Source organism: Pseudomonas sp. LAMO17WK12:I1 (genome assembly GCF_900177315.1).
Classification (GTDB): domain Bacteria; phylum Pseudomonadota; class Gammaproteobacteria; order Pseudomonadales; family Pseudomonadaceae; genus Aquipseudomonas; species Aquipseudomonas marginalis.
In genome coordinates, this window is the sequence record NZ_FWZV01000008.1 from 57,672 (window position 1) to 115,342 (window position 57,671).

At 55.9% G+C, this 57,671-nt stretch carries 45 protein-coding genes, 1 other RNA gene and 2 pseudogenes (2 of these 48 cut by a window edge); 23 read left to right on the plus strand and 25 right to left on the minus strand.

Translation table 11 applies throughout. From position 1 onward, the window contains the following. The 6 genes from carB to grpE all read right to left on the minus strand — a co-directional run. A protein-coding gene (carB, locus tag B9N88_RS16545; RefSeq protein WP_027605362.1) for a carbamoyl-phosphate synthase large subunit crosses the window boundary here: on the minus strand, positions 1-967 show its start. It extends 2,255 nt beyond the left edge of the window; only the first 967 of its 3,222 coding nucleotides appear in the window; its start codon is at positions 965-967; the stop codon falls past the left edge of the window. 104 nt (positions 968-1,071) lie between these two features. Next, the gene (carA, locus tag B9N88_RS16550; RefSeq protein ID WP_027605361.1) at positions 1,072-2,208 is read right to left on the minus strand and encodes a glutamine-hydrolyzing carbamoyl-phosphate synthase small subunit; all 1,137 of its coding nucleotides are present in this window, start codon (positions 2,206-2,208) and stop codon (positions 1,072-1,074) included. 259 nt (positions 2,209-2,467) lie between these two features. Continuing rightward, positions 2,468-3,274 (minus strand): 4-hydroxy-tetrahydrodipicolinate reductase, encoded by an 807-nt coding sequence (gene dapB, locus B9N88_RS16555; RefSeq protein WP_027605360.1) that lies wholly within the window; start codon positions 3,272-3,274, stop codon positions 2,468-2,470. Between the two features lie 10 nt (positions 3,275-3,284). Next, complete coding sequence (gene dnaJ, locus B9N88_RS16560; RefSeq protein ID WP_027605359.1) at positions 3,285-4,406, minus strand: molecular chaperone DnaJ; 1,122 nt, start codon at positions 4,404-4,406, stop codon at positions 3,285-3,287. Positions 4,407-4,724: 318 nt separating this feature from the next. Beyond that, complete coding sequence (gene dnaK / locus B9N88_RS16565) at positions 4,725-6,638, minus strand: molecular chaperone DnaK (RefSeq protein ID WP_027605358.1); 1,914 nt, start codon at positions 6,636-6,638, stop codon at positions 4,725-4,727. Between the two features lie 102 nt (positions 6,639-6,740). Next, positions 6,741-7,301 (minus strand): nucleotide exchange factor GrpE, encoded by a 561-nt coding sequence (gene grpE, locus B9N88_RS16570; RefSeq protein WP_027605357.1) that lies wholly within the window; start codon positions 7,299-7,301, stop codon positions 6,741-6,743. 254 nt (positions 7,302-7,555) lie between these two features. On the opposite strand from grpE, the gene recN reads away from it, so the two are divergent. Then, positions 7,556-9,229, plus strand: a complete 1,674-nt coding sequence (gene recN, locus B9N88_RS16575; protein WP_027605356.1) for a DNA repair protein RecN — start codon at positions 7,556-7,558, stop codon at positions 9,227-9,229. An 85-nt stretch (positions 9,230-9,314) separates the two neighbouring features. Here the strand turns inward: recN and fur are convergent, their stop codons facing one another. Next, a complete protein-coding gene (gene fur / locus B9N88_RS16580; RefSeq protein ID WP_010562662.1) occupies positions 9,315-9,719 on the minus strand; it encodes a ferric iron uptake transcriptional regulator in 405 nt (134 codons plus the stop codon). A 98-nt stretch (positions 9,720-9,817) separates the two neighbouring features. Here fur and B9N88_RS16585 point away from each other — a divergent pair, with 98 nt between their 5' ends. Next, entirely contained in the window at positions 9,818-10,345 is a 528-nt protein-coding gene (locus B9N88_RS16585; RefSeq protein ID WP_027605355.1) for an outer membrane protein assembly factor BamE, read from the plus strand. A gap of 62 nt (positions 10,346-10,407) precedes the next feature. Here the strand turns inward: B9N88_RS16585 and B9N88_RS16590 are convergent, their stop codons facing one another. Together B9N88_RS16590 and B9N88_RS16595 are read right to left on the minus strand one after the other, a co-directional pair. Continuing rightward, positions 10,408-10,710, minus strand: coding sequence for an RnfH family protein (locus B9N88_RS16590; RefSeq protein ID WP_027605354.1), 303 nt, complete (start codon positions 10,708-10,710; stop codon positions 10,408-10,410). After that, complete coding sequence (locus tag B9N88_RS16595; RefSeq protein WP_027605353.1) at positions 10,703-11,137, minus strand: type II toxin-antitoxin system RatA family toxin; 435 nt, start codon at positions 11,135-11,137, stop codon at positions 10,703-10,705. The genes B9N88_RS16590 and B9N88_RS16595 overlap by 8 nt, the downstream gene beginning before the upstream one ends. Before the next feature lie 168 nt (positions 11,138-11,305). Between B9N88_RS16595 and smpB the strand changes: the two genes are divergently transcribed. Continuing rightward, entirely contained in the window at positions 11,306-11,788 is a 483-nt protein-coding gene (gene smpB / locus B9N88_RS16600; RefSeq protein ID WP_014719962.1) for an SsrA-binding protein SmpB, read from the plus strand. A 35-nt stretch (positions 11,789-11,823) separates the two neighbouring features. Here smpB and B9N88_RS16605 read toward each other — a convergent pair whose 3' ends face one another. Next, a complete protein-coding gene (locus tag B9N88_RS16605) occupies positions 11,824-12,591 on the minus strand; it encodes an FCD domain-containing protein (RefSeq protein ID WP_027605352.1) in 768 nt (255 codons plus the stop codon). A gap of 261 nt (positions 12,592-12,852) precedes the next feature. Here B9N88_RS16605 and B9N88_RS16610 point away from each other — a divergent pair, with 261 nt between their 5' ends. From B9N88_RS16610 to B9N88_RS16630, 5 genes are all read left to right on the plus strand, one after another. Beyond that, the gene (locus B9N88_RS16610) at positions 12,853-14,547 is read left to right on the plus strand and encodes a lactate permease LctP family transporter (RefSeq protein WP_027605351.1); all 1,695 of its coding nucleotides are present in this window, start codon (positions 12,853-12,855) and stop codon (positions 14,545-14,547) included. A 105-nt stretch (positions 14,548-14,652) separates the two neighbouring features. Beyond that, entirely contained in the window at positions 14,653-17,463 is a 2,811-nt protein-coding gene (locus B9N88_RS16615; RefSeq protein ID WP_027605350.1) for an FAD-binding and (Fe-S)-binding domain-containing protein, read from the plus strand. A gap of 138 nt (positions 17,464-17,601) precedes the next feature. Next, positions 17,602-17,880: a hypothetical protein gene (locus B9N88_RS16620; protein WP_027605349.1), complete on the plus strand. Its 279-nt coding sequence runs from the start codon at positions 17,602-17,604 to the stop codon at positions 17,878-17,880. Positions 17,881-17,974: 94 nt separating this feature from the next. Beyond that, positions 17,975-18,371: a transfer-messenger RNA gene (ssrA, locus tag B9N88_RS16625) on the plus strand. Between the two features lie 187 nt (positions 18,372-18,558). Next, positions 18,559-19,815 (plus strand): integrase domain-containing protein, encoded by a 1,257-nt coding sequence (locus B9N88_RS16630; protein ID WP_027605348.1) that lies wholly within the window; start codon positions 18,559-18,561, stop codon positions 19,813-19,815. A gap of 122 nt (positions 19,816-19,937) precedes the next feature. On the opposite strand, the gene B9N88_RS32925 is transcribed toward B9N88_RS16630, so the two are convergent. The 5 genes from B9N88_RS32925 to B9N88_RS16655 all read right to left on the minus strand — a co-directional run bounded on the left by B9N88_RS32925 (position 19,938) and on the right by B9N88_RS16655 (position 24,521). After that, a complete protein-coding gene (locus B9N88_RS32925; protein WP_027605347.1) occupies positions 19,938-20,207 on the minus strand; it encodes a hypothetical protein in 270 nt (89 codons plus the stop codon). Then, positions 20,204-21,184: an integrase domain-containing protein gene (locus tag B9N88_RS16640; protein WP_027605346.1), complete on the minus strand. Its 981-nt coding sequence runs from the start codon at positions 21,182-21,184 to the stop codon at positions 20,204-20,206. Before B9N88_RS16640 ends, B9N88_RS32925 begins: the two co-directional genes overlap by 4 nt. After that, entirely contained in the window at positions 21,168-21,524 is a 357-nt protein-coding gene (locus B9N88_RS16645; protein ID WP_027605345.1) for a hypothetical protein, read from the minus strand. The genes B9N88_RS16640 and B9N88_RS16645 overlap by 17 nt, the downstream gene beginning before the upstream one ends. Continuing rightward, the gene (locus B9N88_RS16650) at positions 21,511-22,917 is read right to left on the minus strand and encodes a YfjI family protein (protein WP_027605344.1); all 1,407 of its coding nucleotides are present in this window, start codon (positions 22,915-22,917) and stop codon (positions 21,511-21,513) included. The genes B9N88_RS16645 and B9N88_RS16650 overlap by 14 nt, the downstream gene beginning before the upstream one ends. A gap of 1,067 nt (positions 22,918-23,984) precedes the next feature. Then, positions 23,985-24,521: a LasR-specific antiactivator QslA gene (locus B9N88_RS16655; RefSeq protein WP_027605343.1), complete on the minus strand. Its 537-nt coding sequence runs from the start codon at positions 24,519-24,521 to the stop codon at positions 23,985-23,987. 529 nt (positions 24,522-25,050) lie between these two features. Here B9N88_RS16655 and B9N88_RS16660 point away from each other — a divergent pair. Both B9N88_RS16660 and B9N88_RS16665 read left to right on the plus strand, forming a co-directional pair. Next, positions 25,051-25,383 carry a hypothetical protein gene (locus B9N88_RS16660; protein ID WP_027605342.1) on the plus strand — a complete coding sequence of 111 codons (333 nt, stop codon included), beginning with the start codon at positions 25,051-25,053 and terminating at the stop codon, positions 25,381-25,383. Between the two features lie 549 nt (positions 25,384-25,932). Then, on the plus strand, positions 25,933-26,919 hold the full coding sequence (locus B9N88_RS16665; protein ID WP_027605341.1) for a PDDEXK family nuclease: 987 nt from the start codon (positions 25,933-25,935) through the stop codon (positions 26,917-26,919). Between the two features lie 122 nt (positions 26,920-27,041). Here B9N88_RS16665 and B9N88_RS16670 read toward each other — a convergent pair whose 3' ends face one another. The 6 genes and pseudogenes from B9N88_RS16670 to B9N88_RS16705 all read right to left on the minus strand — a co-directional run bounded on the left by B9N88_RS16670 (position 27,042) and on the right by B9N88_RS16705 (position 36,760). Beyond that, complete coding sequence (locus B9N88_RS16670; RefSeq protein ID WP_051429341.1) at positions 27,042-27,857, minus strand: hypothetical protein; 816 nt, start codon at positions 27,855-27,857, stop codon at positions 27,042-27,044. A gap of 328 nt (positions 27,858-28,185) precedes the next feature. Then, on the minus strand, positions 28,186-31,071 hold the full coding sequence (locus B9N88_RS16675) for an RNA 2'-phosphotransferase (RefSeq protein ID WP_081744422.1): 2,886 nt from the start codon (positions 31,069-31,071) through the stop codon (positions 28,186-28,188). A gap of 653 nt (positions 31,072-31,724) precedes the next feature. Further along, positions 31,725-31,836: pseudogene (locus B9N88_RS16685) on the minus strand (transposase); the annotation flags it as partial. 100 nt (positions 31,837-31,936) lie between these two features. Further along, positions 31,937-33,463: a GapS1 family protein gene (locus tag B9N88_RS16690; protein WP_027605339.1), complete on the minus strand. Its 1,527-nt coding sequence runs from the start codon at positions 33,461-33,463 to the stop codon at positions 31,937-31,939. A gap of 1,023 nt (positions 33,464-34,486) precedes the next feature. Beyond that, positions 34,487-35,854 carry an HNH endonuclease gene (locus tag B9N88_RS16700; protein WP_027605338.1) on the minus strand — a complete coding sequence of 456 codons (1,368 nt, stop codon included), beginning with the start codon at positions 35,852-35,854 and terminating at the stop codon, positions 34,487-34,489. Next, complete coding sequence (locus B9N88_RS16705) at positions 35,855-36,760, minus strand: DNA adenine methylase (RefSeq protein WP_027605337.1); 906 nt, start codon at positions 36,758-36,760, stop codon at positions 35,855-35,857. It abuts the gene before it with no gap. Positions 36,761-36,864: 104 nt separating this feature from the next. Between B9N88_RS16705 and B9N88_RS16710 the strand changes: the two genes are divergently transcribed. Beyond that, the gene (locus tag B9N88_RS16710; protein ID WP_027605336.1) at positions 36,865-38,181 is read left to right on the plus strand and encodes a site-specific DNA-methyltransferase; all 1,317 of its coding nucleotides are present in this window, start codon (positions 36,865-36,867) and stop codon (positions 38,179-38,181) included. A 682-nt stretch (positions 38,182-38,863) separates the two neighbouring features. On the opposite strand, the gene B9N88_RS16715 is transcribed toward B9N88_RS16710, so the two are convergent. Next, positions 38,864-40,033, minus strand: a complete 1,170-nt coding sequence (locus B9N88_RS16715) for an MFS transporter (protein WP_027605335.1) — start codon at positions 40,031-40,033, stop codon at positions 38,864-38,866. Positions 40,034-40,243: 210 nt separating this feature from the next. On the opposite strand from B9N88_RS16715, the pseudogene B9N88_RS33300 reads away from it, so the two are divergent. The 5 genes and pseudogenes from B9N88_RS33300 to B9N88_RS16740 all read left to right on the plus strand — a co-directional run. Then, positions 40,244-40,369: pseudogene (locus B9N88_RS33300) on the plus strand (DUF6124 family protein); the annotation flags it as partial. Between the two features lie 352 nt (positions 40,370-40,721). After that, positions 40,722-41,654 (plus strand): chemotaxis protein CheV, encoded by a 933-nt coding sequence (locus B9N88_RS16725; protein WP_027605334.1) that lies wholly within the window; start codon positions 40,722-40,724, stop codon positions 41,652-41,654. Positions 41,655-41,729: 75 nt separating this feature from the next. Beyond that, complete coding sequence (locus tag B9N88_RS16730) at positions 41,730-42,845, plus strand: HD-GYP domain-containing protein (RefSeq protein WP_081744421.1); 1,116 nt, start codon at positions 41,730-41,732, stop codon at positions 42,843-42,845. Between the two features lie 132 nt (positions 42,846-42,977). Then, positions 42,978-45,140, plus strand: a complete 2,163-nt coding sequence (locus tag B9N88_RS16735; protein ID WP_027605332.1) for a methyl-accepting chemotaxis protein — start codon at positions 42,978-42,980, stop codon at positions 45,138-45,140. Between the two features lie 150 nt (positions 45,141-45,290). Beyond that, on the plus strand, positions 45,291-46,730 hold the full coding sequence (locus B9N88_RS16740; protein ID WP_027605331.1) for an ArnT family glycosyltransferase: 1,440 nt from the start codon (positions 45,291-45,293) through the stop codon (positions 46,728-46,730). Positions 46,731-46,745: 15 nt separating this feature from the next. Here the strand turns inward: B9N88_RS16740 and B9N88_RS16745 are convergent, their stop codons facing one another. Further along, the gene (locus B9N88_RS16745; protein WP_017253710.1) at positions 46,746-47,234 is read right to left on the minus strand and encodes a TIGR00645 family protein; all 489 of its coding nucleotides are present in this window, start codon (positions 47,232-47,234) and stop codon (positions 46,746-46,748) included. Positions 47,235-47,398: 164 nt separating this feature from the next. Between B9N88_RS16745 and B9N88_RS16750 the strand changes: the two genes are divergently transcribed. Further along, positions 47,399-49,222, plus strand: coding sequence for a hypothetical protein (locus tag B9N88_RS16750; protein ID WP_081744420.1), 1,824 nt, complete (start codon positions 47,399-47,401; stop codon positions 49,220-49,222). Positions 49,223-49,228: 6 nt separating this feature from the next. Here B9N88_RS16750 and B9N88_RS16755 read toward each other — a convergent pair whose 3' ends face one another. Beyond that, positions 49,229-49,546: a PA4575 family protein gene (locus tag B9N88_RS16755; protein WP_027605329.1), complete on the minus strand. Its 318-nt coding sequence runs from the start codon at positions 49,544-49,546 to the stop codon at positions 49,229-49,231. A gap of 299 nt (positions 49,547-49,845) precedes the next feature. Continuing rightward, complete coding sequence (locus B9N88_RS16760; RefSeq protein ID WP_027605328.1) at positions 49,846-52,284, minus strand: Lon protease family protein; 2,439 nt, start codon at positions 52,282-52,284, stop codon at positions 49,846-49,848. 268 nt (positions 52,285-52,552) lie between these two features. On the opposite strand from B9N88_RS16760, the gene B9N88_RS16765 reads away from it, so the two are divergent. The 6 genes from B9N88_RS16765 to B9N88_RS16790 all read left to right on the plus strand — a co-directional run. Further along, positions 52,553-53,041, plus strand: coding sequence for a DUF3015 domain-containing protein (locus B9N88_RS16765; RefSeq protein WP_027605327.1), 489 nt, complete (start codon positions 52,553-52,555; stop codon positions 53,039-53,041). A gap of 91 nt (positions 53,042-53,132) precedes the next feature. Continuing rightward, positions 53,133-54,986, plus strand: a complete 1,854-nt coding sequence (locus tag B9N88_RS16770) for an Lnb N-terminal periplasmic domain-containing protein (RefSeq protein WP_027605326.1) — start codon at positions 53,133-53,135, stop codon at positions 54,984-54,986. 48 nt (positions 54,987-55,034) lie between these two features. Continuing rightward, positions 55,035-55,346, plus strand: a complete 312-nt coding sequence (locus B9N88_RS16775; RefSeq protein ID WP_027605325.1) for a chorismate mutase — start codon at positions 55,035-55,037, stop codon at positions 55,344-55,346. 236 nt (positions 55,347-55,582) lie between these two features. Further along, on the plus strand, positions 55,583-56,668 hold the full coding sequence (locus B9N88_RS16780; protein ID WP_027605324.1) for a type I restriction endonuclease: 1,086 nt from the start codon (positions 55,583-55,585) through the stop codon (positions 56,666-56,668). Between the two features lie 521 nt (positions 56,669-57,189). After that, positions 57,190-57,546 carry a hypothetical protein gene (locus B9N88_RS16785; protein WP_027605323.1) on the plus strand — a complete coding sequence of 119 codons (357 nt, stop codon included), beginning with the start codon at positions 57,190-57,192 and terminating at the stop codon, positions 57,544-57,546. A 70-nt stretch (positions 57,547-57,616) separates the two neighbouring features. Further along, positions 57,617-57,671 carry the beginning of a GreA/GreB family elongation factor gene (locus B9N88_RS16790; RefSeq protein WP_027605322.1) on the plus strand. 443 nt of this gene lie beyond the right edge of the window, so only the first 55 of its 498 coding nucleotides appear in the window; the start codon lies at positions 57,617-57,619; its stop codon lies off the right edge, out of view.

The window sequence follows — 57,671 nt, forward strand, 5'->3', positions numbered from 1 at the left end:
CGATACGCGCAATCGGGAAGCCGGTCGCTTTCGATGCCAGCGCCGAAGAACGCGATACACGCGGGTTCATCTCGATCACGACCATGCGGCCGGTGTCCGGGCAGATACCGAACTGAACGTTGGAGCCACCGGTTTCAACGCCGATCTCACGCAATACCGCCAACGAGGCGTTACGCATGATCTGGTATTCCTTGTCCGTCAGGGTCTGCGCCGGAGCAACGGTGATCGAGTCACCGGTGTGCACACCCATCGGGTCGAAGTTTTCGATGGAGCAGACGATGATGCAATTGTCCTTTTTGTCACGGACAACCTCCATCTCATACTCTTTCCAGCCAATCAGGGATTCGTCGATCAGCAGCTCTTTGGTCGGAGACAGGTCCAGGCCACGGGCGCAGATTTCTTCGAACTCTTCACGGTTGTAGGCAATGCCACCACCGGTGCCGCCCATGGTGAAGGACGGACGGATAATGCACGGGAAGCCCAGCTTTTCGAGAACTGCGTTGGCCTCCTCCATGCTGTGGGCGATACCGGAGCGCGGGCAGTCAAGGCCGATGGACTTCATGGCCTTGTCGAAGCGCGAACGGTCTTCAGCCTTGTCGATGGTGTCGGCATTGGCGCCGATCATCTCTACGCCGAATTTTTCCAGGACGCCTTCGCGCTCCAGATCCAGGGCGCAGTTCAATGCAGTCTGGCCGCCCATGGTCGGCAGCAGTGCGTCCGGACGCTCTTTCTCGATGATCTTGGCAACCGTCTGCCACTTGATCGGCTCGATGTAGGTAGCGTCGGCCATGTCCGGATCGGTCATGATGGTGGCCGGGTTGGAGTTCACCAGGATGACGCGGTAACCCTCTTCGCGCAGGGCTTTGCAGGCCTGGGCGCCGGAGTAGTCGAATTCGCAGGCCTGGCCGATAACGATCGGGCCAGCGCCGAGAATCAGGATGCTTTTTATGTCTGTACGTTTTGGCATGGGTTTGTCACTCAAATCCGCAGGTCAGTCGGCAAGCCGTCTTGAACAATCTTCGAAGAGCCTGCAGGGGCCGCCAAGGTAGGGGCCGCCCGCAGGCCGCTCAGTCAGCGTCGCTTGGCCATCTCATTGATGAAACGGTCGAACAGCGGTGCTACGTCGTTCGGGCCCGGGCTTGCTTCAGGGTGGCCCTGGAAGCTGAACGCGCTCTTGTCAGTACGCTCGATACCCTGCAGGGAACCGTCGAACAACGACTTGTGAATCGCGCGGACATTGCTCGGCAAGGTCGCTTCATCCACCGCAAAACCGTGGTTCTGGCTGGTGATCATCACAACGCCGGTGTCCAGGTCCTGCACAGGGTGGTTGGCGCCGTGATGGCCATGACCCATTTTCAGGGTCTTGGCGCCGGAGGCCAGCGCCAGCAGTTGGTGACCGAGGCAGATACCAAATACCGGAATCTCGGTTTCCAGCACTTCCTTGATGGCCTGGATGGCGTAGTCACAAGGCTCAGGATCACCCGGGCCGTTGGACAGGAACACGCCGTCAGGTTGCAGGGCCAGCACGTCGCTGGCAGGCGTTTGCGCCGGCACCACGGTCACGCGGCACCCACGCTCGACCAGCATACGCAGGATGTTGTACTTGACGCCGTAGTCGTATGCGACCACGTGATACGGCAGGTCAGCCGCTTCGATAGTCTCGTGGCTGTCGGTCTTCAAGTCCCAGACAGTGGAGCGCCACTCGTACTGCTCCTTGGTGCTGACGACTTTCGCCAGGTCCATGCCTTTCAGGCCTGGGAAGCCTTGCGCTGCAGCAATCGCCGCTGCTTCGGAAATATTGTCACCGACCATGATGCAGCCATTCTGCGAGCCCTTTTCACGCAGGATGCGCGTCAGGCGGCGCGTATCGATACCGGCGATCGCCACAACGTTGTTGGCTTTCAGGTAATCGGACAGCGACATCGTGTTACGCCAGTTGCTCGCAACCAGTGGCAGATCACGAATGACCAGACCTGCCGACCAGACACGATCAGACTCAACGTCTTCCGGCGTAGTACCGGTGTTGCCGATGTGCGGATAGGTCAGGGTAACGATCTGTTGGGCGTAGGAAGGATCGGTAAGGATTTCCTGATAGCCGGTCATGGCGGTGTTAAACACCACCTCTCCAACGGTTTGACCGTCGGCTCCAATGGCTTCGCCGCGAAAAATGCTGCCATCAGCAAGGGCGAGTATGGCTGGCTTAGTCAAGAAGACCTCCCGTAAATAAAGCCTGAAAGGGCGATCGCAGGTTGTAAAAAAGCGGAGTGACGTATGGACACGTCACCCCGCTTCTTCACTGAATTATTCTGCGCGCTTTTAGTGGACACACTAAAGCTGTAGCTTACAGAAAAAGGCTTTTTTGGTCCACCGCTAATGAGCCTTAAAGGCAGGAGAATGCGACAGGACGTCGCTTAGCGGGTAAAAACGGGGCCTTAGGATAATCCCGAGGCCCGGTTTTAGCTACTGCTTAGTGCAGATCCAACACATCGCGCATGTCGTACAGACCAGCCTCGCGACCTTCCAACCAGAGCGCGGCACGCACCGCGCCCTTGGCGAATGTCATGCGGCTCGAAGCCTTGTGGGTAATTTCCAGGCGCTCACCCTCGGTAGCAAACAAGACCGTGTGGTCGCCTACGACATCACCGCCACGGACGGTCGCAAAACCAATGGTGTCACGCGCACGCGCACCGGTATGCCCTTCGCGACCGTAAACCGCCACTTTGGACAGGTCACGCCCCAGCGCGTCGGCAATAGCCTCACCCATGCGCAGTGCGGTACCCGACGGCGCATCGATCTTGTGGCGGTGATGCGTCTCGATAATCTCGATATCCGCCTCATCCCCCAGCACCCGCGCCGCCATATCCAGCAACTTGAGCGACAGATTCACGCCGACACTGAAGTTGGCTGCGAAGACGACGGGAATATCCTTACCCGCCTCCTCCAACAACTGCTTCTGCTGCGCAGTCAAACCCGTGGTACCAATCACCATCGCCTTGCCCGCCTTGCGGCAGAACGCGAGGTTTTTCAGCATCACTTCCGGCAGGGTGAAGTCGATCAGCACATCGAATTCGTCAGCCACCTGCTCCAGGCTGCCTGACAATGAGACACCGATACGCCCCAGCGAAGCCAACTCACCCGCATCCGCACCGATCAACGTGCTACCGGGACGAACAATCGCCGCGGTCAGCCCAGAGGCCGGGGAGCGCTGCTGCACCGCCTCGACCAGCGTCTTGCCCATGCGCCCGGCAGCGCCCATTACGGCTATACGTCGCATACTCACTTCCTTACAGGTCGCCGAAGAAGCGCTTCACGCCTTCGAAAAAGCCAGTGGTTTTCGGCGAATGCGTGTCATCGCCCTCCAGCGAACTGCGGAATTCCTCAAGCAATTCACGCTGACGGCGCCCCAGATTGACCGGAGTCTCCACGGCCACACGACACATCAAGTCGCCAGCACCGCCACCGCGCACCGGCGCTACGCCCTTGCCACGAATACGGAACTGCTTGCCGGTCTGCGTACCTTCAGGGATCTTGAGCTTGACCCGACCGTCCAGGGTCGGGATCTCCAATTCGCCACCCAGGGCTGCATCGACAAAGCTGATCGGCACTTCACAGAACAAGTGCTTGCCGTCGCGCTGGAAGATCGAGTGCTCGCGCACATTGATCACCACGTACAGGTCGCCCGTAGGACCGCCCTGGGTACCGGCCTCACCCTCACCCGACAGACGAATACGGTCTCCGGTATCGACTCCCGCCGGCACTTTCACCGCCAGGGTCTTGTACTCTTCGACGCGGCCTTCGCCGTGGCAGGAATCGCACGGATCGGAAATGATCTTGCCCTGCCCATGGCAACGCGGACAGGTCTGCTGCACCGAGAAGAAACCCTGCTGCATACGCACCTGGCCGATACCGCCGCATGTCGGGCAAGTAATCGGCGCGGAACCTTTCTTGGCACCCGAACCATCACACGGCTTGCAGTTAACCAGCGTCGGTACGCGAATATTGACGCTGGTGCCGCGTACAGCTTCTTCCAGGTTCAGCTCCAGGGTGTAACGCAAGTCGCTGCCACGCTGGGCACCGCCACGCTGACCACCCCGGCCACCACCAAAGAAGTCACTGAATACATCACCGAAAATATCGGAGAAGTTCTGACCGCCAAAACCGGCACCGCCGCCCATGCTCGGGTCGACACCGGCATGTCCATACTGGTCGTAGGCCGCACGCTTGTTGGGATCAGACAAACATTCGTAAGCCTCGTTGGCCTCTTTGAACATGTCTTCGGATTCTTTGCTATCCGGATTACGGTCCGGGTGGTGCTTCATTGCCAGGCGACGGTAAGCCTTTTTCAGGTCCGCCTCGCTGGAGCCGCGCTCCACACCCAACACTTCGTAATAGTCACGCTTTGCCATAAGTCTTTGCACTCTTAAGGACGTCCAGCCAGACCCTCCTGAGCCTGGCTAAACTCGTTGAGCCCCAATACAGGCCCGGACCCAACTCACGTCAATTCAACGATCCTGGTCGTTACTACTTTTTAGCCAGGGACCCGGCCAAAAACGCGGTATTCATTGCTCGGAAAGCAGGAGCATCCCCGATCACACCGCCAACATCCGAACACAGTCGCATGCTGTAAAAATTCGCATACCCCAGACACGCCAACGCGGGAGCAAGCTCCCGCGCGGCGACATCCTACCAGTCACCGCTTGATAGCGGTCAACCGGACGACCAACTTACTTCTTGTCGGTAACTTCTTCGAACTCGGCATCGACAACATCGTCTTTAGCTTCTGGCTCTGCCTGTTGAGCAGCACCGTCAGCCGGCTGAGCCTGTTCGGCGTACATTTTCTGAGCCACTGGCGCGGAAACTTTCGACAACTCTTCAACCTTGGCTTCAATGGCAGCCTTGTCGTCGCCTTTGACAGCGGCTTCCAGGGCAACTACAGCAGCTTCGATCGCGGCCTTCTCTTCAGCGGTCACTTTCTCGCCAGCATCAGCGATCATTTTGCGTGTCGAGTGAACCAGTGCGTCGCCCTGGTTACGGGCACCTGCCAACTCTTCGAACTTCTTGTCAGCTTCAGCATTGGTTTCAGCATCACGGATCATCTGTTGAATTTCTTCATCAGAAAGACCGGAGTTGGCCTTGATGGTGATCTTCTGCTCTTTGCCGGTAGCCTTGTCTTTCGCACCTACGTGCAGAATGCCGTTGGCGTCGATGTCGAAGGTCACTTCGATCTGTGGCACGCCACGTGGTGCTGGTGGAATCTCAGCCAGGTCGAACTTGCCCAGGGACTTGTTCTGAGCAGCCTGCTTACGCTCACCTTGCAGCACGTGAATGGTCACAGCACCCTGGTTGTCATCAGCCGTCGAGAACACCTGGGATTTCTTGGTAGGAATCGTGGTGTTTTTCTCGATCAGCGCAGTCATCACGCCACCCATGGTTTCGATACCCAGGGTCAGCGGGCTTACGTCCAGCAGCAACACGTCTTTCACGTCACCGGCCAATACCGCGCCCTGGATGGCAGCACCCATGGCAACCGCTTCGTCCGGGTTCACATCTTTACGTGCTTCTTTGCCGAAGAACTCGGTAACCAACTTCTGAACCAGTGGCATACGGGTCTGACCGCCTACCAGGATCACGTCGTTGATCGCACCAACATCAATACCGGAGTCTTTCAGCGCAATGCGGCATGGCTCGATAGTGCGTTGAACCAGGTCTTCGACCAGCGCTTCCAACTTGGCGCGAGAAATCTTCACGTTCAAGTGCTTAGGACCGGTGGCGTCTGCGGTGATGTACGGCAGGTTAACGTCGGTCGACTGAGCAGAAGACAGCTCGATCTTGGCTTTTTCAGCAGCCTCTTTCAGGCGCTGCATCGCCAGCGGGTCACCCTTGAGGTTCATGCCGCTTTCTTTCTTGAATTCGTCAACGAGGTAGTCGATCAGACGAATGTCAAAGTCCTCACCACCCAGGAAGGTGTCGCCGTTGGTGGCCAACACTTCGAACTGGTGCTCGCCGTCTACTTCAGCGATCTCGATCACGGAAACGTCGAACGTACCGCCACCCAGGTCATAAACGATCACGGTGTGATCGCCCTTGGCCTTGTCCATACCGTAAGCCAGAGCAGCTGCGGTCGGTTCGTTGATGATACGTTTTACATCCAGGCCCGCGATGCGGCCGGCGTCTTTGGTCGCCTGGCGCTGGCTGTCGTTGAAATAGGCTGGAACGGTGATCACCGCCTCAGTCACTGTCTCACCCAGGTAATCTTCGGCAGTCTTCTTCATCTTCTTCAAGATTTCAGCCGAGATTTGCGGTGGCGACATTTTCTGGCCATTTACTTCAACCCAGGCGTCACCGTTGTCAGCCTTGGCGATCTTGTAAGGGACCATTTTGATGTCTTTTTGTACGACTTCTTCGTCGAACTTACGACCGATCAGGCGCTTCACCGCGTACAGGGTGTTATGCGGGTTGGTCACAGCCTGGCGCTTGGCCGACTGGCCAACGAGGATTTCACCATCGTTGGCGTAAGCGATGATCGACGGCGTGGTACGCGCGCCTTCGGCGTTTTCGATTACTTTTGCAACGCCGTTTTCCAACACGGAGACGCAGGAGTTGGTGGTCCCCAGGTCAATACCGATAATTTTGCCCATGATTTACTCTCCCGAAACTTGAATTTGGTTGCCGCAGCAGTGGTGGCTAACTGCGGTAGCACTTAAACGCTTGACTTATAAATGGGGGCCTTGCGGCGGATTTCAAGCCTGCTCATCAATAGAAGGTGCAACGGGTGCAGGAGCCTTGCTCACCACCACCATTGCAGGGCGCAACAGGCGACCGTTGAGCTGATAGCCCTTCTGGAACACTTTCAACACACTATTGGGCTCGAGGTCGTGGCTTTCTTGCATGGCCATGGCCTGGTGAAGCTCAGCGCTGAACGGTTCGCCGCCTTGCGGATCAATGGCTTCCAGCTGATAACGCTTCAGGGTGTCCTGAAACATTTTCAGGGTCAGTTCGATCCCTTCGCGCATCGGGCGGATGTTTTCGTCATCCGGGTTGGACAACTCGAGGCCACGCTCCAGACTGTCAATAATTGGCAGCAAGTCGCCCGCGAACTTCTCCAGCCCGAACTTGTGAGCTTTTTCTACGTCCTGCTCGGCACGGCGGCGGACGTTCTGCAGATCGGCGGCAACACGCAAAGACTGATCCTGCGCAGCGGCCAACTGCTCTTCGAGCACTTGCACACGAGTTGCCAGTTCATCACCGACAGCCGAATTGGCGTCCGGAGTTTGCGTATCCTGCGTCTGTTCGTCAGCCATAGATTTCTCCTTTCAAAATCATGCGCGAACTCAACTCGCGCTTCTGTTCCGGTATATGGGGCCACAATTTCCAGGTTCAAGGGTGCAGGCTCTACCAAAAGTCTTTCGCCTGCCCCAGATCAACTTCGGCCCGATCATTCTCCTTTGCACTAAAAAAGCTGAACGACCGAGCAAATTGAGCTAAGCATCAGGATTGTCAGCCCAGAACAAAACACTGTATAAATAACCAGACCTAAAGCCTGGGAGCGGCCGTCATGCTCGTGCACCTGTCTGTACACAACTACGCCATCGTTGAACATCTGGATCTCGAACTGGATCGCGGGATGAGCGTAATCACAGGCGAAACCGGCGCCGGCAAGTCGATCATGCTCGACGCCCTGGGCCTGACCCTGGGCGACCGCGCCGACAGTGGCGTGGTGCGCCCGGGCGCGGACAAGGCCGACATTCTGGCCACCTTCGACCTCGCGGACATCCCCGAAGCCGAAGCCTGGCTGGTCGAGCGCGACCTTAATAACGACGGCCCGTGCATCCTGCGCCGAGTCATCACCGCCGAGGGGCGCTCGCGCGGCTACATCAATGGAACCCCCTGCCCCCTTGGCGACCTGAAGGCCCTGGGTGAACTGCTGATTGACATCCATAGCCAGCATGAACACCAATCCCTGCTCAAAACCGACACCCATCGCCGCCTGCTTGACGAGTACGCTGGCGCCACCGACCTTGCCCGGCAGGTACAACTGGCTGCCCAGCGCTGGCGCCAGACCCGACAGGAGCTGGAGCGACTGTCCAATTCCGGTGACGAGCAACGCGCTCGCCATCAATTGCTCAGCTATCAGCTTGAAGAGCTGGAAAGCCTGGGTCTGGGCGAAACCGAGCTGGAACAACTGGAACAGGAACACAAGAACCTCACCAACGCCGAAACCCTGCTGTCTATCTGCCGCCAGGTGGTGGAGCAATGCAGCGAGAGCGATTCCGGCAATGTGCTCAACGCACTCACCGCCAGCCTCAACCGACTGTCCAGCGTTAACAGCGCTTCGGGCTCACTGAGTGAAGCCACCACCCTGCTGACCAGTGCGCAAATCCAGGTAGAAGAAGCCGTCGGCGAACTCAATCGCTTTCTCGATCATTTCGACGCCGACCCGGCGCGACTGCAGGAAATAGAAGAGCGCCTGGACACCATCTATACGCTGGCGCGCAAACATCGAATCCAGCCCACCGAAGTGGCAACCATGCAGCAGAAACTGCTGGATGAAATCGAGACCCTGAACGCGAATGACGAATCCATTGAGCGACTGGGCGAAGAGCTCGGCTCTTTTGCCCGCCACTATCAGGAGAAAGCCCGCGAACTGAGCGATCTGCGCAAACAGGCTGCGACCAGCCTCGCTGGCGCCGTCGAGCAGGAAATTCAGCGCCTGGGCATGCCGGGCGGGCGCTTTACCATCGAGTTGCGCACCAACGCCAGCAATGAGCTGCAGCCCTACGGCCTGGAGCAGGTAGAACTACTGGTCAGCGCCAACCCGGGGCAACCGCTCAAGGCACTGGCAAAAGTGGCGTCTGGTGGCGAGCTCTCGCGAATCAGCCTGGCGATCCAAGTGATTACCGCGCAAACCTCACGGGTACCGACACTGGTGTTCGATGAAGTAGACGTAGGTATCGGTGGCCCCACGGCGGAAATTGTGGGTCAGTTACTGCGCCGCCTGGGGGATCGCGGCCAGGTGCTGACCGTCACTCACTTGCCGCAAGTCGCGGCCCAAGGGCATCAACACTTGTTTGTGCACAAGGTCAGAGGCAGCGAAGCGACACACACGGCAGTATCCAAACTGAACAAGTCGGAGCGCGTGGAAGAAGTGGCACGGATGCTCGGCGGGATCGACCTGACCAAAGAGTCTTTGGCACACGCGAAGAAAATGGTCGTAGCCACCAAGGCCTGAGCCGAGCTTTTCCTTATTATAGAAAGCACGAAGGCGACCCTAGGGTCGCCTTCGATCGTTTCGCAGAGCAATTCTGCGTCGCTTTTTACTTTTTCTTACGGATGTACAACACAAGATTGTGGTCGACCAAATCGAAACCATGCTCCTCAGCAATTTCGTGCTGGAGCTTTTCGATTGCCGGGCTGGTGAACTCGATAACCTCATTGGTATCCAGGTCAACCATGTGGTCGTGATGACCACCGTCAGCCAATTCGAACACAGCATGACCGCCGTCGAAATTATGACGAACCACCAGCCCTGCGGCTTCAAACTGGGTCAGTACACGGTAAACCGTGGCCAGGCCGACGTCCTCGTTAGACTCCATCAGCGCCTTGTAAACATCCTCGGCACTCATGTGGCGCTGCTCAGCAGAATCGAGCATTTGTAGAATCTTGACTCGTGGCAGAGTCACTTTAAGACCGGCTTTGCGTAGTTCGCTATTTTCAACCATGGTTAGCTTTCTCGCGGATGCTGCTTCGCAGCTTCTCTTAATACGGGTATGATCGGCGTTTACGTTGTCCCAGCCAAGATAGTGGAAGTCGCCCACCGATGCAAAACACCAAGCTCTTGCTAACCAGTTTCACCTTTGTGGGACTGCTCGCACTCGCCGGTTGTTCATTCCCCGGGGTTTACAAAATCGACATCCAGCAGGGCAATGTCGTCACGCAGGACATGATAGACCAGTTACGCCCGGGAATGACCCGACGGCAAGTACGGTTTATCATGGGCAACCCCCTGCTGACCGACACTTTCCACGCCGATCGCTGGGATTATCTCTACAGCCTGCAGCCTGGTGGCGGTGAACGCCAACAGGAGCGTGTCAGCGTCATTTTCAATGGCAATGACCAGCTTGTCAGCCTGTCGGGTGACTTCATGCCAGGCGTAAGCCGTGATCAAGCGCTGCTCGGCAACGATAACGGCACAAACGTGACTGCACCTGTGCAGGAAAGCGAGAAGCCGAAGTCCGAAGTACCGGCCAAGCCAGGCTCCTTGCTCGACAAGATCCAGAAAGACGTCGACGGGGTCGAAACGGTCCCGGTCCCGACGCCTCAGCCTCTGGACACCAGCCCGCAGTAACATTGCGGCGCATATAAAAAGCCCGGCATGCCGGGCTTTTTGCTGCCTGTCATTCAGCCAGCCTATGGATGCTGCCGCTTCGCCAACGCCGCCTTGGCAGCACGCAGCCTGCGCACTTCTTTAGGGTCCACAAGCAAGGGCCGATAGATTTCAATGCGATCGCCCGATTGTGCGGGGCGCACCTCCGCATCCGTGACGACCTTACCGAATACCCCCAAGGGGCAAGCAGCCAGATCCAGCTCAGGAAACTGCATAGCCATCCCTGACAATTGCACGGCTGCACGCAGACTGGTTCCCGAAGCCACCGTCAGCGCCAGCAGAACCTGGCGATCCTCGGCGGCATAAACCACCTCGACCTCAACCATGCAATTGCTTGGCTCGCTGACAGAATGCATCCACCAGGGTATTGGCCGCCTGATTGAACAACGGCCCCAATGTGGCCCGCACAATCGGCCCAGCGTAATCAAACGACAAATCCAGGCTGATCTTGCAGGCCTTGTCGGTAAGCGCCTTGAAAACCCATACACCATGCAGCTGGGTAAACGGCCCTTCCTGCAAATTCATTTCAATGGACTTGCCCGGCACCAGCGCATTCCGCGTAACAAAGTGCTGACTGAGCCCGCCTTTCGCCACCCCAACACTGGCAACCATATGTTCATCACTGCTTTCCAGCACCTCGGCAGTTGAGCACCAAGGCAGGAATTCCGGGTAACGCGCCACGTCGTTGACCAGGTCATAGAGCGCCTGCGCCGGATAGGGCAACAGGGCCGAACGTTGAATATGCGTCGTCATGTGTGCGTGATTTCCACAGCTGAGCGGCAAACATCGCGAAACAACAGTCCGATCCGCGAAAGAAAAAAACCAAAGAACTGCCGGTATTGTCCGGGATTCGACCAACACGCTCAAGCACGCAGGTTGACCGTAGCCGACACGCTCGCAACTCCCTATAATGCCGCCCCTATGGCTAAACAAAAGAAACACCCCACAGGGACCATCGCGCAAAATAAAAAAGCGCGACACGATTACTTCATCGAACATCGGTTCGAGGCTGGTCTGGTCCTGGCCGGCTGGGAAGTAAAGAGTCTGCGTGCCAGCAAGTTGCAACTGGTCGACAGCTACGTATTGCTCAAGGATGGCGAGGCATGGCTGCTTGGCAGTCATATCACCCCGCTGACAACCGCGAGCACCCACGTGATTGCCGACCCGGTGCGCACGCGCAAACTATTGCTCAATGCCCGCGAACTGGAAAAGCTCGCCGCAGCCGTACAGCAGAAAGGCTATGCCTGTGTCTGCCTGTCCTGGTATTGGAGCAAGCACCTGGTCAAGTGCGAGATCGCACTGGGCAAGGGCAAGAAGGAATACGATAAGCGTGATACTGAGCGCGAACGCGATTCCAACCGCGAACTGCATCGCGCGGTGCGCAACAAAGGCAAGGAAGAATAATCCTTGTAACGATGTAGCCTCGGGACTTCCCCCGGCTACATCCCCTTGCGCCGCTCCGCCCGCGCCACGCGCTGAACCTCCTGACGTACTTCCTCCAACACTTCCTGCACGTACTCCAGGTGACGTGTCGAGACTTCTCGCGCGTGTTCTGCCCGGCCCTCGATAATCGCCATGTACAGCTCTCGGTGCTGACTGATCAGCATGTCGCGCGTCTCCGTACGTTGCTGATACATGCCGCCAATATTGGTCACCACGTTACGCTTGAGCAGGTCGAACAAGCCGCGAATGGTGTGCAGCAACACCGCGTTATGGCTGGCCTCCGCAATGGCCAGGTGAAACTGTGCATCCGCAGCCCCCTCCTCGACCCGGCTCACGTCATCAACGCGGGCATAGCAATCCTGCAACGTCTCGAATGCAGCGGTCAGCCGCTCACGGTCGACCTCAGTCGCTCGCAATGCTGCGTAATAAGCACAGGACGCTTCAAGGGTCTGGCGAAACTCCAGCAGGTCACGCTGGGCCTCAGGATTGTTTTCCAGCAGATGCAGCAGCGGATCGCTGAACGTCGAGCCCAGTGACTCGGCAACATAATTGCCCCCTCCCTGACGGCTCACCAACAAGCCCTTGGCCGCCAGCTTCTGAATCGCCTCCCGCAACGACGGACGCGACACACCAAACTGTTCAGCCAAAGCGCGCTCGGCCGGCAAGCGTTCACCCGACTTCAACGTGCCCTCAAGGATCATCCCCTCAAGCTGCTCGACAATATCGTCAGACAAACGGCGCTGACGCACCTGATCAAACCCCATAACTCACTCTCCACCATCCCGACCACTCGCCGGGCCCTCTATTCTGGCCTATCGCCGCCCTTCCAGCACCTATCAGAACCGCTTCGATTCACCCGATCAAACCACCTCGCCTGCCGGGCTACGACCAAAGTTTCGCAAGCGGCAAATTGACACATACCCCGAAGACTTTTAACCTAGCCTCCGGCGATTGTAAATTGGTATTACCAATTATCCAAATCGACTATGAAGTGCCTGACCAACAACAATTAGGGGCCACCCCATATGCAAACCTGGCAACAGCTCTACAGCCCGCTCGGCAGCCTCGGCCTGTCCGCACTGGCCGCCGTTATTCCGATCGTGTTCTTCTTCCTGGCTCTGGCCGTGTTTCGCCTCAAAGGCCACGTGGCCGGCAGCATCACGCTGGCGTTGTCGATACTGGTAGCGATCTTTGCCTTCCACATGCCAGTGGACATGGCGCTGGCCGCCGCCGGTTACGGTTTTGCCTATGGCCTGTGGCCTATTGCCTGGATCATTGTCGCGGCGGTGTTTCTCTACAAACTCACCGTCAAGAGCGGCCAATTCGAGATCATCCGCAGCTCTGTCCTGTCGATCACCGATGACCAGCGTCTGCAGGTGCTGTTGATCGGCTTCTGCTTCGGCGCATTCCTGGAAGGTGCTGCCGGTTTCGGCGCCCCCGTGGCGATTACCGCCGCACTGCTGGTAGGCCTGGGCTTCAACCCTCTGTACGCGGCCGGCCTGTGCCTGATTGCCAACACCGCACCCGTCGCCTTTGGCGCCCTGGGAATTCCGATCATCGTTGCCGGGCAAGTGACCGGAATCGATGCATTCAAGATCGGCGCCATGACTGGCCGCCAACTGCCGCTGCTGTCGCTGTTCGTGCCGTTCTGGCTGGTCTTCATGATGGATGGCCTGCGCGGCGTTCGCGAAACCTGGCCAGCTGCGCTGGTCGCGGGCCTGAGCTTTGCCATTACGCAGTACTTCACGTCCAACTTCATCGGCCCGGAACTGCCGGACATCACCTCGGCCCTGGCCAGCCTGATCTCTCTGACCCTGTTCCTGAAAGTCTGGCAACCCAAACGCACTGCGGGCGCGCAGATTGCCGGCGCCACTTCCGACGCAGCGATTACCGCCAGCGCCGGCGGCTTCGGCCTGCCGCGCAGCACCGTCGCCTCACCTTACAGCCTGGGGCAGATCTTCAAGGCCTGGTCACCTTTCCTGATCCTCACCGTGCTGGTCACCATCTGGACCCTCAAACCGTTCAAGGCGATGTTCGCCGCAGGCGGTTCGATGTACAGCTGGGTATTCAACTTCGCGATCCCGCACCTGGATCAAATGGTGGTCAAGGTCGCACCCATCGTGACCAACCCGACTGCGATCCCAGCGATATTCAAGCTGGACCCGATTTCAGCGACCGGTACCGCGATTTTCTTCTCCGCACTGATCTCGATGCTGGTTCTGAAGATCAACATCAAGATTGGTCTTACCACTTTAAAAGAGACGTTCTACGAGTTGCGTTGGCCGATCCTGTCTATCGGCATGGTGCTGGCCTTCGCCTTTGTCACCAATTACTCCGGCATGTCTTCGACCATGGCGCTGGTATTGGCCGGCACCGGCGCAGCCTTCCCGTTCTTCTCGCCTTTCCTAGGCTGGCTGGGGGTTTTCCTGACAGGCTCCGACACATCGTCCAACGCCCTGTTCAGCTCGTTGCAAGCCACCACGGCGCACCAGATCGGCGTCAACGACACGCTTCTGGTCGCTGCCAACACCAGCGGCGGCGTGACCGGCAAAATGATTTCGCCGCAATCGATCGCCGTGGCCTGCGCCGCTACCGGACTGGTGGGTAAAGAATCCGACCTGTTCCGCTTCACCCTCAAGCACAGCCTGTTCTTCGCCACGATCGTCGGGCTGATCACCCTGGCCCAGGCTTACTGGTTTACCGGCATGCTGGTGCACTAAAGCCGTAGCAATAGGGTCATAACCGACGCCGGGCTATAACTTCGGCGTCGGCTTTGCGCAATCGTGTCAATACGGCGCCCAGGGGGTGCTGATCCTGGAGGACCAATGAGTCTGCCTGCCGCTTTCCTTGCTGACGTCGCACAGCTGATCCCACAAGATCGACGTTTCGACGATCCACTTTCCACCCTCGCATTCGGCACCGACGCCAGTTTTTACCGATTGATCCCACAACTGGTGATCCGCGTCGAATCGGAAGACGAAGTGGTGGCGCTGCTGCAACTGGCCCAGTGTGAACGTGTGCCGGTAACCTTCCGCGCAGCCGGCACCAGCCTGTCCGGACAAGCGATAAGCGACTCGGTACTGATCGTACTGGGGGACAATTGGAACGGCCGTGAGATTCGTGGGCAAGGCACTCAGATCCGCCTGCAACCCGGCGTCATCGGCGCACAGGCCAACGCCTGGCTGGCGCCATTCGGGCGCAAGATCGGCCCAGACCCGGCGTCGATCAATGCCTGCAAGATCGGCGGAATCGTCGCCAACAACGCCAGTGGCATGTGCTGCGGTACGGCGCAGAACACCTATCACACCCTGGCCGGAATTCGTCTGGTCCTGGCCGATGGCAGCCGCCTCGATACAGAAGACGCAAGCAGCGTTACGGCGTTTCGTGAACAGCACGGCGCACTGCTCGAGCGCCTGGCCACACTCGGCCGTGAAACGCGGGCAAACGCTGAATTGGCAGCAAAAATCCGCCACAAATACCGTCTGAAAAATACCACCGGCCTGTCACTCAACGCCCTGGTGGATTTTGATGAACCACTGGATATCCTCAGCCATTTATTGGTGGGCTCCGAGGGAACCCTAGGGTTTATCAGCGCAGTCACCTACGACACCGTGATCGACCACCCGAACAAGGCGTCGGCGTTGATCGTGTTTCCGGATGTGGAGACCTGCTGCAACGCAGTCACCGTCCTGAAGACCCAACCGGTGTCGGCCGTCGAGCTGCTGGACCGACGCAGCATGCGCTCGGTGCAGAACAAACCGGGCATGCCCGCATTCGTACAGCATTTGTCAGAAAGTGCCTGCGCCCTGCTGATTGAATCCCGCGCCGCATCGCCGTCATTGCTGCATGAACAATTGGCGCTGATCATGGCGTCGCTGGCCGGTTTCCCGGTGGAGAAACAGGTCGACTTCACCGAAGACCCTGTGGAAAACGCCCGCCTGTGGGCCATCCGCAAGGACACCTTCCCCGCCGTAGGAGCCGTACGCAAAACCGGCACCACGGTGATCATCGAAGACGTCACCTTCCCGGTCGAGCAACTGGCCATTGGCGTGAACCGTTTGATCGAACTGTTCGACAAGCATCACTACGACGAAGCCATCCTTTTCGGACATGCCCTGGAAGGCAATCTGCACTTTGTGTTCACCCAAGGCTTCAACAGCGCGGATGAAGTCACACGCTATCAAGCGTTCATGGATGACGTCGCGCAATTGGTGGCCGTGGAGTTCGGCGGTTCGCTGAAAGCCGAACACGGTACCGGCCGCAATATGGCACCCTTCGTGGAGCTGGAATGGGGCAGCGACGCCTATCAATTGATGTGGCAACTCAAACGCCTGCTCGACCCCAACGGCATCCTCAACCCGGACGTGGTGCTCAGCCAAGACCCGCAGATTCACCTCAAGCACCTCAAGCCGCTGCCTGCGGCCGACGAGCTTGTGGATAAGTGCATTGAGTGCGGTTTCTGTGAACCGGTGTGCCCATCGAAAGGCCTGACGTTGAGCCCGCGCCAGCGCATCGTGATCTGGCGAGATATACAGGCGAAAAAACGCGCCGGCGTCGACACCACCGAATTGGAGGCGGCCTACCACTACCAGGGCATCGACACGTGCGCCGCCACCGGCCTATGCGCCCAGCGCTGTCCGGTAGGAATCAATACCGGCGACCTGGTGAAAAAACTGCGAAGCCTTGATGCCGACCGTACGAAAACCGCCGAATGGCTGGCCACCCATTTCGCCACGGCACTGCAAGGTGCGCGCTTTACCCTGCATGTAGCCAATGGTGCACGCATGCTGCTGGGGGCGCCTCGCCTGGCGAAGCTGTCGGCCACCATGACCAAGTTGTCCAAGGGGCAGATCCCGCAGTGGACCAACGCCATGCCACAACCGGAAAAAGCCATTCGCTTCAGCCCGGCAGTGACGGATGAGCGGCCACGGGTGGTCTACCTGGCGGCCTGCGTCTCACGCGCCATGGGCCCGGCGGCAGGTGATAAAGAGCAGATGTCGTTGTACGAAAAAACCCAGGGCCTGCTGGAAAAAGCCGGTTACCAGGTCGTGTTTCCCGACAACCAGGACAACCTGTGCTGCGGCCAACCTTTCGCGTCCAAAGGCTACGCCGAACAGGCAGAACACAAACGCCAGGAACTGATCGGCGCCCTGCTCCATGCCAGCCGCGGCGGCCTGGACCCGATCTATTGCGACACCAGCCCCTGCACCCTGCGCCTGGTGCAAGACCTTGGCGAAACGCGCCTGGACCTTTACGACCCCGTACGTTTCATCCGCACGCACCTGATGGACCGTCTCGACTTCACACCGCAGGAGGCGCCGATCGCCGTACACGTCACCTGCAGCACCCAACACCTGGGAGAAAGCCAGGCGCTGATCGACCTGGCCCGCCGTTGTGCCAAGACCGTGGTGATCCCGGAAGGCATTCACTGCTGCGGGTTTGCCGGCGACAAAGGTTTCACCACGCCGGAACTCAACGCCCACTCGCTGCGCTCCCTCAAGGATGCAGTGCAGTACTGCAGTGAAGGCATCTCCACCAGCCGCACCTGCGAGATCGGCCTGAGCCAGCATGGCGGCATCGACTATCACGGATTGGTGTACCTCGTGGATCGCGTGACCCAGGCCCGCGCCCATTGATCCCGCAAAAAAAACAGAACCCCTGCGCGCTGGCGTAGTCATCTGCATAGGCCTCGACGCACGAGGCCCATCAGTGATGTCGCTGGCAGCCCATGAACGCCAGCAGCGTCGAGCCTTTTTTGCGCAAGGAGATACCCTATGAAGCGTTCCGCTCTTGCTGGCTTGTTCATTACCGCTGCGATGTTGGCCTCCCCTGCTTTCGCTGCTGGCGAGCCCGACCTGTGCAAGATCAACCTGGACAAAATCAACAACGGTAAAGCGCTGCTCGCCACTGACACCAGTGGCAAAAGCGGCGAAATCGACACAGCCGTCTCCCAAGCCAAGGCCGCCCACGCCGCTGGTGATGACAAGAAGTGCATCGAAATCACCTCCAAGGCCCTGCAAGACCTGCAGAACCTCGACAAAGGCGGCCAGTAAACGAGAGGGTCAACCTTCGGGTTGGCCTTCCGTGACCGTTTGGCGTACACTGCACAGGCTTGTCACTCACTATGAAACAACGAGTTACAAGCACGGGGCCGTTTAGGATTCGACGCCGGTCGCGAAACTTTAGGTGCATGCCGAGTTGGTAACAGAACTCGTAAATCCACTGTTGCAACTACTTATAGTTGCCAATGACGAAAACTACGGCCAGGAATTCGCTATCGCTGCGTAAGCAGCCTTAGACCTGAGCTTCTGGTACCTTCGGGTCCAGCAATCACCAGGGGATGTCTGTAAACCCAAAGTGATTGTCATATAGAACAGAATCGCCGTGCAGTACGTTGTGGACGAAGCGGCTAAAACTTACACAACTCGCCCAAAGCACCCTGCCCTTCGGGTCGCTGAGGGTTAACTTAATAGAAACGGCTACGCATGTAGTACCGACAGCGGAGTACTGGCGGACGGGGGTTCAAATCCCCCCGGCTCCACCATTTGATCATCTAAAGACGTCCACGGACGTCTTTTTTTGTGCCTGAAACCCAGTAAATACGGGGCTTTCAGGGCTATTGGGGGCTTTCGAGGTTTTTAGAGTTCCAGGCGATTTGGTATTCCCAATGGTATTCCCGACTCCCCGGCGCTAATCTTGGGAATACCAAAAGGTGTCATGGAGTACTTCTCATGTGCGCTCAAACCACCCGCCTCTCCGACCGCCAGCTCAAGGCGGTCAAACCGAAAGACAAGGATTACGTCCTCACGGATGGCGACGGGCTCCAGCTGCGAGTCAGGGTCAATCGCTCGATGCAGTGGAATTTCAACTACCGGCATCCAGTAACCAAGAACCGAATCAACATGGCTCTCGGCTCCTATCCCGAGGTTTCTCTTGCGCAAGCCAGGAAGAAAACCGTTGAGGCAAGAGAGCTGCTTGCACAGGGCATCGACCCCAAAGCTCAGCGTAATGAACTGCAGGAAGCCAAACGAGCGGAAACGGAACATACGTTCGAGAACGTAGCCACCGCGTGGTTCGAATTGAAGAAAGATTCCGTCACCCCAGCGTATGCCGAAGACATCTGGCGCTCACTCACGCTGCATGTATTTCCGAGCATGAAATCAACGCCGTTATCAGAAGTGAATGCCCCGATGGTCATCAAGCTCCTTCGGCCGATTGAGGCCAAGGGCAGCCTCGAGACGGTTAAGCGAGTGAGTCAGCGCCTTAACGAAATCATGACCTACGGGGTCAACTCCGGAATGATCTTTGCCAACCCTCTCAGTGGCATTCGAGCGGTGTTCAAGAAACCTAAGAAAGAGAATATGGCCGCGCTACCACCTGACGAGCTTCCGGAGCTCATGATGGAAATCGCGAACGCCAGCATCAAACGGACCACACGCTGCCTGATCGAATGGCAGCTACACACTATGACCCGCCCTGTCGAAGCGGCGACAACCCGATGGGCAGACATCGACTTCGACAAACGCATTTGGACCATCCCTCCGGAGCGAATGAAAAAGCGTCGTCCGCACACAATACCGCTGACCGAACATGCACTCTCGTTATTGGATACGCTTAAGCCCCATAGCGGCCACAGGGAATATGTGTTCCCGTCAGATAGAAACCCGCGCACCCACGCGAATAGCCAAACAGCCAACATGGCGTTGAAACGGATGGGCTTCCAGGACCGCTTGGTCAGCCACGGCATGCGCTCCATGGCCAGCACAATCCTGAACGAGCATGGATGGGATCCGGAACTGATCGAAGTCGCGCTGGCGCATGTCGACAAGGACGAAGTTCGGAGCGCCTACAACCGGGCGGATTACATCGAGCGTCGGCGCCCGATGATGGCCTGGTGGAGTGAACATATCCAGAAAGCGGCTACCGGCAGCCTGTCAGCGTCGGCCATCAATCAAACCAGGGACCGCAAGGTGGTGCCGATACGCTGACATCACGGCGACAGTTCATGCCATCCGTGTAGTGGAGCTTGCCAGCGCTTTCTTTAAGCCAAGCCCCTGAGTATGGGAAGGCTCCGCATTCCCATACTCAGGGGCTCACGCTTAAAGGTCTATCAGGCAACCACGATTTTTGCCTTTCTACGGCGGATCAACCCTGCTGTTAACTCGTAGTAGTAGATGGTAGCTGGAGCTGAGCATCGCAAATAGTGCTCCAAAAACCATCTCACGTGCTTTTTTCTCCAGGACCAGGGAGTCGCGCAACCCCAGCGTTCACGAATCACCTCGTGCATCCTTTCTGCTTGTCTGATGTGCCGCTGCTGCGTGGCATGTGCACCTTTGAGCACGGGGTGCAGGAACAACGCTATGTCGAACTCGGCCGTCATCGCCGGCCTCCGATGTAGGCACTCACCACATCGATGCGGTTATGTCCCAACTCATGACTGATCTGCTCGCGTGCACGTTGATCGAGCTCTCGACTCTCTCGATGACCACGACCGCCATTGACGGGTGTATTCAAGCCAGTCAGTTGCTCATAACGCTCACAGGCGTAAGCCGCCCGCAGCTCATGAAAGCCTTTCAATCCATGTTCATGCAGGAGGTCCCGTGCCGGTCGCACAACTGATTGCATAAACTCTTTGTAGCTCTCGTTGGGAGCCAACAGGTTCCGACTGCCGCTGGGTGAAGCCTCCCAGGCCCTATCCAAGGCGACACGGATTTGATCCGTGATAGTAATCCAACGTGGTGCGGACGCGCCGGATCGGCCGCCCTTAGTGCCGTCCTGGATATTGATCTTTCCCAGTCGCTGAGCCTCTCCTTGCAGTCGTGGCAAGTCCGCCAAGATCGCTTCGCGCAGGCGCATGCCAGTCTCCCGGGCTAGGAGCACAATGGCACTCACCCTCGATTGCTGACGATCTGACAGCGCCCGTGCGATCAACTTAACCTGCGCACGGTCTTGGCCTTGCGGAGCCTCACTACGCACGCTTGAGCGCTGCAAGCCCAGCGCCTTGCTCGGACTGGGGATTTTGACGTACTGATCACCGCGCAGCGCGGCCATCGTTCGGTTCACGCTGGACAGTCGGTTCTGCGCGGTGGCAATGCCGACGTTGCCCTGATCAACCTGCTCCCGCACGTGGACGGCATACCGCATGAGGATCTCGCGGTCGATCTGTCGCGCGTCATTCAGCCTCGGCCCATCCTCGGATCGACACCAATTCACGAAGGCCTGCCAACGATCACTATGGGCTTTGACGGTAGCGAAATGACCGTCGCCAAACAGATCTTTCAGGGCTTGCGGTCCGGCATAGCTGAGCTGGCGACCGAAGCCGAAATTGCGCCCCGCTCGCTTACCGACCCGAGCCATTTTTCTGTTCCTGATCGACTGTCGCGAGATCATGCAAAAGGGCTCGCCAGTGTGCGCTCACGATGGCGAGTTGAGCCCAATCATTCGGGCGAAAACACAGCATGCTGTCAGTGACGTAGAGATGCGCGCCCTCCTCTTTCAACCACTGAATAATGGCTGTCGTCGAGGTTATAGTTTTACTGGTGGTGGCGACACCGGCGACAACGGCGACACCCCTTGTCCTGCCTGGCTTTGAGCGTGGCGACAGAGTGGCGACACTCGCGGCGACAAACCGCGCTTTCGGCTCCTTTTGTTGGCGCTTAGCCAAGTGGTTGCGCAGCGCTTCATCAAGATTGAACATGGCGCACCTCGAAGGTGTGGCCGTCGGTGATCAGCCACTGATGATCAAGTAACTCGACCAGCAGCTTGGCGGTGTGACGACTGCTCTTACGGGCGAAGCGAGGACCGTTGCGGTTCAGGTCTCGAATACTGAAGCGCTTCCAATCCTTGACCTGCAGCCAGCGCAGCAGCCGATCAGCCTCTTCCTTTACTCGGCACACCGGCTCCTGCTCGGTCAGGCGCTGGATCTCGGTGAGGTAGTAGCCGACTAAGGCCGAGGCCCGTTGGATATGCTCGACTTCCACGACACTGCTCTCCTCCACCATTGCCAGGATGCCGGCGATGCGCAGCAGGTTGTCGGCGGCCTTCGATCCGCTGGGCCGCACGCTAGCCAGTTCCCCAAACTCACCCAATTGGGCTTCGATAGCATCATGCAGATCAATCCAGCGACGTCGGGCCAATGGACTGAGCGTCAGCAGTGATAGCCGTAGAGCACCATCAGGAGACAATGACCAAGGCTGATGAAACAGCGCCGAAAGGCGGTGGTGATAGCGCTTTAGGGCAGCGTCTTTGGATAAGTCGACAGCCTGGTAGCTACGTTGTCCAGCAAGACTCGTGGGCCAGGTCATAAGGCAGCGACCGAGAATGCCTTGCCCCTGAAGCAACGGATCACTGAGTAACTGCATGACTAAATACGGTTGCAGCATTAGGTGCAGGCTCAGGCGTCGGTCATAAGCTCGCAAGCTTTCACCGACCATGGAGCGAGCACGATCAATCGGGCTACCGTCCCAGAGTGACGACAAGGTCGTGACCGCTTTCAAACGGTTATCCCGACTCATGGTGCTGCTGCCGAGAAACTGTCCTCCTTCGTCACAGAACAGCCCCATGCTCGGCAAGTCATGGCAGAGCCCCTTGACCAGGGCCTCGATCGTCGGGTCTGTGGTGATCAACCGAGGGGCCGAAGGCTCCGCTTCGAGCGGTACGCTGCTTGTGGGGGCGGGATCGGCAGGGTTGATACGCTGCGCTTGTCGCTGTGCGGCACGGTAGCGGGCAAGTTGTTCGCGGTAGCGCTGCCACTGTTCACGCTCCCATAGCCGTGCTGGCAGCAAGGCACATCGATCTGCCGCCGTTTTGCGATCACCGGACGCGGCCACCGTGATCAGGTACAGCGAAAGGGGATAATTTCTCCCGTCGAGTTGCAAACCCGCATGACCTTGAGTCGCCAGAGCCGAGGCGGCCAACACCGATTGCGCGGCCAGCGCCTGGGGCACGCCGATGACCTCGGCCATGCGCTGCACCGCAGGCCCAAGAATCCCACCCAGTGCCTGTACCGGATAAGGCTGGGCCACTGGATTCGACTCAATCAGCGGTCGAGGCGGTCGTGGTAGTTCAAGCTTCGGATCTAACTGCTGCATGGCCCCTCTCCTCGATCATTACTGGTTGTCCTCACATAGTCCCGCCACGGCTGTTGAGTGTTTTCAGGGATCAAGGCCCCTGCAGCCTGTGAGGTGTTCACTGACGTGGAACGAACGGCTCCTTACGACCGGGAGCAAGGGCATGAACCCATGAATCTGACCTCCTTAGACGCATCCGAAGATGCGGGCGGGTGGAGGCTGTGCCGACTGACGAGTTCGACACCTGGAGATCCTGAGCGGGAGGAGGCAACAACATCGACACCTGGGGCATGCCTGACTGTCAGTCAGGTGCAATCTTTCCATCGGCTGCGGCACCGGCGCCTGTGTCGTTGCGGATTGCGACGAATCGGATTTGTCAGGCCGATTGTCACGAGGAGAGTTGCGGCAATGCCATGTGCGACCTGGCTTGCAGCAGTGGTACGAGCGCCCGTCTCTTTCCGGTAGAAAGAGACGGGCGCGGTCTGGCGCAGCGACATGTGCCGAGAGGTGAGATTGCTGCAATGCAGCGAGGAAGGTCCATCGTCTGCCGCAATGGGTAGATCAGTCGAGTAGGCATCCATCACTCCTGGGGAGTGACCGTGCGAGCCGCCGGACGCTATTCGCACTTCGGGAAGAACCACCACACAAGTGGCGTAGCCTTGAAGGTTCTGGCTACCTGGGCAGGTGCTGTCAACGACAGCGATCCGTGCGCCAATTTTTATACCCACTCGAAAAGGCGGTCAAGCGTCACTGCCGAAGTGCTCAGAAAGTGGCGACTGTCGCCACTTTTGTCGCCATGCTCCAGGCCACGTTCTACGTGGGTTGTCGCCGGCGTCGCCGCTGTCGCCCCACCTACATCAATGCCCAACGAAAAGATTCGCACACACACTGAAATGGCGCTGCGCTCGATGGAAATCGTGGGGAAATACTGATGGTGAAAGTAGGCGTTGTGTGAATTAAATTTGAGCATGGAGGGTGAACGCGGCGGCTTCGAGAAAAAGCGAGTGAACCCTCCGATCGGCGCGATCACAGATCGCTTGATCGGAGGGTTTGGCGGGAAAAGCAAATCTCAAACGTCAATTACAAACTCAGGCATCGAAGCGGGTTGATTGGGAAGTGACGGCCTCACGTCGCATGATCAGCGTCTGCTGCAACCGCAGCAAAAAACCTGCTTCAAATGCCTCCTGTGGATCACCTGGATGATGACGTTTTCGGTTCTGAGACAGCGCCCACCATAACGGTAATGATGAGCCCTCAAGCCAAGTCTCTGCGCAACGAACGCCCTCCTTGATTACCGGAGCGAACTCATCGCCCCACGGAGTTTGGATCGCGGGAGCCCCTTCAACTGACGGGACAGAGACATATTCATGGATCTGTTGATGGACGCTTTGAGCTGGGATGCCAGTTAAATTCCGAAACGCCCTGTCGTACAACACCGCGGCGTCATCCAACAGCTCTACTGCCAGCTCAACCTCTTGCGGAAAATGAAGCAGAACACTCTGGGCGCCATTAAGCCGAAGCGTGGCGGCCTGTCGCAGTTTAATCGCTGCATCTTCAGGGGTAAGCACTGAAGTATCGATGCTGTTGGGTTTGGGGAGTCCGATGAGTAGCGAAAGATCAAACATCACGGAATCCTCCGAGATAGTTTGCAGCCTGAACCATTTGGCCGGGGTGGCGCGCGAGCTTAAAAGGGGGACATGCCATTTTCCTTATCTCCTTGGTTTGATTAAGGAATGCCATCCGCCGTTGCGACACGAATGGGTGGCACACCGTACAGGGGTCGCAAACCGGAAACCAAGGAACCCGGCCAGGCCGAAGCCTGCCCTGCACGGTGCGCCATAGAAGAGCAGCAGCTAGCACTTGAAGTGCTGACTGTGCGATATGGCACATACCGCGCCTTGGTTTCGATTCAGGTTGCGACACCCGGTCGCGGGATTGACCGCGACGGAGCAAAGGGTAAATGTGAAGCGGCGACAACACAAGCATGAGTGTCAATAAGGCTGCATTCGAACAAGCGCTCTGAGCAGAAACTCACGCACGTTCGGATTTAGTGGCTATGGCAAGTCAGATACCACGTCAAGCCTTCTTATTTCCGACGCTGTCCGCAGTGATAGAATCGAAAACTCTATACACGACCCCCTCTCGAGAAATGTTATGACTACAGAACTGACGGAAGAAGAAATGCGTAGGGCGCTATTCGGTGCGCCAGAGGCGCCTGCATCAGTAGTCGACACCCATGAGCAAGACACTGCACCGGAAATCGTGATCGCGGAGCAGACAAAGGTAGTGAAGAAAAAGAAACTTTCAAAATCCTTTACTCCCAGATTGAAAGTCACACTTAGGGTGGGGAATGAATTCGAAGGCAAGATGCACGAGATTGTATATGAAGCCGATACGCTCAGTTCTCTAGTTGCAGAGCAAGAAGCTACAAAGTTAGCCAAGAAAAAATTCAGATTTGTGGAAGTTATCTCGGTCAAATCGATGTAAGCGGGCACGCTAACGTCCGATTAAAGCGCATTTCATCCCTGCGGCCCGCCCGGCCGATCAGTTCGTGTGAAGTGAGGGTCTTAACCTCGATTACCGTAGCCGTTCGCAGGCTTCAAAGCTAACGGTCAATCCAAAATTTCAAGGCATAACGGAACACCAGCCCTCCCCCGGCTGACCTCGGTCTGCGACGGGCAGAAAACGGCCATAAGCGGTCAGTCACAAAACGGCTGAATCGTATCGGGTACCCGATCTGCGCGTGGTCCTGACTCCTTAACCGGAGTCGCGTCTGAGTCCACACGGAGAAGGTTGGTAGAAGTACTACACTAGACGGTCTGGCGCCTTAGAAATTGCGATAACGGCCACGCTGGGGAGCCTTTCGTGCCAGCAAAGCGAGGGGCCGATGGGAAGCTATGCTCAATCGATCACTGAAAAAGCTGACGACCCTATATTGTCAGCGGCAGCTATCTACCCACATCTGGCGATCATTATCCGCTGACTGTCTTATGTCTGCTGTGCTTCAGCCTCACTCCGCCTAATCTAGGAACGCAAATGAAATGGAAGAGCAGGAATCTAAGAGAACTCGCCCACATTGTTTGTGGCGACTCTGAGCACTTTCGGTATCGTTCAAGCAGTTACATCACTGAGTTCTTTCAAGATTGTGACTTAGATTACACCCACGACGGTTCAACCCGCTGGGCATGGGTTGCAAGCAGACTGGAGGAGGTGTTGGCTCTCCCGCATGCCAGTCCTTCGGTTCCACCTGATGCTTTCATTCGGATCATCCGTGCAACTCTCGACAAGGGCGACGCGCAGGAGGGAGATCCGGACAGGAGCAGAGCGCTTGCCGCGCTTAACGCTGTTCTGGTGCGAGAAGGTTGGGAAGCGTTCTTCGACGAGCACGGCCTCGGCCAGTTGCGCCACAATGCCACTAACACCATTGCGCAGATAGCGAACCCGCATCGGCCGCTTACACCAGCGGAGATGGAACGCCGAGAGCTACTCACCACATACCTCGACAAGTGTTCTGAAGATGAGCTGATCGAGGAGGTGCTGCTGCCGTTATTCCGTCAGCTTGGGTTTCATCGCGTAACCGTAACGGGTCACAAAGATAAGGCGTTGGAATATGGCAAGGACGTGTGGATGAAATACACCCTGCCGACTCTCCATGTCCTCTACTTCGGTATCCAAGCAAAAAAGGGTAAGCTAGATTCAGCGGGCGCAGGAAGACCTGGTTCATCGAATGTCGCCGAGATTCACAATCAGGTGAACATGATGCTTGGCCACGAGATTTTCGATTCGGAACTGAATCGACGAGTCTTGGTTGACCACGCATTCATCGTCGCGGGCGGCGAGATAACAAAACAGGCAAGAAACTGGATAGGCAACAAGCTAGATGCCACGAAGCGCTCTCAGATCATGTTTATGGACAGAGACGACATACTCAATCTTTTCATTGTTACGAATCTACCATTACCAAAGAGCGCTTTGCCTCTCCCGAAAGTTACAGTCACCTTCGACGATGACATACCGTTCTGAACCGCAGCTTTTCAGAATCGTAAACATTAGAAGCGAAACCATTAATTTGGCTTCGCTTCTTTATTTCTTTACGTAGCCTATTTACGCTCTTTATTTACACGGCGCCGCTCTGAAACATAAGTTTAGCTAGGGACTTGCACAGGCTTGCCATCGACTATTCTGTAGTTCCTTTCAATGATTTTTATCGGGTTCGACGTGAAACTCTCTACCGTTGTGATCTGAGTGATGTCCGATAGGTCCCCAATATTTAGCTCTAACGCCCCTCGATCATTTAGAGCCTCAGGTTCAGCGCCAAAGCATAGTCTGTACTCTCGTTGCCAAGCATACTCAATGGGTTTGCGAAACAATCCTATCGGGCCGCTGTAGTCGCTAAAATCTACGTAATCGACCTGGCCGTAGCCACCTTCAAAAAAGGGAGAGTTATAAAGGAGAGGGTGGGTCGCGATGGCTTGTGAAAGTCTTTTAGAAAACTCTGCATGGTTCGTAATACGAAGGACATGGGTACCAAACTCTCGGAAACGCTCACTGAATTGCAGCATTCCGTTGTCGAGTCCCCAAATGTGACCGTCATGTCCGGCTGATACAGAACCCAGGCAGTACACCATGACGGTTTCAGGTCGAGGTAAATTCAGGGTCATGATTGTCTCAGGGTTCAATACGATTTCGTCGTGACCTTCAACCTGGAGTGCGAGCTCGCTGACTACCCCATCCCTAATACCAGAGCTGAGCTTAAGGTACACATTTTCAAGCTCGTCCCTTCGAAGTGCAGCGCCGGCTTCACCTTCAAGCTTCGCGAAATAGTCGACGCTATTCATGTAAAGCAGGCCACGCTGCAGCGCCTGTAGTCGATCTAGATTAGCCACCTTGAACAGCATCCAACATTGCTTGTTAGGCACGCGATCAGGTATTGCTTGCATCTGCACTTCACCAGATACCATCTTTCCCCCTATCTGTGCAAACACAGCTCCTAGCTGGGTTTGAATAGTTGTTAACGATTAGTGCATTCCATGACCCCTATGTCAATTCGCCATAAGGTCAGCATGCATCAAAAAAACAATAGCCTACGAGAGCCAAATGCGGTTCGCATCGAATGGCCGCTTATGACAGGCCAGCTGTCGGCCAATAGCGGACAGTCAAGATCAAAGCTAGGAGGAGCCCAGAGCAGATTCTGGGCTCCTGTTTCTCCCTCTCCTTAGCAAGCAAAAGATAAACTGCTAGAAGAAGGCGAAGGTTGTTAGTTTCATCTATGGGAAAGGCTGCTTATATTTAGCGAGACGCACCAGCCTCCTCAATAAAAGGATTAATTATGGAAAGGCGATTTGGCAGAACGTGCGCTGACACCCAAATGCCTTCAGCGACGGGCGTTTCATCATTGCTTTGCTCTATCGCAAGAACAACCGGAGCGCCCTTGCGTTCGCCTACCGCGATGGCCTCCTCAGCAACATTTGTCAAATGCACCATACGCCGCGCCATCGGTATTACTCCGTCCCTCACGATCCTATCGAGTACGGACCAGCTAGACCCGTGATACAAAGCAGTTGGTGCTCCCAACTTGATACCGGCATCGATAACGACTTCCAGTGTATGCCCGTAAAGAGCTCTAATTCGGCCGTCTCTTACCTCGAATCTTGGCTCGCCGGGATGTTCTGCAATAGCGAGTAAATGACTCGAATCCACTTCGAGTAAGCGAGCTAAATCCTCCATGCTCGCAAACCCTGTGTCATCCACAGGTATTCCGTTGCTCGGGCCGTAATGGCGAAGTTGATAGGACATTGCCTTACTCAATCGCCTATGGTCATGGCTAGGCGCGGATTCAGTTACTTCATTGTGTTCTATGCGGGAGAGAGCCTGAAGCAGTTCCCGCGCCAAATTTTGGATTAAGTCAGTGCAGCATTCTGAGATCAGACCACAGAGCTCCCGCGCATGACGTCTCAGGTGCTTCCCTGCCTCTTTTTCCGTTCCTAGTCGTAGGGCCCGAGTAATAGCGAACCACCCGTATGCGACAGTTAAGTCTGATTCACTAAGTGCATGGCCCATTCGGCCGAGATATCTTTTCATAAGCGCAATTCGCATACGCCAGCCGTCCAGGTTCGCTTGTATAAGCGCATTGTCTTCTATGAGTTGGACAACATCGTATCCAATCGGTATGAACTCACTAGATTCAAGATCAATGGCTACGATACGCCCAGCCGGGTCAACAATCCAGTTTGATGCATGACCGTCTCGTTTTCTAACCAGCGGTAGCTCTGCAGGAAAAAGTGTACGCAGGGAGTCTACAAAACGGTCAGCTTGTTCTTGCTCGAAGAGGCTCCTCGACCACATTTTGAGGTAGTCTTTTAATGGTCGCCATGCTGATTTACCCTCCGGAGGTCTTCCTGCAACGTTATGATAGATAGCGAGCAAGTCTGTGATCGGCTCTAGTACGGCTAAAGCCTCTTCCGCAGAAAGCTCGCTCACCAATCGTCCCGCTGCTCGCTGAGATACGTGTACCCATCGCCGCTCGTCTTCAGACGGAACTTCAACAATCGCGAGCGAGCGAGGCACTTCAAACAGACTCGTATCTCCCCGAGAAGCGATCACCTTCCGTAACGAGGTCAACATCGCCGCCTCGTGGTCTGCCTTGTCTTTAGTGGTACGCTTGAAGACGAAGGTTTCAGAAAGAAATCCGCGAGCGTCAGCAACAGCGAACACCTCGTTACGCCCACCCAAATTTGATCTTGCGTAGATTGGGGAATTTAGGGCTAGGATAGCTGCCTCACGCCAACTGCCTGAGGTATATGACGTTTCACCACCTGAAAGCCCATCTAGGTAGTCCTTCACTCGCGCTATACCGATTCTCGGAAGCGGCCAAGTGGGATGTTGATTGCAAAGTTCAGAGAATATATCTTGAGCACTATGAGCCAAGTTTAAATCGTTAGTTCGCTTAGCTACTGAAAGTGCCGCGGCTCCAGCCTCCCATTGAACGTGCCGGTTAGACCGAGCCATTTCAGACAGTGACCTTGTTACATTTACGTACCTAGATAGATCATTAGGCTTAAGAAGATCTGATGGACCATCTACCATTTGACGTAGAAACTGTGCGCTCAACACGGCAGCTGGTACAGACCCTCTATCTGTTAGAAGGTATTCTAAATTATTGATTACACATCTAATAATTCCCCACAATTTAGGAGAAGGTTGTGTAGCCATTAATGCAAGCAGTCCCCTTGGTATTGCCATCGACCTTGCTGGCAGACTCAACTGAGTCTGTTTGGCCGCTTCAACTATGGTGGATAAAACGCGGCAACGCGCTTCATCAACTGATCCCCTAGGGCGAGAGTAGGCCAGCTTACGTTTCGCTATTTTTAGCTGTTGGAGTCTAACGGTTCCAATGCCGGAGCCTGAGAGCAACGCTAGACGGAGGCGGGCCTCAACCTCTGCAAGTTCTGATCCCTCAACGATATTTAAATTCTCCGAAAGTAGCTTTAGCGCATCTTGCAGAAGGTTTTCGTCACCAGTTTGGTCAAATTGTTGAACCAAGAGCTCAAGTCGGTAAGTAAGTGTTTCAGGTTTCAGATTCCCAAGAGTCATAGACTCTTTAGAATAAGATAATGCTCTTGACACAGTGGCAGGCGAAACTTGAACCCATCGCCCGATCATTGCGACGGCAGTTGCATACTTACCGGTAGCTATTCGCCTAGCAGCCTCACCTAATTCTTGACTTTCGATGGAGAACCTAAATTCGGAAAGGGCAACCCGGTACCGTGCAATGGCTACGTCAATCTCATGACCTGCGAAACTCCCCTTAGCATCTTCATATAACGCGTCAGCGGTTCGATATGCAATATTGGCTAACGACTTCGAAAAAAAGTCTATCCTAATAGACCTTAATGAATTATTCATATCAACAGGGTTTCGTCGCATATGTTCAAGTATCAACATAAACACTGGCGATGGAGCTATCTCTTTATCTTTCAGGATTTTTCGCCACATCTCTGATGCTGCAGCATGTCCGTCTGCGTTGAAAAGTAAGAGTAAATCCAAATGCATTGGGCTTGAGGTGAGCCAAGCTGTTGAGGAGGGTGAGCCAAGGTAGCCAAGAGTACTAAGGACTTCTCCCAAATTTGGCGCCCAAGCGTTCAATGCATTTAAATATTCGTCATTTGGCGTCATGATCAATCCATTTTCCACGAGCTGTTGAGGTTTTTTCGATTACAAAAAAAAAATTTGCTGTTAGTCCTGAGCTACATAATGCTTAGCTTCAATGCTAAGGGAAATGACTATTTGAACATTTAATGCGACTAACGGTATCTAGGTGTTCGGAGCCGATTGGGATCGTAGAGGCGCAACGCTACTATGGCTCAATCCACCTCGGTTACTGGCATTCCATCCACGCTGGATGTTTGGACAGCTAAATGGTATTTGGGCAACTGCTGTTGCGCTCAGAACGCCTTTGATTCGAGCACATTCGAAAGACTCCATTGGCCGCTAGCAGTCGCTTGCCGTTGTGAGATTCTGGCCGATTGTTACCTGTCGCGAAGGGCTGCAATCGACCCTTAGCAGCCTGTCGCAGTGAGCAGCGGCCCCAAGCTTTCTCTGATTAAAGATCAGTGATTTGTGTGTCCACGATGCCCTTGGCAAACCCACTCCAGAAGACTTGAGCTGGTGTTGCAAAACCTGTATAGCGCTCACCATTTAGTACCCATCCCGCAGCTTCCACTGCGGACAAAGGTGCGTAGGTGTAGCCATTGGCAGTGTCGATCACGTAGCGAGCGATAGAGCATCTGATCGAACGTCCCTTGGTTTCGCCAGCCCCGAAACCGTTAATACACCGTTGACCATTGGCCAAAATGGTCTGGCATATCTCGCCAGGCAGCACCTGGGCAGAGCCCAGAGCACGCCATCGAGCATCAGTCGATCGCTCAAGCGCGGCCGACCTCGGCCATTGGTTGGACTCTACGAAATCTCAGCGTTCGAGGGGCGGCAATTGGGTTTCTCGGTATTTCGTACAGAGCCTAAAGAGCACCCATAGCATCCGTCATTGAGCATACTCAGAGAGAAAATCCTCCGCTTGCTCATCAAAAGCCCCCCCTAACTCATGATATTCTGGCCACGTAGAGAGGTGAGCAGCAAAATAATATTTTTCCGTTTCAAGGTTTGAGTCCGCCTCCTTTGCTCGCACCATTGCTTCATTAATGGTGATTTTCCCACTGCCCACAAGATGCATTAGCGACTCAAACTCATCAATACTAAAAAAATATATATTCTCCAAAGGAATCCTACTGCACTCTGAATAAGACGAGAGACTGCGGGCCACCTCCCCGCGTATTAAATGATCCAAAAATAAAGCATTCCCTATACAAAGGGACTTATAGGTCACCACAAACAAAAAGTTTCTAGCCTGGCTTCTGATCCCCCAAGAGCAATCATTAGTGCTGTCCAGATTTATTTTTACCTCTTGCCCTTGCTCAACAGCCTTTAATAGTGAGCTTTTTATTGACCCCTTAAGTACATCACTCAAGTGCGTAAACTTTGCGCGATCGGCAAGCTCTACCCCTTTCGCATCGACAAAAATATTTTCCCCGCCAGAATGAATTAGAAAATCAACTAGCTTACTCTGCGTACCCAAAACCTTTTTTAAATCATCTTCCGTACGAAAAGGGAGTTTCGACCGCCGAATAACATCGCCAACATAAGTCTCAAATCGCCTACCAAACCTAATAGGGAATTTAGTCGTTCGCTTTAGTGCATCATAAACAAAATAATCTAAAGACTTAGATAAAACCTTTCTGCTAACGCACCAGTATTCTAAGCCGCATTTTATTATTGGAAAATTTAAAAATGGCGTCTGCTCAAGAAATTCAGCAGGCCGCCTGCAAGAAGTAGAAAACTCCCTGAACTGGCTGCCCACAAGGGCAACATCAATAGAAATCGCAGTTAGGAAGTTTTCCACGTCATCAAACCTGAACTTTGAGACAGGCAAGTCATGCACATGAAATTTATAAATTTTCCTAGCTTCCAGAATGGCTACCAGAAAGGCTGACAACTTAAGAAATGTGTCAAGCCCCAATCCATACTTTGAGCTGAATTCAGTTTTAAAGTAATCATTACCTTTAGCTCTTGAAAACATTTCCCGCTGTCTCATTATGCCTTTTAGCGATACAAAACGCTGATATGTATATTGCTGATATATCATTGCTCTACTATACAACTCGGTTGGTTCGTACTCATCCGGCAGCCGTGAATAATTCGAAAGCTTTACAACCAACATCTCTAGAGCTTTCAAGTCATTAGGAAGCATCTCTCTTTGCTTTCCGATCAGGCGCCCGGGATCCATAAGCGCCCACTTCAACACCACTATCCAAAGCCATGGAAGCGCCATAAGCCCGTTCAGGTCATCAGTGTTGAAACTATTAATTTTTTCGGCGCACACCGCCAAAATGCTAGATACGGTATATTTTCTCAAATTATTTCTGATTGGCTTATAACGTTCATAGAATCCCGCCTCTGTTACAATCCACCTATTACCTACAGCAGTTGGCACCTCAGCCGCTTTCTTACACATCGCCCACTCCTATTTCCTCATCACGGCAATTAAAATTGCATTGACTAAATCACATTACCTAGCACAGCGCACGCCGGCGAAATTGCTCAATACAATATCGCCAAGGTTACTTGCTAACGAAAATCCGCACTACTAGCGTACTGCGAATTTAATTAACTGACTCAACTGCTCCCGTATCTTATTCGTAGCGCTGTGCGGTAAGTGCTTGCCAGCAAAAATTGCTGCTGGATTAATTGGCAGGTAAGGTCAATAGCTGCTGTCCGCGACTGTTCGAGCCAACGTTAACCCAGTTCTCATGATACAAGCGCTCCACCAGAAGGTCGCCTACTGCGCTGGACATTGCCTTCTCCCGTCCTGGGACCGATAGGCGTCGTGTCGAAAGCAGCGATAATTTCTTGGTGGTCTGGACAAGAAGGCTATGCGACTCAAATGCCTGAGCGTGAGTGAGCGCTTACCGACTGCCTTGGGGCCACTTATATGGTTCCTGGCTGGACCGAATTACAAACGCACCGTGGTGGCACACTCCAGTGTTCGAACGTCCGCTATGGGTCGATTCTGTTGAAAAAGTCGGTTTTCTCAAACTGCCAAAAGACTGATCGGTGAAAGCGCCTCTTTTACGCACTGCTACGTGAAATCTGAGTCTGAATGCCTTTACGGCGATTCAAAATTTCAATCTCATGCGCGTACTTTTCTGCCGTGAAAACCACATCCGACTTTTTCAACAGAATCGGTCGTTTTCTGACGGTCGCGACAGGCAGAAAACGGCCAAAAGGAGCCAGTCCAAGGCATCCCGGAAATTAGGGCCGATTCAGTACCTGCCGGCGGTCTACGAATTAGAAATACCCAATGCAGGCGACATTGCGAATATCCGATTTGCTATGACAAAGACGATAAGCCAGTCGGAATCAACTGATACCAAGGCATTGAAGTCCGTGCCTTGGCTTTACTTAAATCAGCTTTAAGGGCCGAAGCATATATTAAATCCGGTATACCGCATCGACTCACACAGCAATCAGACATCAGCTATTCAATCAGGGTAGTCAATGCTCGCCTACGCTGAAGATAATCTAACTTAGGCAAGTTGCCTTTAGGCACCGCAAGAGTGCATTTATCATAGGGCAGAAGCTGATTACGTAGCGCGCCGTCACTTCCAACTTTTCCCCAATCGACAGAAATAGTAAAGTCGTCCAGAACCATTAGGTATCCTTTCTCGAAAGCTCGGTCTACGAGAAGCGAAAGACAGATACCATTAGACGGATCCAATCGGATACTTTGATCGACACTCCATGGAACAATATGCGAAGCCACAAGAAAATCCTTGTTCTCGATTCCAGTTAAAGCGCACTTAAATCCATAGTTAGTTTTGACTGCTTCTGCAAACGCCCTCTGAGCACTACCCCTGGTTTTGACAGTCGCGTGAGAATCAGCGACTTCATAATTTTCTTGTTTTATCTGACCTCTAAACTCTTCAACCTCATCAGCAGAAACCTCTAAAGTCTCAGCCGCCGCGTCGCCTTGCGGGACCATCGGAAATCGTGCCTCTAGCATCTCTAGAAAAGCACTAGCGGACGCCGCCAGCGTTTCATCAAGCGGTGAGAGCTGTAACCATGCGTCATGATTAAGAGCAGGATCGAAAAACAATCCATAGCCAGGATTTCGGAGGTACGCAGCCAATGCACGAGCCGTCGCAGCATCAAGCGTTTCGATCAAAGAAAGCGGGCTTTCCATTGCAATGAGCCGTGCAAAAATATCGCTAACTTCTGCATTCGGTACCACGCCACCGCTTGTGATTGTCGACCACTGAAGCGCTGAGCTTTGCGACGTTTTAGCAGCTAACCTCTGAATACTCTGCGGAACAAGCTGCATGTCAGCCCAAGCATAACTTGTACTCGGATTATCCAGATAAGCACGTAATTGCAACGTGCCGGGATCATCCTGCAATTTAACTGCTATTAAGTACGGCTGACCCGCTCCACGACTCGCGAGTAATGCAAACTCATTCTCGGCATCGGCTATATCAACGTGGGACGGATCGCCAGGTATCGTCTCGGCGGTAGCGTCGCTTGTCGCGACGGCCATCTTCCAGACCTGGGGAGCGCCAATACTTGTTTCCCACTTGAGGTGTGGACGATCCGCAGAACGCAGGACGAGCGTACCTGTAGCCGTTCCTGTTGGCCACTTGTACGTCAGCGACGCCGAACCGTTCTCGTTTGTCTCTGGAAAGAATCGCTTTACAGCAGCAATAAACTCATCCTTTCTCGACAGCTGAATATAGTCTTTCGTATATGTCTTGTTCACCGCATCACTGCGGCCAAGGCGCCCATACGTTGCGCGATGCGCCGAGGGCCCGTAATAAATCACGAGCACCCATTCCACTGGCAAAGCAGACATTCAACCTCTCCCGATGATGATCGCCTCCGGCGACCGATGTGCCTCAACCTCACGCCGACTCTGTGCTGCCAGCGAGCGGTGGGTTGTGAATTTTATAATTTCAGTGTCAGGAAATAGCTCGTGTACTGATTCAGTATCGCGATTAGACATAATCCATTTCACCCCTCTCCGAGAAAGAGCGGCGCAAATATCTGCAAGCTCAATAAGGTCAACCGCCTCAAAGGTTTTTGCAGTGTATTTGTTAAATTTTGCAGTCGGCTCTTTTTCAGTGTCCGGCTGAGAAAATATGGGCAAATATGGGGGATCAAGATAAACAAAATCACCATCTGAGGCTGTCTTCAGCACCTCTCGGAAGTCGGCAGCAACGATATCTGCCCGAGACAACACCTTCCCTATCGTCGCCATAGTAGCGTCGTCGAAGCCTTTGAAGCGACGGTCGCCCCAAGGTGCATTCATCGCCCCTGTGCGAGAATTCTCACGCCATAGGTGGTTCCAAGACACACCGTTTAGGTAAAAGAACCTTGCAGCCCTCTCGATGAGGGAAGTTGGAGCAGCCGAGCGAACCTCGTAGTAGAATTCCTTGGAGTCATTCTCCATATACCAATCGAGGAGCGGACGCAACGCAGGCTGATGGTCTCGCATTGCAATCCAGGCCGCTACGAGGTGTTCATTGAGGTCTGCTAAATATGAGCGACCGGAAACGCGCCCAGCACAAGCCAGGAAGACCGCTCCTCCACCGAGAAATGGCTCGTAGTAATTTTGAATAGTGTCAGGCACGTGCGGAAGAATGCGAGAAAGCAATCGCGATTTGCCACCTACCCACCTGACGAAAGGCTTGATGGGTGGAAGGGTGGAGCTGACAAAAGGTAGTTCTACCTGATCCAGTTTTGAAGCACAGTTATCCATTTGATCTCTTTCTTTTTGCCGTTAAATCGGCTAGAGGTATTTTAACAGGATGTATGACGTAGGTAACGCATCACCGTCTGATACGTCTCAACTCTGGAGCTTTTATGTCTGAAATTCAGCTTGTTTGGCCGAACAAAGACTTGGCACTGCGCGCCTCAGGCGGGAGTAGCTACGAGTGGGTGCAGCCCACAGATCCTCGACTCAGTGAACCTTTTGACGTTCAGGCCCTCACGAACCATCCGATAGACTCTCAGACGAACGTACTAGCCATTGGCGACGGCCTCGATGTTCTGGAGGCTCTGCGCCAACGGACATCAGTCCTCGACGGAGGCATCCGGCTCGTCTACATAGACCCGCCCTTCAACACGCAGGTTGATTTTCGACAGTACCGTGACACCATGAATAGGTCGATGTGGCTTAGCATGATGCGCGACCGACTCATTGCAATTCGCCCACTGCTTGCCAACGACGCGAGTATTTGGGTGCATCTGGATGACAGCGAAGTGCATCGTGCCCGAGCAGTGATGGACGAAGTCTTCGGCGAAACTGCATTCGTGACATCTGTTATATGGCAGAAGAAGACTACGCGGGACTCTCGGGCAGCGTTCTCCTCAAATCACGACACCATTCTTGTGTACGCCCCGAGCGGGCCGAAGAAATGGAAAACCACTAGAAATCTGCTCGTAAAGGACAACGCCCATCTCCTTAATAAGGATGACGACCCGCGAGGTCCATGGGGAGATGCTCCGTTTACAGCTCCCGGTTTTAGGAGCGCCCAACAATACGAAATCATTGCGCCATCTGGACGAGCCCTACGTCCGCCACGAGGCCGCTCATGGTATGCCACAGAGCCCACTTATCGAGACCTGATAGCAGACGATCGGATTTGGTTCCCGAAGGGCGGCGACGGATCACCACGTCTCAAGCTTTTTGCGAGTCAGTTACGCGGCCTTGTCCCATTCACAGTTTGGGGGACATCAGATACCGGCACAAATGACGATGCTAAGCGCCATCTTCTGTCAATGTTCCCTGATAAAGAGGTGTTCGATACGCCCAAGCCTGAACTGCTCCTCGAACGCATCATCCACATTGCCTCTAACCCAGGGGAGTTGGTGGTGGATATTTTTGGAGGCAGCGGGACGACGGCAGCTGTTGCTCACAAAATGGGGCGCCGATGGGTAGTCGCGGAGCGCAATGCTCAAACGGTCTTAGACTTCATGGTTCCTCGACTGACGCACGTAGTTGATGGGACAGATCCAGGAGGGGTAACTGACACGACCTCTTGGAGCGGCGGCGGAAGCTTTGAGATGATCCACGTTGCACCACGGTTCGGAATATTGAAGGGGATTGAGAGGCCCGAATATGTTAAGCCATGGCTGGACAAACTACTCCCTGCCCGTATGTTTTCTACTGCGTCTTAAGTAAGCACTTCCTCGATGTCTGAGAGCACATGCCAATTGACTTAGGACTGAAATAACCCCGCCCAAAAGGGGGATCATTAGCAAGTTCGAATGTGTCGCGGAATCCGAATGGAAACAGATGGGGGACAGTTATGTCCCCCGCTAATGACCAGCAAAATATGGCATAGAACTGATAAAAGCCGGCCACGAGCCGAGCGAACATAAGGTTTAAATGGCGAGAGCGAGATGGAGTAAAGGCGCACCACTGAAGCTTAAAGCGCTACCTGCCTTGGTTGGCCCCCTCAGACCAAGTGGAATCCTGGCCGATCACACCTCAGAGCCTTGCAAATGGACTTGGTATTCCAAAGAGTATTCCAGTCAAAAAATAAAAATAATTAAATATACAAAAAACAATAGGTTATGTTTCGGATTCAGATTACCCCGGCCCACCACTTGATCAACTAAAGACGTCCACGGACGTCTTTTTTTGTGCCTGAAACCCAGCAAACACAAGGTTTTGATGACCGCTTTGCGCTTTCTAGCGCTTTTTGAGTTCCAGACGCTTTGGTATTCCATTGGTATTCACGGCTGCCCAGCACCAGTCTTGGGAAAGCCCCCCTGCCCTTGTGAAGACGACGTTCTCCGAATTTATCTCCAGCAGAGGCCCAACCGGCATACAGCGCTAAAAAGGTACAGACGCAATTCACTCTGATGCAGGAACTCTACGCAACATCAACATTGCAATGAAAACCGCACCGACTGTCCCCACCGAGATCATCAGCCCATGCTCGCTGACATAGGACACTGTGGCGCCCGTGGCAATGGGACCCAATACGCTACCCAAGGTGTAGAACATCGCAATCGCCGTCATGGCGGTGGACACTTGATGTTCGCCCACCCGGTCTCCCGCCTCGATCACTGCCAGGGTGTTCATGCCGCCAATGGCGCCCCCCCAGAGGAACACGGTAATCGTCGCCAACCAAGGGAGCGGCTGGCTGAACGGAATAGCGAGGGTGCCCAGCAACAGTATCAAGCCGCAGATTAATTGACCGACCTTGTAGGAACTGCGGTCAGCCATCCAGCCGATCGGCAGTTGCAGGACGGTGCCTCCAATGCCGAACACCGATATCAGCAGGGTGGCGGCGGTCAATAGATAACCGGCCGAGAGGCTGTAGCCGGCAAGGAACGATACGGATGAGGTTTCCGAAAAGCCTGCGATAAACGCACCACACAGCGCCGTGGGGATGACGCTGAATAACTTGCCATGGCGTTTTTCCGCCGGGGTTTGCGGTCGCGTATCGTAGCCCTTGAGGGTTAAGGCCAGCGCGCCGGATAACAACACGATCACGGCACAGGCGTAGTAAGGCGCGGTACTCCCGACGCCGAATACCACCAACAGCAGCGGGCCAACGGCAATACCCAGGCCCATCAAGGTCTCATGTACGCCGATCGTCCGGCCGCGCTCGTCTTTCGAGGCGACCGCGAGGATCCACGTATCGCAGGCAATCCAGCGCAGGATCAAGCCAATACCGAGTACGAAGTTCAGCGAAAAAATCAGTACCAAATGGGTAGTCAAGGTCATACCGATCAGCGCGGCAATCGTCAGCGCTGCGCTGAGGATATTCGTCCTGACGAGCCCCAAATGGGCCAGCAAGCGCGGAACCCATTTGTAGAGCAGCAGGATCGCCAACCACGAGGCACTGACAATCACCCCGATCTTTGCCGGCTCGACCCCATGCTGATCCAGCGAAAGCGACAGCAGCGGAGTGACGGTACCTATCTGCACGATCTGTGACAGGGCCGAGAGCGTGTTTATCTTGGTGAGCGCAAACCAGCGTTGTTTGTCGGTGTACTCAATACCGGTATTTTCCATTCGTGACCGACCTTGGCTAGACAGCGCTAAAGTGTTCGAACAACCACGGGCAGAGCTCACCTTCGGGCTTGTGGAACAGCGCACTGATGGTGCCCAGAGGCGTCCAGTCGGCCTGGATGCCTTAGAGACTTTCGAGGAAGGGTAGAGCAATTTCCAGCACCCGACGATGATCCATCTGTTCCGGCTCGACTATCCCGCGGTGAAGCATGTATTACGCACCGGTCCCCCGAGCCCCTGCTGATTCAAGCAAGCGAAACCCTCGCCTCACTCAACGCCATGACCACCGACCAGGCCTTCGGGTTCGAAGGTGCCAACCGTCACAAGCTACTGGCCACCTAACAATTGATCGTGCCAGGTGAACTGATGGTCGAACGAGTGCTGGTACTCACCCAAGACGCGCGCGCATTCCAGTAACAAGAAAGGCCGAGTCGCATTCAGCGTCTCGGCCTTTTGTTGTCATACATCCACCCTGCTATTTTCCAATCTTAATCATTATCAACTCCCAAACCAGCAAGTTAGCCAACTAACTATTTTCAAACATCCGCCTGAATAGCTAATCATCCGCGTCGCTGTTGCTTTAACGATAAACCCCTCGATTATTTTTATTTCACATATATTTTACATTCCCCCACATATGCTAATGTCATTACGACATCAACGCTGTTCCAACCAGAATCAAGGGGTGTGTATGGCAGGTGTAATGGCATCCGTTAACAGCCGTACACAACTGGTCGGTCAGAACAGGCTGGAATTATTGCTATTCCGCTTCAACGACCAACAGCTGTACGGAATCAACGTCTTTAAAGTTCGGGAAGTTATCCGCTGCCCCAAGTTATCTCTACTACCAAAGTCTAATAACAACATTTGTGGCGTTGCCAATATACGCGGCGCTTGCATTCCTATTCTAGACCTCGCGATGGCAACGGGGCTGCCCGGGATCACGGATAAAGAAAGCGCCTTTATTATACTTACGGAGTACAACAACCGCGTTCAGGGCTTCCTGGTGTATGCGGTTGAACACATCGTCAATTTGAACTGGGAAGATATTCATCCGCCCCCCAAGGGCAGCGGCGACAACAATTACCTGACGGCCGTTACCCGTACCGATGATCGTCTGGTCGAAATCATCGACGTGGAAAAGGTGCTGACGGAAATCTCGCCCTCGTCCGAGGAAATATCCGTCGGCGTGGTGGATGACGCGGTCACTCAACAGGCCAGGCATCTGCGTGTGTTGACCGTGGACGACTCGATGGTGGCGCGTAAACAGGTGACCCGCTGCCTGGAGACGGTAGGCGTCGAGGTGGTCGCCTTGAACGATGGGCGCCAGGCGCTGGATTACCTTCGGGCCATGCTCGACGAGGGGCGCAACCCGCATGAGGAATTCCTGATGATGATTTCGGACATCGAAATGCCGGAAATGGACGGTTATACCCTGACCGCCGAAATCCGCGGTGACCCGCGCATGGCCAAGTTGCATATCGTGCTGCACACCTCCCTGTCGGGCGGTTTCAACCAGGCCATGGTCAAGAAAGTCGGAGCCGATGACTTCCTGGCGAAGTTTCGCCCGGATGACCTGGCAGGCCGCGTAGTCGCGCGTATCAAAGCCGCGAGCCCGATCTGAAAGGTAAGACAACACTGCTCAAGCCAGGGAGGCTGATGAGATACATATAAGAAGAACATCAACAGAGGGCATACCATGTTGAAGTGCAATGAACTTAATCTGCAGTCGCCTGACGGCGAGGCAAAGCCCTTCTGGCGGGGCGGTGCACCTTCAGAGGGGCCGTGCGCCCTGGGCTGCGGCGCTCCGCCAGCCACCCAGCCCCCAACAGCTGCTCCGGTCATCGCCGTCGTCCCCACCTCCATGCAGGACGAGTTGGTCGCCGCACAGGAAATCTGTAGCCGCGCCAAGACCGCCGTTGTCGAAATGTTCGGCCATGCCCGCATGGGCCGGGCCCTGGAGCTTGAAGACGTCAGTGCACTGGTGGACGACATTTCGAGCTCGATCGCCCGCCATCCCAATGCCTTTATCAGCCTGGCACGCCTTAAAAGCATCGACGACTACACCTACATGCATTCGGTCGCCGTGTGTGCGTTGATGATTGCCCTGGGCAATCAATTGGGCCTGTCCTCCGCACTGATTCGTCGGGTCGGGATGGCCGGGTTGCTGCACGACATCGGCAAAATGGCCATACCAGGTGCCGTCCTCAACAAGCCTGGCCGGTTGAGCAGTGACGAATTGCAGTTGGTGCGCACCCATCCACTGGAGGGGGAGAAAACCCTGCTGGCGGCCTCGCAGATGTGCGAAATGGTCGTGGATGTGTGCCTGCATCACCACGAAAAAGTCGACGGTACCGGCTACCCCCATCAGTTGGCGGGTGACCAGATCAGCCTGGTGGCCCGGATGGCGGCGGTATGCGATGTCTACGATGCAATCACCTCGGACCGTTCCTACAACCAGGGCTGGGACCCCGCCGTCGCCATCCAGCAGATGTCCACATGGGACGGACACTTTGATGACGAGGTATTTCGTGCGTTTTTAAAGTCCGTGGGTATTTACCCGATCGGTTCTATCGTTCAATTGAAAAGTGGCAGTATCGGCGTAGTCATAGAACAACATCCTGATTCTTTATTGACGCCAAAAATAAAAGTGTTTTTCCTGCCCGTTCTGAATATCTATGTAACGCCGAAAATAATAGACCTGAGTGATCCCGCACAACCCGACCGGATTGTCGCGAGGGTGCCGCACCAGCGTTACGGTTTTAAAAACACCGACCGTTTATGGCTCGATGAAGAGACGCCCAAAGAGCACTAAGCAACACCCAGCGCTGTACCGCATGTATATGCCTAAGCAGCCAATGATAAAACACTATGCCTTGTGCAAAGAAAGTACCGGAATGTCGACATTCGATGATGTTGGCGACTATTAGCATGGGCAGGAAATATCATGAAATTCAACTCACTGCAGACTCGAATTTGCTTCACCGCCGGACTCTGCCTGTTTATCTCCTGTGCGAGCCTGGTGCTGTATGGCCTCTATTCCTCGAACGCCAACCAGGCCTATGTAGGTGCTGAAGTTTCAACCCTGATTGAAAGCGCCACTATCCGCGAAGTGCAAAACCTGGCTGAGGCGCGTGCCAATGCCATCCAGGCAAAACTGCAAAACGCCTTGGATTCGGCCCGCACAATGGCCAATACCCTGGGAGCGAGTAAAAGTGCCCAGAGCCCGCTGAGCCTGGGCCGCGAGCAGATCAATGCGATGCTGCTCAGCGTGCTCAAGGACAACCCTGACTTCAACGGCACGTATTCATGTTGGGAGCCCGATGCGCTGGACGGCCAGGATCAAGCCTTTCGTATCAATGAGGGCGGTAACAACCCGCTGACGGGCCGCTTCACGCCTTACTGGACACGCAGTTCAGACGGCCATATCGCCGTGCAACCGCTGGTTGAGTACGATTCCGATGCCCGCCACCCCAACGGTGTGTTGAAGGGCGGCTGGTATTCCGGCCCGCGGGACACCCAGAAAGAAAGCGTGCTCGACCCGCTTCCCTACGTGGTGCAGGGCAAAAATGTATGGCTGACCACGCTGTCGGTACCGATCATCGCCAATGGCAAGTTCTACGGCGTGGTCGGTGCAGACTTCGACATTTCGTTTATCCAGAAACTCAGCGAACAAATGTCCGCCGACCTGTATGGCGGCAAAGGCTCGGTGTCGATCCTGAGCAATCAAGGGTTGGTGGTGGCCGATAGTAAACGCCCGGAGCTCATCGGCCAGTCGCTGAAAGCCTTGCTGCCCGGCACATGGGAAAAAGTGTTGGCCAATGTACAGAAGGGCCAGGGAGACAGTCGGCTCAACCCGGACTCACAGGAAATCGAAGTGCAGATGCCGATCAACCTGGGCCGCACCGGCAAGCCCTGGGCGATCGTGATCCATCTGCCCAAGGCGGTGGTCATGAGCCAGGCCATTGCCCTGGAGCAGGAACTGCAGTCACGCGGCGTCAAGAGCAGCATCTGGCAGGTCTCGGTCGGCGTGGGTATCTCCTTGCTGGCATTGCTGGCGCTGTGGTTCGCCACGGCGAAAATCGTCGGTCCGATTCGTGAAGCCGCAGCCCTGGCCGCCAACATCAGCCTGGGGGATTTCTCGCGCCGGCTGGTGCAAAAATCTGAAGATGAAGTGGGCCAGTTGTCCTTTGCCTTGAACGATATGTCGGAAAGCCTGCAACGCCAGGTGCGCGTAGCCGAGCGAATTTCCGAAGGGGACCTGGATCTGGAAGTGCGCCTGTCCTCGCCCAATGACACCCTGGGCAAGTCGTTGGAAAAAATGGTCGGCAACCTGAACACCTTGATTTCCCAGGTGCAGGCCAGCGCCACGCAAATCACCGGCAGTTCCGCGCAGGTCACCGAGTTGAGCCAGTCGCTGTCCGACGGCGCGTCCAATTCTGCCTCGTCCATCACGGAAATCAGTGCGGTGATGACCCAGATGGCAGCGCAAACCACCGACAACGCCGCCAATGCGAAGAAGGCCGACGAGCAATCCCAGGCTTCCCGCGCCGACGCCGGGGAAAGTGACAAGTTGATGAGTGAATTGATCGCCGCCATGGCGGAAATCGACAACTCGGGCAAAGACATCACGGCCATTATCACCACCATCGACAACATCGCCGCTCAAACCAATCTGCTGGCGCTGAACGCGGCCATCGAGGCCGCCCGTGCCGGCGAACTGGGCCGTGGCTTTGCGGTGGTCGCCGATGAGGTCAGGAGCCTCGCCGCCCGCAGCGCCGAAGCCGCCCAGCAAACCGCCGCGCTGATTGCCGACTCCTCGACCAAGACCCAGCGCGGCATGATCATCGCCGGCCGCACAGCCGACTCGTTGAGAAATATCGTCAGCGGCACCAGCACGGTGTCCAGCCTGGTGTCGTTGATCTACCAAGCCTCCAGTGAACAGGCTTCCGGCCTGCAGCAGGCGAGCATCGGCCTGGAGCAGATCGATGAAGTCACCCAGCAGAATCAGGTCAACTCCCAACAATGCGCGGTGGCGGCCAAGAACCTGTCGGAACGGGCCAGTTCCATGCAACAGGGCCTGAGCCGCTTCAAAGTCAAAGCCTCGTAATGCCTCACGCGAAGCCAGGGGGGGACATCAACCTCCTGGCCCAGCGCTATAAACCCACTCCCATTCATGAAATATTAAGAATCGCCTCCCTATACTCACCGATTGCGAGCCGTTCTCCCGAACGGCCTTCTGCCTCGGTAGCCAGACTCCATGACGCGCCCCGCTCCCCTGCTGCTCCTGCTTGCTGCTCTGTTGTTCTTCTTTGCCCTGGGAAACCACGAACTGCAAGGCTCCACCGAGGCCCGCGTCGCGGGGATCGCCATGGCCATGCACCTGGACAATGACTGGGTCGTGCCGCAACTGTTTCGTGAACCCTTCCTGGAAAAACCACCCCTGAGCCTGTGGCTGGACGCCGGAGCGATTCGCCTGTTCGGCGGAACGCCTGGGGCGGTCCGCCTGGCGTCGGCATTTGCCGGTCTGTTCAGCGTGATGCTGTTCTATGGAATGCTGCGCCGGTTCGGGCGCCCGAAAACATTGGCCTTCAGTGCGGCGCTGATCCTGGCGACCATGGCCAGCTACTGGAGCAATGTGCGCGGCGTGGGGGAAGACTCACTGCTCAGCCTCGGCGTGACCACCGCGCTGCTGGCGTTCTACCAGGCGATGCGGCCTGAGTCCGAGCGCCAAAGCTCGACGACCTGGGCCTGGGCGCTGTTTACCGCCGGCATGGTGATCGCCACCTTGAGCAAAGGCGTACTGGGCCTGGCGATGCCGGGCATCGTGATTTTCGTGTACCTGGCCAGCACCAGCCTGATGGACAGGCGCCTGCGCCTCGCCGACTGGCTCAAGCCGGCGCTGTTCACCCTGCTGGCATTGGTGCCGCTGATGATCTGGTTGTGCTTCCTGTTCCAGCGCGGCGGGATGCAGGCCGTGGGCGAAGTGCTGTGGACCAACAGCGTCGGGCGCTTCAGCGGCTCGTTCGTGGAGGCCGGGCATTACGAGCCGTTCTACTACTACATCGCCAAGCTGCCCGAGGCCTTCCTGCCGTGGAATATCCTGGTGTACCTGGGCCTGTGGCACTTCCGGAAAAGCCTGGTGCGTAACCGCTACCGCCTGTTTTTCAGCGTATGGCTGGTGGCGCAATTCACCCTGCTGACGCTGGCCTCAAGCAAGCGCACGGTTTACCTGATGGCCCTGACACCGGCCGCCGCTGTACTGGCTGCGGAATATGTGCGGGTGCTGCTGAAATGGCTGAAGGATCACAAGCCGGCGTTGTACGCCTATCACCGCCGCGTGATTGGCGGCGTTTTTACCCTGGCAGTGGCGTGCTACCTGATCGCTGCTTTCTGGTTCGCGCCCAAAGCCGACGTGCGCCAGTCGTTCGTGCCGTTGATCAGTCAGATCCAGGCACTGCAAGCCGAAGGCAAGGAGGTGGTGTTGTTTCAGCCCAATGAGCGGATCGCCGGCGCCAGCGTGTTCTACACCCAGGCCTACCTACCGATCCTGCAGACCGAAGCCGAGCTTCAGCGCTTTTTGACCGCCAAGCCCGGCAACGTCGCGCTGCTGGACCATACCAACGACTTGACCACCAAGGTCACGGTGATCAAGGAGATAGCCATCAACCGCCAGCCCTACTACTTCATCGAGCAGTAAGGCCAGCGCGGGGCATCAGTGCTTGGTGACCTTGTCCAGGTAACCCATGGCGAAGGCCGAGATCACGAAGGTCATGTGAATGATCACGTACCACATCAGGTGTTGCGGATCGACGTTCTTGGCGTCCATGAAGATGCGCAGCAAATGGATGGAGGAAATCGCCACGATGGAGGCCGCCACTTTCATCTTCAGCGACGAAGAGTCCATGGTGCCCAGCCAGTTGAGCTTTTCCTTGTTTTCATCGATGTCCAGCTGCGAGACGAAGTTCTCGTAGCCGGAAATCATCACCATCACCAGCAAGCCGCCGACCAGGGCCATGTCGATCAACGACAGCAGCACCAGGATCAGCTCGGACTCGGCCATCGAGAACACGCTCGGCAGCAAGTGAATCACTTCCTGGAAGAATTTCAGCGCCAGCGCCAGCAACCCGAGGGACAGGCCGAAATAGATAGGCGCCAGCAGCCAGCGCGAGGCGTACATAGCATTTTCGATAAAGCGTTCCATTGGATCTCACACAGCATGGCTAGAAATGGCGGCGAGTATACCAGCCGCTATAAGACACCTGTAACCACGAGAAAACTGACCTGGGCGGCATCTGTAAGAGAATTTTTCTGCTAGTGTCGAGCCCAATAACTCGGCTCGATGACGTCGGACAGGAAAAAACTCAGATGATGGATGTGCGATCCCCTTTGGCCAGCGTTGGCCTGTGCGCCGCCTTGTTGCTGGCCGGCGGCTGTTCCCCAAGCGATGAGCAGAAACAGGCCACCCTCGAAGAGAAAACCGCGAAGTTCGAGCAGTCCCTCGACAGCATCCAGGATCCGAAACTGCGCGACGCCATTGCCGACCTCGGCGGCTCGCTGCTGCTGCTGGAACGGGCGCGGGTCAAGCTCGCCACCAAGCCCATCGAGGCCGAATACGGCGAGGACACCCTCGCGCTGCTCAAGCACTACCCCACGCCGCAAGGGCTGGTGGACACCTACATCAATGGCTTGTTCGTACTGCGCAAAGCCTCACATTCCGACTACCTGACCGATCTGCAGCCGGTCTTCCCGTTCAACTTCAATGTGCCGGACCAGTTCCCCTTCCCCCACGGCCTGGAATGGCAGTCCGTCACCTTAAGCAACAACAAGGTCGTGCCGTTCCAGCCGGAATGGTCGGAAACCGATCCCGGCATCCAGTTGAGCCCCAGCAGCTCCAACCTGACCAACCCGGATGACCTGACGGTCACCTACCCGTTTATCGATGGCATCGAGACGGAAAACAAAAGCCAGCCGCAACCCGTTCGCCTCAAAGGCGCAGTGGAAGTGATCGCACCGGGCAAAGTGCTGACCTTCGACTTGTCGAAAAAGGACGTCGGCCACAAACGCACCGAAGGCAATATCACCGTCAACCTGCTGCTCCTGGAAAAGAACTACGCCGAAATCGAACTGACCAACAGCCAACCACTGGCCCCCGAAGTGGGTGACGAATCGCCCAACCCCTTGCTGGTACAGGCACGGGACGGCACCGGACAATTCCTCACACGCTCGGGTTCGATCAACGAAAGCAGCGCGCAAGTCGAGTTCTACCAGAAACAGTTGGCCGAGATGCAAAAACAGAAGGCCTGGTCCGATGGGTTTGAAAAGCAACTGGTCGATGAGCAGAAAGCCTTCGAACACAAGCAGAGCAGCCATTACGCCAAGGTCTATTTCAATGGCCTGATCGACACCCTGCAGATCAATGTGCTGGATTTCTCCACGGCCACGGTCACGCGCAAGGACCTCGACCTGCCGGTCCTGCGCTTCGACAAGAACAGCCTGGAAAAAACCGTACAAGCCTTGCCCATGCCGGTCACCGTGTACGACGACGGCGCCGCCAGCTGGCTCAAGGACGCCTCGTTGACCGAGGAACAACTGAAGAACAGCGTCACCATCAGCCAGTCCGTCGAAGACGCCAGCGCCGCCCATATCGTGTTCGACCACCCATTCACCTTCAATGACGACCTGGTGGGCAGCGAGCGCAACAGCAGCGAATCACCGGTGACGTTTTTCACTGCCGATGAGAAAGGTGAACGCGGCGAGCCCATCGAGTTACCGACCGAGGCGTATGAATTGAACCCGGCCCGCGGCACCCTCACCTACGACCTCAACCTGTTCCCGGAAAACCCGGCGTTTGTGGTGGGTTCGATCCCGCTGTTCCTGGCGACTATCGAGAAAGGTGACATCGATGCGGCCAAGCTGCCCAAGGGTTTATCACTCAAGGACAACGCACTGATCGTCGACCAAAAGGAGTTCCCGGCCGACAGCTGGCGCTTCTATGCCAAGGACGCCAGCGGCAACTACCTCAAGGAAATCCTCGGCGTCAGCCACCGCGCCGAGGAATACGGCACGGCCTTGTTTGACGTGCATTACTTCTACGGCCAGCCGACCGCACTGGAAAGCTACCAGCGCACCGACCTCAGTACCGTGCAATACGGCTTTGAGGTCAAGCTGGACAAACCCGAGAGCAAATAACCGCGCCTACAGCGCCAGTTGCTCATGGCTGCCATTGAGCTGCCGCAGATGGGCCTGCATGTGCAGGCACCAGATCTGCGGGTCACCCGCCAGCTCATAGCCGTGCAGGGTCAGGCTGTCGACGATCGATTGCAGCATGCTTTCTGCCACGAAGGGCCCATGAAACGGGCCCTGGGACTTGATTGTGGAAGGCTGTTCACCCGTCATTCCGGCGGCAAACAACAAGGTCCACATCCCGTTATCCCCCGCGAGCGGGCGAACGGAACATTCGATTCGGGTAACCAGGCCGAAGCACTGGCGGGTAAGGCAAAGGTTGCGCGGCATGGCGGCGACCCTCGGTAGATCGGTGTTCAGCCTCAACCTATGGCGAGGCTGTTTCTATCCAGCGACTCCTGTGGATATCCCTAAGGCTCAGAATAGAATAAAAACATGACAAACCAAGGCTGTAGGGACCAACGGGCGTTGGCCCCTCAGAAGGACGTCAATTTAGTGACGTAACCAGATCCAAATGTGGGAGGGGGCTTGCTCCCGATGCAGTGTGTCAGTCGACATCTACATGACTGACCCATCGCAATCGGGAGCAAGCCCCCTCCCACATGTTTGATCCGGCCTGGCCTCAGAACTCAGGTGGGCTTGGCTTCGGCCAGCGCCTGCTGCGCCAGTTCCTTCTCCGCGTCCTTCAGGTCTTCCTCGCTGATCATCTCGGCAATCGCGCGCAAGCGCTCGACCACGCGGGCATTGACCGTGCCTTCCGGGAACTGCCCCTCGGCGTCCGGCTCACCGGCATCCTCGCCCACCAGCAGGCTCAATGCCTCGTCGGCCTGACGCACCGCATAGATGTGGAATTGCCCGGCGCGCACGGCCTGCAACACCTTTTCATCCAGCATCAACGTGGCCACGTTCGCCTGGGGAATGATCGCCCCTTGCTCGCCGGTCAAACCGCGGGCTTCGCACAGGCGGAAGAAGCCTTCGATCTTCTCGTTGACCCCGCCCACGGCCTGCACTTCACCAAACTGGTTGATCGAACCGGTGATCGCAAAGCACTGCTTGAGCGGCGTCTTCGACAAGGCCGAGATCAACGTGCAGGCCTCGCCCAGGGACGCGCTGTCACCGTCCACGTAACCGTAGGACTGCTCCAGCGCGATACTCGCCGAGATCGCCAGCGGAAATTCCTGGGCATAGCGGCTGCCCAGGTAACCGGTGAGGATCATCACGCCCTTGGAGTGGATCGGCTGCCCGAGGTTAACTTCACGCTCGATGTCGACGATGCCGCTGCCGCCCGGGTACACCGTGGCGGAAATCCGCGCCGGCACCCCGAACGCCGAGTCACCGACCTCCAGCACCGTCAGCCCATTGCACTTGCCGACCGCCGCGCCGGCGGTGTCGATCAGGATCACCCCGGCGAGCATATCGTCGAGAATCCGCGCCGACACCCGCCCGGTACGCGTGGCCTTGGCCTTCAGCGCGCGCTCGATATGGCCCGCATCGGTCATCTCATCGCCCGCCAGGTGCCGGATAAAGTCCGCTTCGCTGACCAGCTGGAACAAATCCCCAATACGTGCCGACAAACGGCCCTGGTGCTCCGCCAGCCGTGCGCTGTAGGTGGCCAGGCGCGCCACCGCGTCCGAAGTCAGCGGCGCCATGCCTTCTTCCGAAGTGCGGGTCTTGAGCAACTGGGCGAACTGCTCCAGGCTCTCGTCCACCATCGGGATGTCTTCGTCGAAATCCACCAGCACCCGGAACATCTCCTGGAAGTCCGGATCGGCGTCCTGCAGCGCGTAATACAACTGGCGCGAACCGATGATGATGACCTTGACCTGCAACGGGATCATCTGCGGGTTAAGGGTCACGGTGGCCAGGCGGCCCAGTTCGCCCAGGGGCGATTCCATCTTCAGCTTGCGCGACTGCAGGGAACGCTTGAGGGCGTCCCACACAAACGGCTCGCTGAGCATCTTCTCGGCTTCAAGAATCAGAAACCCGCCGTTGGCACGGTGCAACGCACCTGGGCGTAACTGCCGATAGGTGGTGTACAGCGCGCCCTGGTCGGTGCTGTATTCGATACGGCCGAACAGGTTGTCGTAGGTCGGGTGCGGTTCAAACACCACCGGCGCGCCACCGTTGACCGCATGGCCCACCACCAGGCTCGGGCAGTATTGCTCTTCGAGCAGCTTGCGGGCCTGGGCGTCGGTCTTGGCGTCGTCCACCAGTTGCTCGACCACGGTTTTCAGCAGGTACACCTGCATGGCCTGCAGATAACCGCAGACACCGGCGTTCTCCGCGTACTTTTCCGACAGCGGTGCGAGCAAAGGCTGCAAGGCCAGGGTGATGGTTTCTTCGTTGAACTGACGCAGTTGGTTGTTGGACTCGCGCTTCCACTGGGGCAGGCTGGCCAACTCCTCGTTGAGGCGTTCTTCCAGCTCGGAAATATCCGTGTGGAAACGCTCGCGATCCACTTCCGGCAGCTGCGAGAACTCGGCCTCATCCAGGGCCTTGCCGTCGAGCATCGGGGTGAAGGCGATATTTGAGCTGTCGCGGTACAGCGCCACGTCCTTTTCCAGGGCCAGGCGCTCGATCACGTCCAGGGCCTTGTCATAGCGCTGGTTGAAGGCACGGTCGATGGCACTCTTGCGCTGTTGATAAGTCGGGTGTTCGAACACCGCCGGGAAGGTCGCGACGAGGTTGTCGACCAGGCCATTGATATCGGCAATGAACGCGGCCGCACCGCCGCCTGGCAATTCCAGGGCGCGGGGTTCGCGAGGCTCGTCAAAATTGTTCACATAGACCCAGTCCGCCGGGGTCTGCAGGCGCTTGCCCTCGGCTTTCAGGTAGCGTTTGACGAACGAAAAGCGGCCGGTGCCCGGCTCGCCCATGACAAATACGTTGTAACCGGGGCGCGGCATGGCCACACCGAACTGCAACGCTTCAACCGCACGTTCCTGGCCAAGCACACCGCGAAAGGGCTCCAAATCATTGGTGGTCGAGAAGCTGAACTGTTCAGCGGAGAAAGGGCGAGTCAGCGCTTCGGGCGCTAGACGCAAGCTGGCAGCAACAGGATCAGGCATCGGGCTTCCTTACATCAGGCGGGGCAGATGACGGCATTCTGGCTCCCTGTTGCGCGCTCTGGCAAGGCGCGCCGTTGGGAAACCCTGGACACGGGAGGCGCCCTGCAAAAAAAATCGCGACATTGCTGATTGTTTTATAAAAACACACGGAACCCTTGGAACGTGCCTAAACTCCAAACTGCGCGGGTTGGACTAATAACCGATCCCTAGGGCGCTATGAAGTGCCTGAACCCTTGTCCATTGGTTTGCACACAAAGAGAACAAAGCTATGAAACGGATCCTTCTCGGTACTCTCTTCACCGTCGTCTCCCTCAATGCAATGGCTGAAGCACCAGGTGGCCCGAACTGCGGTTGGGGCAACATGTTGTTCGAAGGCCAGCGCGGTACTCCAGCTCACTTCCTGGCTTCCACCACCAACGGTACTTCGGGTAACGCCACCTTCGGCATGACCTCGGGCACCAACGGTTGCAGCACCAACAGCGCGCTGACCTACGGCGGCAAGTCCTGGATTGCCATGAATGGCATGATGAACGAGCTGTCCGAAGACATGGCCAAGGGTAATGGCGAAGCACTGACCACCTACGCCGTGGTACTGGGTGTTGCTCCGGAAGATCGCGAGCACTTCGCTGCCGTGGCTCACGAACACTTCCAGCAAATCTTCAGCAAGGCCGATGTGACCGCTGAAGACGTGCACAACAACACCCTGGCTGTACTGAAAGGCGATGCCCGTCTGGCGAAATACGCTACCCAGGCTTAAGCTCGTCCTGCCCGCGCCTACCCAGGCGCGGGTTTTATTTTTGGACCCGCCTCTCCTTGGGTCTCTCTAATTTCCGACTTAAGTTGCCCCTATGCTCAAACGCTTTGCCTGGATGGCACTCTTTGCCTGCGCCCCGCTGTACGCGGCACCGCATCTTGATGATCAACGTTTGCAGCAACTGGCCAATGATCCGTTCTGGCTTTCTCTGGGCCATTACGAAGCCGGCAAAGTCAGTGGCTGGCGCAGCTATGTCAGTGAAAAGAAATTCTTCCTCGCCGCCGATGGCGCCCACCACCCGGATGCAGAACTCAAGGCCACCGTTGAAGCGCTTTACGCTCCGGCCAGCCTGGGTGAAAAACACGCCCAATGCGTTTACCCCGCACGTACCCGCTGGCTCAAGGATCAGTTGCACCTCACTGACCTGCCCGCCGTGGACTGCAAGGAATTCAAGCAATGGTTCAAGGACGTCGCCCCCCATAGCGCGGTGATGATCTTCCCGGCGGCCTACCTCAACAGCCCGTCGTCGATGTTCGGTCACACCCTGCTGCGTATCGACCAGGCCGACGTGCAGAGCAACAAGACCGCACTGCTCAGCTACGCGATCAACTTCGGCGCCTATATCGAAGGCTCGGACAACAGCATCCTGTACGCCTGGAAAGGCCTGATGGGCGGCTACCCCGGCCTGTTCGCCCTGGTGCCCTACCAGGAAAAACTCTCCGAATACCGCAGCCTCGAAAACCGCGACCTGTGGGAATACCGCCTCAACCTCACCCAGGTCGAGACCGAGCGCATGGTCGAGCACGTGTGGGAGCTCAAGCAGATCCAGTTCGACTACTTCTTCTTCGATGAAAACTGCTCCTATCGCCTGCTGGAACTGCTGCAAGTGGCGCGCCCCGGCCTACGCCTGACCGAGCAATTCCCGCTCACCGCGATCCCCACCGACACGGTCAAGGCCGTGAAGGACGCGGGACTGGTGGAAAAGATCGACTACCGTCCCTCCCGCGAGCGCGAGTTGCTGGAGCGTGCCAAGCCGCTCGACAGCGACGAACAGCAATGGGTGCTGAAAGTCAGCGACGACCAGCAGCAATTGCAGGCGCCAGCCTTCAAAGCATTGCCTCGCGACCGCCAGGCGCTGATCATCGACGCCGCCTACCGCCTGGGCCGCTACCGTGCCAATGGCCTCGAGCGCGACACCGCGCGCTCCCAACGCAGCTTCGAACTGCTGCGCGCGATCAACCAGAACCCCGCGCCCGACCTGACGATCACGCCCCCCGGCCTGCCCGAAAACGGCCATGAATCGCGCACCTGGCAAGCCGGCATCGGCACCCGTGGCGACAAGGCCTTCGGCGAATACGGCCTGCGCATGGCCTACCACGACCTCAACGACAACGCCGAAGGCTTCCCTCTTGGCGCCCAGATCGAAATCCTGCAGATGAAACTGCGCCAGTACGAAGGCAACCACTGGCAACTGCAGCAACTGGACCTGGCCACCATCCGCTCCCTGACCCCGCGCAACGCCTTGCTGCAGCCGTGGTCCTGGCAAGTTACCGGCGGCCTGGAGCGGGTGCCCGGTAAACACGACGACGAAACCCTGGTCGCCCACGTCAACGGCGGCGCCGGCGGCACCTGGCAACTGCGCGACGATATGCTCGGCTTCGCCCTCGGCACCGTGCGCGTGGAACACAACAACGACTTCAACGAAGCCATCTCTCCCGCGGCCGGGTTCAATACCGGCGTGCTGTGGAAAAACCCGCTGGGCAATTTGAGCCTGGAAGCGAAAGGGGATTTCTTCACCAATGGTGAAGTGCGGCGCAGCATCAGCCTGAACCAGCAGTGGGAACTGTCCCGTAACCTGGGCCTGCGCCTGAGTGCACAGCGCGAGTACAGCCACTTGTCGACGCCGGTGAATGAAGTGATGCTTGAGGTGAAGTGGTATCACTACTGACTAACACCTTTTGTCAGCATTGCCCGCACCATCAGGAGTTCATTCGACATGGCCGTTACCTGCACCACCCTTGAAGAAGTTCGAAACAACATCGACCGCCTCGACCAGCAAATCGTCACCCTGCTGGCCGAACGCGGCCGCTACGTCTCCCAGGCGGCACGCTTCAAAAAAGACACCGATGGCGTCAAGGCCCCGCAGCGGGTCGAGCAGGTGATCGCCAAGGTGCGGGATCTGGCGCAGACCGTGGGCGCCAACCCCGAGGTGACCGAGCAGGTCTATCGCGCAATGATCGCGGCGTTTATCCAGCAGGAATTGGCGGAACATTCAGTCCTGACGAGAGCAGGAAAGCCACAAACCTAATCCGTAAAACTGACCTACTCAGAATTTTCAAACTTTTGCCTGCAAGTACAAATTACTATTCGGCTTCCAACCTATTGATAAATAGGCAGGAAATTTTCGGCAATTTTTTAGCTTTTTTCAGTCGAAACAAACTGTCTCTCACTCCATTTTCTTTGTGAGGATTTGTGTCTAGTATCGAATGGCAGTCAATTTGCCATCACATCTATACACGGATTCGAATAGGGTAAGAGGCTTATATGGAATTTTTTGAAAAGCTCACCAATCTGGCAGCAAAAGTTCGGTTGCAGGGCCCCGCCATCCAAACAGAAGAAGCAACAAAAAACGCTTTCGTGATGCCTTTTATCAACACGGTTTTGGGTTACGACGTGTTTGATCCACAGGAGGTAACGCCTGAGTTTGTCTGCGACATAGGGACAAAAAAAGGCGAAAAAATCGACTACGCGATTATGAAAAACGGAGAGGTTCAAATACTCATCGAATGCAAAAAAATCGGCGAGTCATTGAGCATTAATCACGCATCACAGCTGTTTCGATACTTTCACGTCACAAGCGCAAGAATCTCAATTCTCACGAACGGCCAGGTCTACAGGTTTTTCACCGACCTGGATGCACCTAATAAAATGGATGAAAAACCATTTTTAGAATTAGATTTGCTGGACATTGATGAGTACTCCGTACCGGAGCTGATAAAGCTTACAAAGTCGGCCTTTGATGTCGACTCAATCATCAATGCTGCGGGAGAGTTGAAATACGTCAGCCAGCTAAAGAAGCTTATTGGCGCCCAAGTCAGTAAACCTGAAGACGACTTCGTGAAATTTTTCGCATCCCGCGTTTACGAGGGAGCAATCACGCAGAAAGTCCGTGAGCAATTTTTCGAACTGACACGAAAAGCGTTAGCTCAGTTTCTGAATGACCAAATCAATGACCGGCTCAAGTCTGCTATGAGCGGCGCCATTCAGCCGACGGTAGCGTCACTGACCATGGCGAACAGCACAAATGTCGACATTCAGGATCGAGACGAGTCAGAAGATAAAATCCTGACAACGCTTGAAGAGCTTGAGGGCTATCACATCGTTCGGGCTGTCGTCCGCTCCGTTGTCGATGCCAAAAGAATCGTCCAACGAGACACCCAAAGTTATTTTGGCATCCTGCTGGACGACAACAACCGTAAACCGATTTGTCGCCTTCACTTCAACAGAAGTCAGAAATACCTCGGAATATTCGACGAGGAGAAAAATGAGACTCGGCACGCTATCTCATCCATTGATGAGATTTATGAGTACGCCGATCAGTTGAAAAGGACCGTGGGCTATTACGCCTGAAGGCCAGATTAGATCGGGCAACACTTATTCAATATGAGTGAAATCTGTGGCGAGCGGGCTTGTCCCGCGTTGGGGTGCGAAGTGCCCCTGATGAAGACAAATGTGTGTATCAGACACTCCTCTGCGCCTGGTTTTGGGGCTGCTGCGCAGCCCAACGCGGGACAAGCCCGCTCACCACAAGAATGCGCTTGCCTGAAATTATTTATGCAAGACTCAAGACTTTAGTGTGAAATTTTAACTCTTTAAAATCAGTGAGTTATTTTAAGTTTGATAAGAGCTTGCTTCCGCTGGGCTGCGCAGCAGCCACCGAACCAAGCGAAGCGTTCCTACCGAAAAAATATCCACCGTCAGCATTGAGGCAGCTTTGCGGTCCTACGGAAGCCAGCGCCCTCGCCACAGTTTCAGTGCCCACCGCCCGACCTCATCGTGCTCCACACCTTTCTCACACCCCTTTCACACCTCCCCGACAAATCCCTATCTAGACTTCTCCTATCAGCCGTGAAACGGCCAGGGAGCAAGCAATGTGGCGGTATGCAGTAATGCTGTGTGCGGTGGTGTGGCTATCGGGTTGCCAGTCAACCCATCAGGAATTGCTGGCTCGGGGCTATCCGCCCACCTTTGCCGATGGTTTTGACGATGGGTGCAGCAGCGGCCGCCAGGCGGCGGGGGTGATCACTGGGGTGTTTCGCAAAAACGTGCCGCGTTACCTGAAAGACCGGGTCTACGCCGAAGGCTGGGAGGATGGCTTTCGCCAGTGCAAGGCCATGCGCGAGAACGAGGAGCTGCGCGACTACAAGGACAATCACTGGAATGACCGTGAACGCGCCTGGCAACAGGAGAAGAACCGGGATGCTGCGCGGGCCTATCGCTCGCAATAGGTCGCTTTCAGACATTCATCGAAACTAAAGTGCGGCGAACATGGCCCAAGCTCCATAGAGGGAGAACGTCATGAGCCGAGCTTTTGTAAATGAGGACAACGCCGCCGCCCAGGCCGATCAGCCGG

Coding starts and splice junctions, on each gene's coding strand:
- B9N88_RS16750 (WP_081744420.1), top strand. CDS start 47,399: ATGATGGATGTGCGATCCCCTTTGGCCAGCGTTGGCCTGTGCGCCGCC.
- B9N88_RS16780 (WP_027605324.1), top strand. CDS start 55,583: ATGGAATTTTTTGAAAAGCTCACCAATCTGGCAGCAAAAGTTCGGTTG.
- B9N88_RS16710 (WP_027605336.1), top strand. CDS start 36,865: ATGTCTGAAATTCAGCTTGTTTGGCCGAACAAAGACTTGGCACTGCGC.
- B9N88_RS16660 (WP_027605342.1), top strand. CDS start 25,051: ATGACTACAGAACTGACGGAAGAAGAAATGCGTAGGGCGCTATTCGGT.
- B9N88_RS16765 (WP_027605327.1), top strand. CDS start 52,553: ATGAAACGGATCCTTCTCGGTACTCTCTTCACCGTCGTCTCCCTCAAT.
- grpE (WP_027605357.1), bottom strand. CDS start 7,301: ATGGCTGACGAACAGACGCAGGATACGCAAACTCCGGACGCCAATTCG.
- B9N88_RS16700 (WP_027605338.1), bottom strand. CDS start 35,854: ATGTCTGCTTTGCCAGTGGAATGGGTGCTCGTGATTTATTACGGGCCC.
- B9N88_RS16620 (WP_027605349.1), top strand. CDS start 17,602: ATGAAGCGTTCCGCTCTTGCTGGCTTGTTCATTACCGCTGCGATGTTG.
- B9N88_RS16770 (WP_027605326.1), top strand. CDS start 53,133: ATGCTCAAACGCTTTGCCTGGATGGCACTCTTTGCCTGCGCCCCGCTG.
- B9N88_RS16655 (WP_027605343.1), bottom strand. CDS start 24,521: ATGTTTGATCTTTCGCTACTCATCGGACTCCCCAAACCCAACAGCATC.
- B9N88_RS16775 (WP_027605325.1), top strand. CDS start 55,035: ATGGCCGTTACCTGCACCACCCTTGAAGAAGTTCGAAACAACATCGAC.
- B9N88_RS16630 (WP_027605348.1), top strand. CDS start 18,559: ATGTGCGCTCAAACCACCCGCCTCTCCGACCGCCAGCTCAAGGCGGTC.
- B9N88_RS16595 (WP_027605353.1), bottom strand. CDS start 11,137: ATGACGACGCATATTCAACGTTCGGCCCTGTTGCCCTATCCGGCGCAG.
- B9N88_RS16785 (WP_027605323.1), top strand. CDS start 57,190: ATGTGGCGGTATGCAGTAATGCTGTGTGCGGTGGTGTGGCTATCGGGT.
- recN (WP_027605356.1), top strand. CDS start 7,556: ATGCTCGTGCACCTGTCTGTACACAACTACGCCATCGTTGAACATCTG.
- B9N88_RS16590 (WP_027605354.1), bottom strand. CDS start 10,710: ATGGTTGAGGTCGAGGTGGTTTATGCCGCCGAGGATCGCCAGGTTCTG.
- B9N88_RS16745 (WP_017253710.1), bottom strand. CDS start 47,234: ATGGAACGCTTTATCGAAAATGCTATGTACGCCTCGCGCTGGCTGCTG.
- B9N88_RS16740 (WP_027605331.1), top strand. CDS start 45,291: ATGACGCGCCCCGCTCCCCTGCTGCTCCTGCTTGCTGCTCTGTTGTTC.
- dnaJ (WP_027605359.1), bottom strand. CDS start 4,406: ATGGCAAAGCGTGACTATTACGAAGTGTTGGGTGTGGAGCGCGGCTCC.
- smpB (WP_014719962.1), top strand. CDS start 11,306: ATGGCTAAACAAAAGAAACACCCCACAGGGACCATCGCGCAAAATAAA.
- B9N88_RS16605 (WP_027605352.1), bottom strand. CDS start 12,591: ATGGGGTTTGATCAGGTGCGTCAGCGCCGTTTGTCTGACGATATTGTC.
- B9N88_RS16760 (WP_027605328.1), bottom strand. CDS start 52,284: ATGCCTGATCCTGTTGCTGCCAGCTTGCGTCTAGCGCCCGAAGCGCTG.
- B9N88_RS16610 (WP_027605351.1), top strand. CDS start 12,853: ATGCAAACCTGGCAACAGCTCTACAGCCCGCTCGGCAGCCTCGGCCTG.
- B9N88_RS16615 (WP_027605350.1), top strand. CDS start 14,653: ATGAGTCTGCCTGCCGCTTTCCTTGCTGACGTCGCACAGCTGATCCCA.
- dapB (WP_027605360.1), bottom strand. CDS start 3,274: ATGCGACGTATAGCCGTAATGGGCGCTGCCGGGCGCATGGGCAAGACG.
- B9N88_RS16650 (WP_027605344.1), bottom strand. CDS start 22,917: ATGCAGCAGTTAGATCCGAAGCTTGAACTACCACGACCGCCTCGACCG.
- B9N88_RS16690 (WP_027605339.1), bottom strand. CDS start 33,463: ATGTGTAAGAAAGCGGCTGAGGTGCCAACTGCTGTAGGTAATAGGTGG.
- B9N88_RS16670 (WP_051429341.1), bottom strand. CDS start 27,857: ATGGTATCTGGTGAAGTGCAGATGCAAGCAATACCTGATCGCGTGCCT.
- B9N88_RS16715 (WP_027605335.1), bottom strand. CDS start 40,033: ATGGAAAATACCGGTATTGAGTACACCGACAAACAACGCTGGTTTGCG.
- B9N88_RS16665 (WP_027605341.1), top strand. CDS start 25,933: ATGAAATGGAAGAGCAGGAATCTAAGAGAACTCGCCCACATTGTTTGT.
- B9N88_RS16645 (WP_027605345.1), bottom strand. CDS start 21,524: ATGTTCAATCTTGATGAAGCGCTGCGCAACCACTTGGCTAAGCGCCAA.
- dnaK (WP_027605358.1), bottom strand. CDS start 6,638: ATGGGCAAAATTATCGGTATTGACCTGGGGACCACCAACTCCTGCGTC.
- B9N88_RS16755 (WP_027605329.1), bottom strand. CDS start 49,546: ATGCCGCGCAACCTTTGCCTTACCCGCCAGTGCTTCGGCCTGGTTACC.
- B9N88_RS16725 (WP_027605334.1), top strand. CDS start 40,722: ATGGCAGGTGTAATGGCATCCGTTAACAGCCGTACACAACTGGTCGGT.
- B9N88_RS16735 (WP_027605332.1), top strand. CDS start 42,978: ATGAAATTCAACTCACTGCAGACTCGAATTTGCTTCACCGCCGGACTC.
- B9N88_RS16585 (WP_027605355.1), top strand. CDS start 9,818: ATGCAAAACACCAAGCTCTTGCTAACCAGTTTCACCTTTGTGGGACTG.
- B9N88_RS16640 (WP_027605346.1), bottom strand. CDS start 21,184: ATGGCTCGGGTCGGTAAGCGAGCGGGGCGCAATTTCGGCTTCGGTCGC.
- B9N88_RS16730 (WP_081744421.1), top strand. CDS start 41,730: ATGTTGAAGTGCAATGAACTTAATCTGCAGTCGCCTGACGGCGAGGCA.
- B9N88_RS32925 (WP_027605347.1), bottom strand. CDS start 20,207: ATGACGGCCGAGTTCGACATAGCGTTGTTCCTGCACCCCGTGCTCAAA.
- B9N88_RS16705 (WP_027605337.1), bottom strand. CDS start 36,760: ATGGATAACTGTGCTTCAAAACTGGATCAGGTAGAACTACCTTTTGTC.
- fur (WP_010562662.1), bottom strand. CDS start 9,719: ATGGTTGAAAATAGCGAACTACGCAAAGCCGGTCTTAAAGTGACTCTG.
- B9N88_RS16675 (WP_081744422.1), bottom strand. CDS start 31,071: ATGACGCCAAATGACGAATATTTAAATGCATTGAACGCTTGGGCGCCA.